We start from the raw sequence: 57,671 nt of genomic DNA on the forward strand, positions 1-57,671 counted from the left end.
TTGCGAAGCGGTATTATCGTTATTTTGGCTCGACGTTTTGATATGATTTTCGAATAGCTCGTTTAATACGGATTTGAATGCTCGCTCAAATAATGGTGCGTTTTTTAAAAGTTCCACTTGTTGGTTTTGATACTTTGTTACCATTTCTTCGCTGGAATATTCGGCGACCTTGGTGCCCGCACCATTAACAAAAACATATTTATCACTTGCTTCTACATGCACTGCGAGTTTGCATCGAATGGATTCATCATTGGTTTTTATATTGAGCCACCGGCCTGGTTGTAGGAGTTTAAATAACTTTTCGCTCGCTTTTTTATCTTTCTCACGACGAGTACCCGACGAATCGTCAACGATGTTTTTCGAAAACTCCTGGCTCTCAAGCTTTCCATAAACGTGTTCGATCCACTCATTTTGCGTTAAAGACTCAATATCTGTATGGGGTTCTGGGGTGAGTTCTTGATTGAGTTCTCCAGCATCATTAAATGGGTTTTCAACCGGTTTAAGTCTGAGAATTTCCTCTTTAGGGCCTTTCTCTAGCTCTGTTTTTACCTCGTCAAGAATTTGGCTGTGTAAATTATCAAGCTCTTCGAGAAAAGCAGCGGTCTCTGCGAAAGTATAAGAGGACTTTTCAAGACCTGACCTCAGCGACTCGAATAAAACCGGTTGCAACTCGATAAACTTCTCTGTCTCTTCGAATGTGTAAATTGGCTGTAAGCTACATAACAAGGCTTTTGCGATAAACAGGCTTTGATTTTTCTTTTCTTCGCCAGATTTGAGAAACTCGAGAAAGATAACGTGTTGCCATGCTTTTGATAGCATCAACGAGATAAAATCAGGTGTTCCTTTTTTACTTAATATTTCTTGTAATGCTTGTTCAGTCAGCTCTTTAGCAGCTTGCGCTTTAGCTTGGCCATTTTCTGCTTCTCTGACGCGTTTTTCGAATATTTCAACTCGTTTGATCAAATTGGTGGCGAAGTGATTCAATTGGTTGGCTGTCGCATTAACCGTGTTGCCGAAATCAGCTAAGTTTAAAAATGCACTCAGCAGTTGACTGCAAGTTTGCTCGATTTGTTGTTTGAGTTGGGCGCTTCTCGGATCATCGCGTTGCCAGTGTTGACCCACAGTTATAAGGTCATTGATTATTTGTTTTACAATGTTCTCTTTATTAAGCAATAACTTCGGTTGTTCGGCAATGACGGCCAGTATCGGGATTCGGAGCTTATTGAGTAACTGCTTTATATCCTGTGTCAATGAAGACTTATCGACTAAAGTTACGAACAGAGTGTCGATAAAGTCCATATAGTTGAGGGCTCGTTGCGAGAATTGAATGGCGTTCTCGTTTACCCCCATTAAGCTTTTAAGGCTGTATTCGGCGGTGGTTTTCAGAGAGGCCGCTGTGTTGAGGTATTCAGCTTTACTTTTCAGTAAATCCAATTGAGGCTCGTTAAATAACCCTGCAATGCCGCTTGCACTAGTTTGTTCATCCTGATCAAATAACAGCTTGTGAATAAACTCTTTTTTATCCATTACAATTGCTTTTGTGTCGGCATTTTGTTGTAAATCTGCGACTACAGACTCTTTTGACATAGGTGATTGCCGATTTATTAGGTTCCTGATTAACGATTCTAGAGTTGCTACAAGCTTCGCAGAATTACGGCTGAATAGCGGCTTTGAGATTAATTATAGTCGTAAAATAACTCATTAAGGGATTATAAATGTGATCTTATGCGTAAATTATGAAATCAAGTCAATTAAATAATTTTTGCTGGGTTTCCCGCGACTCGACTGCCGGCGGCGACCGACTTAGTCACGACGCTGCCGGCACCGATGACCGCTCCTTCTCCAATCGAAACGCCTGGTAGTACGATTGCGCCCGCACCGAGCCAAACATTATCGCCGATTGACACATCTTGAGCGAAGGAAGTTTTCTCAAGTCGTTCTACTGCGCTAACCGGGTGATTTATGGTGAGTATTTGGACATTCGGGCCCATCAGCAAGTCATCGCCTATGTTGATTAGTCCGCCATCGATGAAGGTACAGTTGTAGTTGACAAAACAACGGTCACCAAAACTAATTCGGTTGCCATAGTCGCAGCGAAAGCCAGCTTCGATTCTCAGCTCGTCGCCATATCGATTAAAAAGCCGCTTCAATGCCTCCAAATGTCCTTTGCTGGGAGAACGATTAAAATTATTACAAGCGTCTTGTGCGCGCTGGCGTTGCTGACGGTTACTTGAGTCAAGCGGGTAGAAGGGATGGCGCTTTGAAGGAGTTTCAGGCATGGCTTATAGAGACCGTCAGTAGTTGCGGTTAATGGCATTTTGAGTTGGCAAAACTGTAACAAATCTCAGTCCTATGTGCGAAAAAATCCGTAAAAAAACTGTTTTTAGCTCCAACTCGCTCGTCGTGCCTTATCAATCAGTGATATTATTATTGAAAACTGCTTCTTAATAAAAAGATGATTACTCACGAACTCTCTAGATTCTCCGACTGGCAGCAACGTGCTTTCGCTGCATCACTCTTATCAAGAATGTGGCCGAGTTATAAACTATTTCATCAGCACACTCAGTTTGGTAATGCCGATTTATTATTCAATCAGCTCGATATCATTTGGCAGCAGTTAGCTAACTCCGCAACTAAGTTTAACTTGGAAGTCCAATTAGAGAAGTTAGAATCCAATACGCCGAGTGAGTCTGACTACGACTTGTTTGTTGTGTATCCGGCGTTGGATTTTTGCTCCGGGTTGAATTGTTTACTGCAAAGTACGGTCGATAAAGATAGTAATTGTGCAATTGAGGTTGCTCAGCTATCTGAAAACAGTGTGCAGGCTTATTTGGACATGCGCTACATCAATGAGTTTGGCGAGAGAGCAACCTTTGAGCAGCTTTCGCAAGATCCGCTGATGCAGTGGGAGAGGGATATGCAGTTAGCAATAGTTGACTGTTTAAAGAAAAATCCAGAAAACAAAAATACCTGTAGTTTGCTCAAGTCATTAGTGACTGACGAAAAGCTGTCAAACTTGGGTAATCCATATTGACGCTCTAATGCTGACGCTTCTTTAATACTGGTTTTCCGCTGAATCATCGTGTGAGTACTGAACTGCCTGTCAGCTGCATAAGACTCAACAACTCAAATTATTGAATTGTTAGACGAGCTGTGGCTTTTAATGAGCAACCCGTTCGACTAACACATTATCAGCTAACCCTGGTTTTGCAACGACAAACTGGTTTTTACCATTTTGTTTGGCAGAAAGCAGGGCAAAATCAGCTCGCGTGATTAAAGTGTCATGGGTGTCTTCAATGGCGATTTCGGCAATACCAAAACTGGCACTGATATGACTTTGTTGGGATTTTTCTAAACTAGGGATATTGATAGCCTGAATGCTTGTTAAGAGTTTCTTAGTGATCATTCTTGCATGTTTAAGATCTGTTTTTGGGCAAATAATTAAAAACTCTTCTCCACCCCAACGGCCGATAATATCGGTATTTCGGCTGCAGCTGGTGAGTTTGTTAGCGACTTTCACCAAAATATCGTCGCCTACAATATGGCCATGTTGATCATTAATTTTTTTAAAGTCATCGATATCCATCAGAATCACTGAAAAAGTATCATCATAGCGCCGGAAACGGTTGATATGATAGTTGAGCGACTCATCAGTTTTGACACGGTTATAAAGGCCTGTGAGTTTATCCGTTTGCGAAATTTTAGTGAGGTTTTGGTTGTGACGCGTTAGTAAAATGTGCCTATGAAGCAACCCCAAAAATAATAATCCGCCAATAAGAATGACCGTCGCCAGTAAGTGGTAATCAGTTTGGTGTGCATAATTCACCTTAATCCATTGGTCGTTAATCGTGTTTTTATCATCCACTGAAATATTATCCAACGCTTTATTGATTACCGATTGAAGCGCCGCTGCATTTGCGCTAATCGCAAAAACACGGTGCCAGTGTTCTTGAAGGTTGGTACTGATGATCAAGTTAGGCGTGTAATTGTGCTGCAAGAAATAACCAACTTGCATCAGCGGCGCAACAAAAGCATCCACTTCTCCGTTAATGACTTGGTCTAAGCCAAGCGGAATATTGTTGACTTGGCGAAAGTTAAACTCTGGTAATTTGTCGGTAAGCTGACTGTCGCTAGCGAATGTTTTGGTTATCGCTAGCGTTCTTGAAAACATTTGCTTGATTGAGCGGCCTAGACTCTTTTCTCTTGGAGACACAAAAGCAATCGGCATGCTCAAGTAAGCGTTTGATTGCAGTATATTAGTTCCAGCGAATGATTCGGGCGCCAAATTGGCCATTAAATCGCAATCGCCACTGAGTAATTTTGCTTTCCCTTCTGAACGACTCGAAACGAGTACATAGTTGAGCGGCTTGCTTATCTGCTGGGCAATGAGTTGAAGGTAATCTTGAGAAATCGTGTTTAGTTGATTGTTAAACAAGTGACTCTCGGTAGACGCAGTGACTTGCTGACAGACATTGATCCGTTGAACCCCATTCAAGAATGTAATTTCAGATTGAGTAAAGATTGCGGTTTGAGTAAATGCGCCGGTTCTAGCGTGTCCTAAATGGCTAATGATACCGACTATCAATAACCCCAAAAGCGAATTAACTCGCCGTTTCCCTGTACCTTTTCCCATACTACTATTCCTGCTAATACTGCATGCACGAAATTAAAGTTTTTTATAGTTTTTATCATCCAGGGGCTAGTCTAGTGGCGGAGTGTTTTTTATACAAGCCTCTTGCACCAATTTTTGATTAAGCGCGATAAGTGGTCGCTATTTACCTACAAATGGTATCTTGAGTCTTATTAATGAGACATAGTTAACAGTTTTTCGTCCGTAGATAAAGGTCATCTTAAGGCTCACTAAGCGGAATCTAAATTAGGAAGTTAGAATAAAAAACAGACCGGACAGATATAACAAGTAAAACGAATAACTGATTGAAAATGCGAGAAATTTAGACTACCTTTGAGAAAAGAAATAACGAGAAAAATTAGCGTTTTGAACACATTTTCACGCTCGATTGCCTTATTAGCGTTTTTTACCACTCTTCCTGCATTAGGTGGAGAGCAGTCTGATGATGTTTTCTCTCTGTCTTTAACGGAGTTACTGCAAACCAAAGTCGCTGCGGCGTCAAAATTTGAAGAATCGCTAGAGCAAACACCGGTCCCTGTCACTCTGATAACACAGGGTATGATCGAGTCGAGCAGTGCGACAACCTTACGCGACTTGCTTGTTCAATATGTTCCCGGTTTCACACCGGTTGAAGATCAAAACGAATACAATGTCGCTTTTCGTGGAATTTACACGTCATCACAGCAAAAGATACTCATATTGCTCGATGGCGAGAGAATTAATAGTTACGCATATTCAAGCGCCAACCCAGACCATGCAATCAGTATCGATAAAATCAAGCAGATTGAAATAATTAGAGGCCCTGGATCCGCAGTCTATGGAAACGTCGCATTGACCGCTGTCGTAAACTTAGTGCTCAAGTCGGGGCAAGACAATTTAGGGCTAACGGCTAAAGTTGCTAAGGGAAGCCGCGGAGTAACCAAAGTGTATAGTCAGTGGGGGAGCGTACATGAAAGTTTTGAGCTTCTTGCGTGGGCCTACTATTACCAAGCCGAAGGAGAAGATTTCTCAATCACTCCAGAATTCGATTATTCGCCAACTCCGTCGGAGCAAGCTGTCAACGTGCGTTTAGGCGCATTTGATGACCGTCCCGCGCTCGATGTCGGCGCATCATTGAAAGGCAGCGATTGGGGTGCGAAAGCCAATTATCGAAGGGCCCATTACATTGAGCCTTTCTCCTCTGCAGGCCTCTCTGGTGAGGCATACCAATATTCAGATTTTCCGCAATTTAATGGGGTTGGGCCTGGCGCCGAATCGTCATGGACGCATTTGCAAGGATTTAAGTCTTTTCAGTTGGGCGAAAAGCAAAACCTCGAAATAAGCTTGCACTATGACGAGAACAAAATCGCAGCACCCTTGGTGATAAGTCCGTCTAACTTGACCGTTGCAAATGTTGTTTGGAAAGAGGAGGCGATGGGAAGTAAATTAGAATGGTCTCGTTATTTAGACTCGGGGAATCTGCTGTTTGGACTTCAGTTCGAACAAATGGATTTAGTCGAGAGTGAGTTTGCGGTTTATTCAAACTCGCAGTTGACTTCGCCGCCGATTGAAGTGTTAACACTGGGACAAGAATCGACGGCTTCGTTTTACGGTCAATTCAAACAGGAAATCACCCCGAAATGGTTGATGAATTTAGGCGGCCGGTTTGACGTTAAAGACCGTTTAACCGGGAATTCGATAGAAGAGTTTAGTCCTCGAGTGGCGTTTATTTTTAATGATCAAAACTTCGACTTGAAATTTTCTTATTCCAGAGCATTCGTCGACCCGCCTTATTGGAATCGTTATTCAGCGTTGTCTTCGTTTCGTGGCTCAAGAGATCTAGAACCAGAAATTTTAGAATCTTTTCAGGTTTCTCCAGAATTTGTTTTGCAAGAACAGCAGTTGTCAGTGAAATTAAATTTATTTTTTAACCGGCATTCTGACTTTGTTTTTCGCAATAATGCAGCGGCAGCAGATCAACCGATTTACACTAATGCGGGAGAAATGGAAACCCTAGGGTTAGAGCATGAATGGCAATATCAATTAGAGAACAATTTGTTCAAGCTGGTCGCTAGTCATTATCAAGTGGAATCAGTTGAGTTTTACGAAGCTCGTGATGATGAAATTTACAATATTCCGCAGACTCAGCTGAGTTTCACTTGGGACTTACAAATTGATCCGCAATTAGCGAATCAATTTAATTTAGTCTATTTAGGTGAACGACTCTCACCGATTAATATTTTATCCAACGGCGTTCCAGTCGTCGATCCGTTTCCCAATCAAGGTGTGGATTTTCAGTTGCCGGAGAACCGTTTACCAGGCGTGGCTTTAATCAATTGGAAAATGAGTTGGAAGTCGCCTAATTCGCCGCTAACGGTTTCTGCTTCAATTCAAAATTTAACCAATAAAATGTGGCGACAAGGCGGCAGTACTGTCCACCCTTATCCGCAAACGGGACGATGGGGACAAATTCAATTTGCCTATCGTTGGTAAGGCTAGAATAAAGAAAATAGGACCGATTAATATTTTGTACCAATTATGGTAGGACAAGAAATAGTGGAAATTAATCCAATCGGGTATGCTTGTCGGCTATTTTAACGTCGAACTAATTGCTATAATTTTGCGTATAAATTCATGTGAAATCTGATATTTCACCTAATTTGTGGTTACTTATGTATTTTAAATTCCATCATTCTAGGCTATTTGCTGTTTTGGCAATCAGTAGTGTTTTATTGGTAGTGAGTTGTTCTAACGATGCTGTGCCAGCCAAGGGTGCTCAAACTGGAAAAAAGCCGACCCAGACCCGACCGAGTGTCAAGCCAATCCCTGTAGAAACAACGCTACCAAGTCAAGGCACGGCAGCTTCATACTATGTCACTACTGCGACCTTAGCTCCGAGCAGTGATGCACAGATTAACGCGCGCACATCCGGGGTTGTTAGAGAAATCCTGCGCGAAGAGGGCGACGATGTCAAAGCAGGCGATGTGTTACTCAAACTTGAAGACGATGACCAAAAGCTCAGGCTTAAGCAAGCTAAACAAAAATTTGCCAGCGCCGAGAGGGAGTTTAATCGGCTGAGTAAAATGAAATCAGCAGGGGCGGTATCACCAACCGAGTGGGAAACTGCAAACAATAATTATCTGACTTCTAGAACGGATGTGGAGCTTGCTGAGTTGGCATTGTCTTACACCCAGATTGTTGCCCCATTTGATGGTCGTGTTGTGTGGCGAGAAGTTGACTTAGGTGCCCATGTCACAACCGGTAACTTGCTATTTCGGATGATGGCAATTAATCCTTTATTGGTGAGAGTTCATGTGCCTGCCAATCGTATCGGTAAAGTCGCTAAAGGACAAATAGTGGAGTTAAACATCGATAGTGTTGCTGATAAAGTTGAAGCGCGAGTTGATCTGGTCAGCCCTATTGTCGACCCTACAACAGGCACCGTTAAAGTCACTCTTCGCTTAGACAATTATCCGCAAGGGGTTCGTCCCGGCGATTTCACCGAGATAAAAATGATAACGGACCAGCGAGAAAATGCATTGCTGCTTCCAAGCGTTGCCATAATCGAAGAAAGAGGCAGCCACTACCTTTTTGTTGAGGAGCAAAGCAAAGCTGTCCGAAAAACAGTGCAAGTTGGTTACGTGTTAGGCGATCAAACAGAGGTTACTTCGGGCATTCAAAAATCCGACAGAGTCGTGATCAAAGGGCAAAGAAACCTCAAAGAAGGTAATCCGCTTAAAGTGATCACCAATAGCAATGATAATCCACTCGTTCAAAAAACTGAGGATCAACGAATTAGAAAAAGTGAATCGAGTAATGAAATATGATTCGTCAAGTCGTTGAATTTTCCGTCATTCGCAGAGTGACCATCTTGATGGTCGCAATCGCGGTACTGGCGTTTGGTGCGGTCGGATTTACGCGCCTTCCCATCAACTTATTACCCTCGCTTAGCTACCCATCTCTGACTGTTCAAACTGAGTTTCCTAACGCAGCGCCTGCCGAAGTTGAACAACTGATTACTCGCCCGGTTGAAGAGGTTGTCGGCGTTTTAAAAGGGTTAAAACAAATCCATTCTGTGTCACGTTCAGGCATCTCCGAAGTAACACTGGAGTTTGGTTGGGATGCAGATATGAGTGATTTAGCGATGGATATTCGCGAGAAGCTTGATCGTCTTCAGCTGCCAATCGATGCCGAAAACCCAATCGTTCTTCGTTACGACCCCGCATTGGATCCGATACTTAAATTAAGTTTGAGTGGTGAGCTACCGCTTACTCAATTGCGTTTACTTGGCGAGAAAGAAGTTAAGGAAACTTTAGAGAGAATTGAAGGTGTGGCGTCGGCAAAAATTCAAGGCGGCGAAGAAGAAGAAATTCAGGTCAATATCAATCAGGGCAAAGTCGCTGCAATGGGGATAAGTCCACAACAGCTAACCCAGCTTTTATCCGACTCGAACATTAATCGACCGGGAGGGAGTTTAAAAAATCAGCAAACCCAATTGTTAGTTCGCACTCTCAATGAGTACGATGATCTGCAAGAAATGCGGGAGTTAAGAATTACTCCGCCGGGCACTGCCTCTGTGCGATTGGGTGATGTTGCTGATGTTGAGTGGGGCAGTAAAGACAGGGAAGAGATTACTCGCTTTCAGGGGATTGAAGGTGTACTTGTTTCACTCTACAAAGAGGGAGATGCGAATACTGTTGAAGTAGCCACTGCAGTTAAGCAAGCTTTGGGTAGCTTACAGCGCAAGTTGCCAAGTGGTGTTAAGGTCGATATTCAATTTGATCAGTCACGATTTATAGAACAGTCCATCAACGAAGTGAAACAGGCGTTAATGTTTGGTGGTTTGCTGGCAATTACCATCTTATGGTTATTTTTGCGAGATGTTCGCCTTACAGTAATCATTACAACAGCAATTCCTTTGTCGGTCGTTGCGACCTTTATCTTCATGTATCGCTCAGATGTTTCGCTCAACATTATGTCCCTCGGTGGGTTAACGCTTGGGGTTGGCATGCTTGTTGATGCTGCAATCGTTGTATTAGAGTCGATCTATCGTAAAAAAGAAGAAGGTTACTCAACTAATCAAGCGGCGATTGAGGGGACTTCAGAAGTCGGCGGGGCGGTAACTGCTTCGGTGTTAACAACGATAGCGGTTTTTATGCCGATTATTTTTGTTGAAGGAATTGCTGGCCAATTGTTCAGAGATCAAGCCCTCACAGTAACGTTTAGTTTGTTAGCGAGTCTCGCCGTTTCATTTACACTCATCCCGATGCTAGCTTCGTTGGGGCGCAGTAAAGAAGTTGCTCACAATCATGATGATTCATCAAAAAACGCACCGAAGCGAACATTTACCAGCCGAGAGTCTCTCGGTGTTTTTTCATCATGGTACGAACGTATGTTACGCCGAGCGCTCAATCATAAATGGATGGTAGTATTATCAGGTTTTGTAATTTTGTTTTTTGCGTTGCAATTGGTCCCTAAAATTCCAACATCGCTTATTCCTCAAATGAGTGAAGGAGAATTTTATTTCGATGTAAGTTTACCTGAAGGAACGGCCTTGCCAACCACAGATAATGTCATGCTTGATATGGAATCAATTGCGCTTGACCATCCTGGTGTTGACAAAGTTTATACCTCGGTCGGTAGTCGTAACGTGTCCGGTGGTCTGTCATTAAAAACTAAAGATGAAAACCTTGCCCAAATTAGTATTGTGATAAAAGATCGCGCTGATAGTGAATTAGAAGCAACAGTGATTGAAGACTTGCGAAGTGTTTATCAACAAATTCCGCAAGCGGATGTTCAGTTTGGAAGGCCTTCTTTCTTCAGCTTAAAAACGCCCTTAGAAATGTTGTTTTTTGGCGAAAATATCGATGAGCTACGAAGTTATAGTCGACAATTACTTAATCAACTGGCCGATGTGGAAGGGTTGATTGATATTCGTGCATCACTCGAACTCGGTAGTCCAGAATTAATGGTGCAGTTCGATCGTCAAAAGCTTGCACAACTTGGCTTCACGATTCAAGGTGTAGCCGATACGATTTACCAAAGAGTTAGTGGTACGCTGGTGTCCAGATTTCAGCGCCCTGATAGACAGATTGATATCCGGTTAAGAAACCGTGTTATCGATAGAGACAGTGTTAGTGATATCGAAAATATTGTTATCGGCGAAGTCGATGGTATGCCAGTGACTCTGAGCGCAGTTGCAGAAATATCAGCAGCACAAGGACCTGCCGCAATAGATCGTATACAGCAATCGCGGGTTGCCGTTATCGCAGCAAATTTAAAAGGCCGCTCATTGAGTGATATCACCGTCGAGCTTGCAGAGTTAGTCGCGCAATTTCCTCCGCCAGCCGGAGTAACCTTTGAGTTTGGTGGTCAAAACAAAGAGATGCAGCAATCTTTTGACAGTATGATTTTTGCGGCGCTTCTCGCGATATTTTTAGTGTACATTGTTATGGCGGCAACTTTTGAGCATCTTGGCCATCCGTTTGTTATTTTATTTACGATTCCTTTAGCGCTTGTTGGTGTGATTGTTGGTTTGTTTATTACCGGTTATGCGATTAGTGTGATTTCGTTAATCGGTGCCGTATTTTTAGTTGGAGTCGTTGTCAACAATGCTATTGTTTTGGTTGATGCAATTAACCATGCTCGGCGCAAAGGTAGAGAAAAGTTGGAAGCGATTATCTACGCGAGTAAAAGTCGACTAAGACCGATTTTAATGACGACTTGCACGACCGTGTTAGGGCTGTTGCCGATGGCGATCGGTTTTGGTGAAGGAGCTGAATTGAGAGCGCCTCTAGCTGTTGTGGTTTCTTTTGGACTAGTCGCAGCCACAGGATTAACTTTGTTTATCATTCCTGCCACTTACTTAATCATGCCATCAACAGTTACCACCGATGATGAACTACAAGCGCTCAACCAGCGCCTTTCAGAAGCAGAAGAAATTGAAAGTCATCACGAGCAATCTACACAAGGTTTGGAGGGAGCGTAGGAGGGCGATGAAGTGACTTTACCAGAGATAGCGGTCAAACGACCTATCGGCACTTTGATGGTGCTGGTCAGTATTTTAGTTCTCGGTATTATTGCTTTGACGCGACTTGAATTGGCATTTATGCCAGAGTCGGAACAGAAACGGCTGATTATTGTTGCTTCATACAACAATGCATCGCCTAAAGCGATCGAACGAATGATTGTAAAACCCATCGAGGAAGCTGTCGCCTCGATGAATGGTGTTGAGCACATGTGGTCGAATAGCGATTCACGAGGCGCAAGAATCAATTTAAGTTTCGGTTTAAATGTCAATATGGATATCGCGCGGGCGGAAATCCATGAAAGAATCGATCGCATTAAAGACGAGCTTCCAGAGGATCTCGAACGGATTATAATTTCGGAAAATTGGAATCCCAGGGAAACGGGTGAAACGATTATGGAGGCTCGACTTTCTTCGGGGAGAGACCTTAGTAAGAATTATGATTTGCTCGACAGAAAAATAGTTAGACCTCTTGAACGAATCCCAGGCGTTGCTGTGGTGACGCTAGACGGCGTAAATCCAAGAGAAGTGCTCATTCAACTTGATCTTCAAAAACTGCGTCAACATAAACTTGATGCGCGGAGTGTATGGCGCGATCTATCCCTCAATAATCAAAATACGACCGGTGGCGTTCTCCGGAGCGATCAGAGAAAGGTGGTTATCAGGGCTATGGGAGAATTTCAAACGGTTGAGGAAATCGGTCAATTGAGACTCTCCGGCACGACACTAAAACTAAATGATATCGCCAAGATAACCTACCAGGAACCACCGCTCGAATACGGACGGCATCTAGATGGTGATTTTGCAATCGGCTTGAATATCGCTAAGGAATCATCAGCAAACACGATTGCCATAACCGATGCTGTCTATGAAAAAATTGATCAAATGAAGCTCGATCCAGAGCTTGATGGTATCAATTTTTTAGTTTGGCAAGACCAGGGTAAAGAGATTCGCAACACCTTGGGTGACTTAGAACAAACAGGATTCTTTGGTGCTATTCTCGCGAGTATTGTTCTATTTTTATTTTTGAGAAAAGTTACCACGACTATGGTAGCGGTATTCTGTATTCCTTTTTCTCTTATCGTGGCCTGCGGTGTCATTTGGTTGCAAGGTAAAAGTTTAAACACTATTTCATTGCTTGGATTAATTGTTGGTTTAGGGATGCTGGTCGATAACGCCGTGGTTATCATGGAAAACATCGATCGTTTTCAAAAGAAAGGTTATGGCGGCAGAGTTGCCGCTATTTTAGGGGCAAAGGAAGTTTCCATCGCGGTTATGACGGCAACCTTGACTTCAATTATTGTTTTCTTACCCATGGTGTTCTCAAAGCCAACCCAAATGAATATCGTACTGCAAGAGTTAGGTATCACTATTTGTATTACACTGGTTGCATCGCTCATTATCAGTCAAACATTGATACCGCTAGCTTCGACAAAACTGCTAAAAAAAGAGAGAAAAGAATTTAAAACACCCATCATGGACCGCTTGCAAAAGTATTATACTTTTGCGTTAGGTTACACGTTAAAGCATCGCTGGCTTGCGGTGATATTTGCTGCGGGAACCTTGTTAGCCACAATTTATCCAGTCAAGAACATGAATTTTAATTTCGATGCTGCGCCGACTGAGATGTTTATTGGCATTAATGTTGACATTAGCGAAGCCCTTTCTCTCGATGCCAAGCAGCAAATCATCATTCAAGTTGAAAAAGCGCTAGAGCCCTATAAAGAAGAACTCAACGTCAACTCTATTTACAGTTGGTGGAGCGAAGGGCGCTCGATTACTCGTCTCTACATGAATCAAGGATTTCAAAATGAGAAGGAGATGAATAAGGTCCGTAAACGTTTACCTGATTTATTGCCGGAAATTCCCGGGGTCAAATTACAAGTTCAAGACAATGGACCTTTTTGGCGAAGAAATAGTGGTAAGAGAGTTGCTGTTTCTCTGCAAGGTCCTGATTCGGAAACATTAGGAGAGCTTGCCGAAGAAGCTGTCAGCCGAATTGAAACGATTTCTGGACTATTCGATTTTTATTCGACTGCTGAAGGTGGTCGCCTTGAGTTGCATGCAGAAATCGATCGTGATCGGATTCATAGTTACGGTGTGAATCCAAACCAACCTGCGGGAGCTGTTGAAATGACTTTCCGCGGTCGGAAATTAACTCGTTTTAAAGGTGAAGATGGTGAGGTAGAAATGCGTTTGTTACTCGGGGAAGAAGTTGACACGTCAATTCAAGACGTAAAGAACTTAACCCTAACAAATGCAGCAGGAGACGAAATATTAATGGATAATATTTCTAATTTTGAAACGAAGAAAGGTCCCAATCGTATAAGGCGTCAAAACAAAGTATCAAGTGTTTGGATTGGTGCGCGCTTTGATACGGGAAAACGAAATGACTATCGAAATCAACTGATCGCAGAGTTGCGAGATATGCCACTACCCAGCGGCTACAAGTGGGAGTTTAACAACCGCTGGCGAGGACAAGAAGAGAGCCAAGAAGAATTTATTTTGAATCTTATACTGGCACTAGGGCTAATTTTTGGTGTAATGGCAAGTTTGTTTGAGTCCATGCGTCAGGCGGTTGCTTTAATGATAAGTTTACCATTTGCTTTAGCCGGCGCATTCTGGACGTTGTTTTTAGTTGATGTCGATTTCGATCAGCCTGCTTCCGTCGCCTTGTTACTTTTACTCGGCATCGTTGTAAATAATGGGATTGTGATGATCGAACATATCAATTTATATCGTCGAGATGGGTGGGATAGAACCGCGGCGATGTTGCAAGGTGGAAAAGAGCGACTGAGGCCCATCATTATGACTGCTTTGACCACCCTGGTAGGATTAATACCAATAGTAATTCAGAAGCCGTCTTTGGGTGGTGTTTATTATTATTCTATGGCCTATGTCATCATGGGAGGCTTACTATTCTCTACGGTATTGACGACACTATTTTTACCTGCAGCGATTTCTTTAATTGAAGATGTGACCGATTGGATAAACAGGCGCGTGAAGGCTTTGTTTGCGAGCCGAAAAGCGCCGGCTTGAAATAAGTAAAAAAGGCAGCTTAGCGCTGCCTTTTTCATTTTTTTCGATGGGCGCCGCGCCGTTAATTTAGCTTCTTCTGCGTAAACCAATTAAGCCTAATAGGGCCAACAAGCTAATTCCTAAACTACCGCCGCCGCTCGAACTTGTTGGCGGTGTAACTAACAGGTCATTGGTTGGAGGGGTTAAATTGGCAGCTGTATCCGTTGCGGCATCAATAACCCGAATTCTTGTAACCAAAGCCAAATTGGTTTCATCGGGGTCACTAACTCCGTCGTAATTTTGTAAAGGAATTTCAGCAAGCGCCCCACCTAAATTATATCTCGGTAATGCTGCGATTTGATCGACAATCGCCATACCATCGCCCATCACTTCGCCGAAAACGGTAAAACCGCCATTTTGGACGTCGAGATTCGCACTATTGTCGCTCAGGTTGATAAACCACTGGGCGGTCGCACTATTCGGATCACCGCCTAGTTTTGCCATAGCAATTGTGCCTCGGACATTAGAATAAACGGGTTCATTGGTAATTGGCGGGAAAGTGCTGATAATATCTGCCGGCCATGCATTGTTGTAAATAAATCCGCCGCCTTGGACCACAAACCCAGGAATACTGCGATGGATAAACGTGTTATCGTAGTCTTCAGCGTTAACGTATGTAAGAAAATTACCGACGGTAATTGGTGTATTTTGGTCATAAAGGTTCACTTCGAAATTACCCAATGGGGTTTCAAATTGAACGATGGTTGCAGAGGCTGATGATGCTGCAAACATCGCAGCAGAAGCGAGAATACCGACTTTTAACCGGCGGCAGAACTTAGATAACTTCATAAAAATACTTCCCAAAATGTCTTTGTATCGTTGTTATGTCGGTACGCAGCATAGCGATCAAAAGCCGATAGCTCAATGGCAAAATACAGAAAAGTATGAGATTTTAACGGTTATTTACAAATAGCCTTCTGGTATTTCACTCGGGAAAATGAATCAATACACTGTGGGGTAGGTTAAAAGAAAGCGCCATTTACTAAGAGACAAGCAACTGTGGCTAAGATTATCGTCATCCAACATGTTCCCTATGAACCACTTGGAACACTCGATCCGCTAATAAAACAGCGGCGTCACCGAATTAAATACTTAAATTTTGCCCGTCATCCTGACGCGCATGTTGAGGTTTCTAAGTATGACGCGTTAGTGGTTTTGGGTGGACCGATGAACGTAGGCCAGGAAAAGCTTTACCCACATTTGGAAAAAGAAAAGGCCCTTATCTTAGAGGCTCATGTTGCGCGCTTACCGATTCTGGGGATTTGCCTGGGCGCCCAGCTGATTGCTGCAGCTTTTGGCGCAAGGGTATATCCTGCAAATCAATCCGAAGTCGGTTGGCATCAACTTTCTCCAACTGCAGAAGGCGATTCCGATCCCGTTATTCAAGCCTTTAAAGTAACCGAAAATATTTTTCAGTGGCACGAGTGTACGTTTGATTTACCGGAGAGAGCGAAATTACTAGTGACAGGCGATAAGGTCACTAATCAGGCGTTTCGCATCGGCGACAGAACGTATGGTTTCCAGTTTCATCTTGAGGCCAATCATCCTCTCATCGAACGTTGGCTTAATCTGCCAGCACACGAAGCATTGCTTAGCGAGCCTGCGGGCTCCTCAGTTAGGCGTGAAAAAATCAGAACAGAGACTCAAACCTACCTGCCTGCCGCCGATCGACTCAGTAAAAATGTATTTGGTGCGTTTCTTGATTTATTGCCAGAGGTTCAATCGCAACATCGGTTTGCGCATCGGAATTTTAATCAGGCCGCATTACAGGCCTAAATATAAGATTACTGTGGCGGGTAGCACAAAATATATTCGATATATCAAAAATGGTATTTTTCACATTGAATCATCTTGCCGCCCTCGATATTCTTGCCGCGGAGTTTTAGCCAACTCAACAGCTTTTAGGTCAATCGGTTTGCGAATGATTTGATTATTTATTAATCAGAATTAAAAGCTATTCACTACTCCCGTGTTATTAGGGTTAAGGCCGACGTTGTCGGCCTTTTTTTATGTCTGCGGTTTGACCACAGTAGACTTAATTCATTACTAAAGTTCAGTAATCGCGTATAATTCTCTCTCGAAAATCGCTTCCTCTTTTTTTAACTAGATGGTCAATAAAAAAATAATGCTCAGTGAATTCACCTTGCTTTTAGCGCATGGCGCCGGAGCCGATAAAGACTCTGAGTGGATGGTAAATTTTAGTCTTGCGGTTGAAGCGCTGGGTATCAAAGTTGTTCGCTTTAATTTTCCTTATATGGATAAATCGGTCAAGGACGGAAAGCGCCGGCCTCCCGACAGAATGCCTAAACTACAAGAAGCATTTATAGCGCAAATAGAAAAACTCTCATTAGACGCTCGCCATATCATCATCGGTGGGAAATCCATGGGGGGGAGAGTGGCAAGTTTGATAGCAGCAGAGCCTGATAGACAGTCTGTCGCTGGGGTGGTGTGCCTCGGTTTTCCATTTACGCCACCCGGTAAACCGGAACAGTTCCGGGGAGAGCACCTTAAGAGTATTCAGGTTCCCACGCTCATTATTCAGGGGGAGCGAGATAAGTTTGGTGGGCATGAACAAGTCGAACAATACGAGTTTAGCGAGCAGGTCTCTTACGTTATTTTACAAGATGGCGATCACAGCTTCGTACCTAGAGTTCGCTCCGGTGTTACCTTGCAAGAAAATATTCAACGCGCCGTAAAATCTATCGGCAAGTTTATCGAGACCTCAGTCGCCTCATAGTCTTTAGCTATTTGAATTGATAAGAGAATAATCTAATATCGTGCTACATTTTCAGCCGCCTTCAATCGCAGTATTTTCATGTCACAGTCCCAAGTAGCCCAAAGAATACGTGCCGAAATCTTTAGTTGGACCAGCTTGGCATTTGTTATGGCCTTGTTGGAAGGCGGCGTCATCGGAGTCGTCATTAAAAATGGGTTCGCTGGACAAGTCGACGATTGGCTGTTGAACTTGTGTGTTGCGATTGCAACCGGCGCGCCATTTTATTCAAACTTAATCAGTTTTATCTGGGTTAAGTTGAGTGCCGGTAAAAGTAAAGCTCAAATTGTCTCTAATTTGTCAATAGTGTGCTGTTTCTGCGGCCTGGGTATCAGCTTTGTTTCTTTCACTAGTAGTGGTTTAGTTGTTCTCGTATTGTTGTTAGTCGTCGCGCGAGTTTGCTGGTCCGGAATTATGACTATTCGCTCTAATATTTGGCGAGTAAACTACCCGAGATATATTCGCGGTAAAGTTACTGCCAAATTGGCGACCATGGCTTCCTTATTGATGTCGGTCGCTGCATTTGCTGCTGGTTGGACTTTAGACTGGCGATTTGAGGCGTTTCAGTGGTTATATATCAGCTTCGCGCTATTTTCTTTATTTGGTGCATATCGTTACCGGTTTCTCTCAGTACGCCATTATCATAAACATTTAGAGCAAGAGCGGGACTCGACTCAAAAAGCATCTTTTTCACGGATATTTAGAGTGCTTCAGGATAATCGGGCGTTTGCCAAGTACATGTTGTCAATGTTTATCTTAGGCAGTGGTAATTTAATGTTTATGGCGCCGCTAATCGTGTATTTAAATGAGTACACTGGACTAAATAAAAGCGAACAAATTCTAATCACAACGGCGATACCGCTGGCTCTAGTTCCCTTTGCTGTTGGTTGGTGGGCGCGCCTGTTGGATGGAAATCATATTTTTCATTTCCGAAGTATCCATAGTTGGGGGTTTGCAACCGCGATTTTTACTTTTGTACTCGCCCAAATCACTGTTACCGAATGGCTATTTTTTGTCGGCGCATTTATTTATGGTGTTGCGATATCTGGAGGTGTAATTGGTTGGAATCTTGGTCATAATGATTTTGTGAGTAATGCGAGTCCTATGGACTATATGGCGGTCCATGTCACATTAACCGGGTTAAGAGGCTTATTTGCGCCTTTGCTAGGTATTGGCTTCTATCAATGGCTAGAGACGATTCAGCCAGGTAATGGGCGCTACGCTTTGTTACTACCATTTAGTATTACGACAATTGGCGGTATCCTATTTGTTTACTTTAATCGCCAACGGCTTTCTGGCCAGCTAGAATAGTAGAAGAGACTATATTCAATAAGTGAGATTTATGATTCATTATACCTTAGGCTTTGACAGAGCAAATGCACATATTTTTAACGTAAAACTAAATTTAAACTTTGCGTTACAAAGTGGACAAAACTTTTATTTACCTAACTGGATTCCCGGCAGTTATATGATAAGAGATTTTGCAAAGAATATTGTTAGCCTGGAGGCGAACTCAAAAGGAAGTACTGTAAAAATTGAAAAAGTTGATAAGTCAACTTGGCGCTTAGCACAAGACGTTGACTGTTTAGAACTAAATTATGAAGTCTATGCGTGGGATCTTTCGGTTCGCTCAGCTCATTTAGATAATCAACATGGTTTTTTTAATGGCACCAGTTTGTTTTTAGGGATTAAGGGATACGAATCAGAGCCGCACGCAGTTATTCTTAAAGCGAGTGAACTTGCTCGCTCACAACATTGGACCGTTGCGACTGCAATGACAGCAAAAGATATCGATGAAAGTGGCTGGGGTAAATACTCTAGCGAAAGCTATGACGAATTAATCGATCATCCTTTTGAGTTTGGAAAATTACAAAAAGTCACTTTTGAGGCTGCTGGTGTGCCACATGAGATGTATTTTACCGAAGCGCCTGAGTTTGTTGACTGGGAAAGGATTGCCAAAGATGTAAAGCAAATTTGTGAAACCGAGATCGCCTTTTTTGGTGATGATAAACCGCCATTTGAGCGTTATGTCTTTATGACTTTTGTTCAGAAAAAAGGCTTCGGAGGGCTAGAGCATCTTGCTTCGACTGCTTTGCATTGTAGCTTTGATGACCTTCCTTTAGTCGGCGACAATCCCAATATTATTGATGAAAATTATCGGACTTTCTTGTCCCTGTGTTGTCATGAATATTTCCATAGCTGGAATGTAAAACGAATAAAGCCTGCACGATTCTTACCAATGGATACTTCGCAAGAGTCTCACACGGAATTACTTTGGTTTTTTGAAGGGATAACCTCTTACTATGATGAGCTTCTGATGGCCCGCTCAGGAGTGATTTCGCCTGTCGAATACCTCGATATGTTAGCGAAGACCATCACTCGAGTATATCGAACAACAGGGCGGTTTAAGCAAACCGTTACTGAATCAAGTTTTGATGCTTGGACGAAGTTCTATAAGCAAGATGAAAATGCTATTAATGCAATTGTGAGTTACTACACTAAAGGTGCGCTTGTGGCGTTTTGTTTAGATGCGGAAATTCGTCAGCGAACCAATAATCAATCAAGTTTAGATGATTTGATGAGGCTCGTTTGGCAACGTCACGGAAAAACACTGAAAGGGGTGGGTGAAAACCAAATTCAACAACTTGTTAAAGAGCTCGTCGGCGAGTCAATGAAAGAGTTCTTTGAAATTGCACTCTACTCGACCCAAGAGCTTGATCTTAACAAAGTATTTCAACAGTTAGGCATAGAGTTTCAGATTATTCCACAGTACTTGCAAACAGAGAAAGGCGGATTTGTCCCACAACAAAAACAAAGAGCGGGTGTGTCGTTTTTAGATATTGTTCATAAAGATAACGCCTTGGGCGCATTCGTTTATGCGGTTTCTGAAGACGGTGTGGGGGCTTCAGCTGGGCTTTCTAATGGCGATGTGATTATTGCTATTGATGATATAAGGGTGACCTCGGGTGAACTCGATAAACGGATTGCTAGAATTCCTATTGGTACGAAAATTAAAATAACTTACTTCCGTCGAGAACGATTGTTTGAAAGCCACTGCGTTTTGACTGAGGGCTTAAGTAATACCTGTTATTTGAGCTTAAAAACACCTGAGCCCACGGATGAATTTTTATTATGGGCAACGGGAAAAAGTCATTGATTACTGCATCAATTTAAAAGCTCAGAAAATAAAGGTAAAAGTGACCAGAATAAATCCAAGCGAACAACATTAAGAGAAGAACACTAAGAGAAAAATATGAAAGTTATTAGTTTTAATATTAATAGTTTAAGAGCTCGGCCTCATCAGATTGAAGCACTAGTTAAAAAACATTCACCCGATGTCATTGCCCTTCAGGAAACCAAAGTTGATGACCCTGATTTTCCACATGAAATTGTCGAGTCGATCGGCTATCACGCAGTTTACCATGGACAAAAAGGACACTATGGGGTGGCTACTTTATCTAAAGAGCCTGTAGAGTCTTTCGAAAAAGGCTTTCCAGGCGATTTAGGCGATGCTCAAAGACGAGCAATTATTACCGAGCATAAAACCAAACAAGGTAGTCTATTTGTGTTTAATGGTTACTTTCCTCAAGGTGAAAATCGCGAGCATCCCACTAAGTTTCCAGCGAAGGAAAAGTTTTATCAAGATTTAAATAATTATTTAACGGACGAAAAGTTGAAACAGAACTGGGTGATTGTTGGCGATATGAATATTTCTTTTAAAGATCAAGATATCGGTATTGGCGACAAGAATGCCAAACGTTGGTTGCAAACCGGTAAATGTAGTTTTTTACCGGAGGAGCGAGAGTGGTTACAACGAATTGTCGATAAAGGCTTGAGTGATACTTTCAGAAAACATTACCCTGAGGTTGATAATAGATTTAGTTGGTTTGATTATCGAAGCAGAGGATTTAACGACGAACCGAAACGAGGGCTGAGAATCGATCTTATCCTAGCAACGCCTCAATTGTATCAAGCGTGTTCTGATGCTGGAATTGATTACGATATTCGAGGAATGGAAAAACCAAGCGACCACGCTCCTATTTGGGCGACGTTTGATTTTTAGACTTTAGATTTAAGCTTGAGGTTTACAATGGCGAACAATATTGAATCGAAGTTACCGGCCACGGGAGTAAGTATTTTTACTGAGATGTCGCAGCTCGCTAATCAGTATAATGCGATAAATTTATCGCAGGGATTTCCTGAGTTCGACACGCCTGGTCCTCTAAAAGATTACCTTAAGTCTTATGTTCAACAAGGACTCAATCAATATGCGCCTTCAATTGGAATGCCGCAATTATTGGAGCAGATTCGATCGCTCATTGAATATCACTACGCTGCTCAGGTATCGACTAGCTCGATTACCGTCACCTCAGGCGCAACTGAAGCGTTGTGGGTTGCCATTCAAACTCTTGTTAGAGCGGGCGACGAAGTGATTGTTTTTGATCCGGCCTATGATTCGTATGAACCTGCAATTAACCTGGCCGGAGGAAGTTGTATTCATATTCCTTTAACAAAAAAAGATTATTCCATTGATTGGCAAGTTGTTGAAAGTCGAATAACTCAACATACCCGCGCAATTATTATCAATAGTCCGCACAATCCAACGGGTACTCTTTTATCAACGGACGATTTGCAGCAACTCACTCGCTTGGCGAACAAATATGACTTTTATGTGATAAGTGATGAGGTTTATGAGTTTATTACCTTTGACCAGCACCAACATGAAAGCGTTTTAAAGTACCCTGATTTATTTAAGCGGTCATTTGTCGTTTCGAGTTTTGGTAAGACTTTTCATGCAACCGGTTGGAAACTAGGCTACTGTGTTGCTCCGGAAGCTTTGTCCGATGAATTTAGAAAGATTCATCAATATGTTACGTTTTCGAGCTTTACGCCGGCGCAACTCGCCGTTGCATCAATGTTAGAAAATGAGCCTCAACATGTTTTGGGATTAAAATCTTTTTATCAGCAAAAAAGGGATTTGTTAGTAGAGAGTTTACAGGGGAGTCGATTCCAAATTCTCCCATGTCTAGGGACTTATTTTTTGCTCGTTGATTATAGTGAGCTCTCTGAACTCTCTGATAAAGACTTTTGCTACTGGTTAACTAAAACGGTTAAGGTCGCTGCAATTCCCTTAAGTCCTTTTTGTGAAAATCAATCTGGTTCGAAAATAATTCGACTTTGTTTTGCAAAAAATAACGATACCATTAAAGAGGCTGCACATCGATTATGCCAACTATCCAAGTAACTGCCGTCCAATCGAACATTGTATGGCTAGACAAACACAGTAATTTAGCTAACCTCGAATCATTAGTTGGAAGTATCAATAAAACCGATCTCATCGTTTTTCCTGAGACATTTGCAACTGGCTTTGCTGTCACTGAACCAGAATGTATCGAGCCCAAAGTCGGCGGTGATGTAGTTGATTGGATGACCCGATTGGCGAGCCTTAAAGGGTGTGCGATTTGCGGAAGTGTCTTAGTTGAGGATGGCGATAAAAAGGTTAATCGATTTTATTGGGTAACTGCCGATGGCAATGTTGAGTTTTATGACAAACGCCATCTATTTCGAATGGCTGGTGAAGATACTTATATTAATCCAGGTCAACAAAGGAAAATTGTAGAATTAAAAGGATTTCGTATCATGTTAAATACCTGTTATGACCTACGTTTTCCTGTTTGGAGTAGAAATCAGCAAGACTATGACCTGTTGATTAATGTCGCTAATTGGCCCGTGCCAAGAAGAAACGCATGGGACACGTTATTAAAAGCGAGAGCGATTGAAAATCAGTCGTTTGTTGTAGGTGTCAATCGAATTGGTGAAGATGGTAAAGGTGTAAATCACTCAGGCGGTACCGCTATAATTGATTTTTTAGGGAGCGAAATTGTCGTTGCAGAAGATAACGAATCGGCAGTTATTCAAGCCGAACTTGATTTAAACGCGCTCAACGATTTTAGGCTTAAGTTTCCATTTCAAGCAGATGCTGATAAATTCCAATTACTCGATTGATTTTAAAGTCAGTACAAAATATTAAAGCGACGAAGAGGATTTACATGCAACTCGTAAAATTTATTAGCTTATCGCTAGTCATTTTTATTGGCGGTGCCAGAGCTGAAGTCATAGGAAATCTTCCAGAGCCAATCACTAACAATGCGGTCGCCGCAGCAATGACTAAAAATGGTTGGCAGTTATACTCGTTTAATGGGCTAAAGCGAGGCAAAGATTGGCGAGCAGTTTCCAATTCGGTTTATCGTTTTGATTTAAAAAGTCAACAAAGTTATCCCATCAAGACCGTACCTTATCAGACAGGCCGCTTAGCAAGTATTGCGGTAACGGTAAAAAATAAGATATATCTTTTTGGCGGTTATACAGTAGCTGAGAATCATGAAGAAAAATCCATTCCGTCCGTTCATCGATTTGACCCACAAACCAATGAGTTTCAAAAAATAACCGAGATGAGTATTCCAGTGGATGACACGGTAGCTCTGGTGTACCAGGATCGGTTTATTTATTTGGTTTCAGGCTGGCATGACGTCGGGAATGTCACCGATGTTCAGGTATTTGATACTAAAAGTGGTCGATGGTTTTTTGCGACACCTTATCCAGGAAAATCTGTATTCGGGCATGCTGGTGGTATAGTTGGAAATCAAATGGTTATCGCTGATGGTGTTTTTGTGTCCGGCGTTCGTGATCTAAAGCGCCAATTTGCGATGTCTGATGAATCTTACATCGGCATAATTAATCCAAACGATTTCACCCAAATAAACTGGCAAAAACTGCCTTCTCACCCTGGACCGGCAAGATATCGTATGGCAGCCGTAGGAGATCCAACTAACGAGCAAGTGATATTTGTCGGTGGTTCTGTTAATCCTTATAATTTTAATGGGATAGGATATAATGGGGAGGCTAGCGGTCCATCGAAGCACGCTTTTGCTTTTGACCTAAAAACTAAGCAATGGCAACAGAAACCTGATAGCCCAATTGCTACAATGGACCATCGCGGACTACTAATGCTTGATGGAGCGTTTTTTATACTTGGCGGAATGTTAGACAATCAAAAAGTGACTGACAATATTCTAAAAGTCTTTTAATTCAGTATACGAAATCGACTTCGATGCTACTACGCGTCGACAAACTTAGATGCAAAAGTGCAAACGAAAAAGTAAGAACGAAAAAGCATTAACGGAAGTGCTTAATCAAAAATCATCTTGTCTTTTTGGTTTAAGATGGTCAGTACAAGTCATAATTACAGATGACAAAGATAGCACGTAAACACAGCGTTTAAACATAACAAGCATGACTCGTCGATATGGCCACTCAAACAAAAAACGCTTTGGCGTAAATCATGAACGTCGATAATAACTTATTTAAATATCTCGAAAAGCTTCTTAGTGATGAAGCGAAAAAAGCCGATAGCAATACCAAAAGTCGAACGTTTCAATTGAAAAATATTAGGGCGATAACTGGCGGAGATATTAACCAAGCTTTCGAGGTTTCCAGCGATACGAAGCGCTATTTTGTAAAAGTCAATCTTGCCTCAATGCAGGCGATGTTTGATTGTGAGCAATATAGTTTAGAAACGATAAGCGCGTCTAAAACCATAAAGGTCCCTCAAGCATTACTTGTTGGCTGTTATCGTGATTGGAGCTTTTTAGTATTAGAAAAGTTATCTTTATCGCGGATGAAAAAACCAGCCGCTTTTGCCATAGACTTAGCGGCGTTTCACTCGACAACCTATGAGTCTTTTGGATGGCACCATAATAATTTTATTGGATTTACACCACAGTTAAACGAGTGGGACAATAACTGGCCTGATTTTTTTATCAACTATCGACTCAATCCACAAGTCGACTTTTTAGAAAAAACAAATGATGTACGGGGGCTCAAACAGAATCTATCCATAATCAGTAAGCATATTGACTATTTTTTTCAAGATTATAATCCTCAAGTTTCACTGGTACACGGGGATTTGTGGAGCGGAAACTATGGGTATCTTGAAGATGGTAGACCGGTTATTTATGATCCTGCAAGCTACTACGCGGACCACGAAGTTGACCTTGCCATGATGGAGTTGTTTGGCCACCCAGGTGAGCGTTTTTATGAAGTCTACAACCAATATTATCCGATTCACCCAGGGTATTCAGTTAGAAAAAAACTATACAATTTTTATCATATTTTAAATCACGCTAACCTGTTTGGCGGTAGTTATGTTTCTCAGGCTCAATCAATCTCAGCGGACTTAGCGCGGTTGATTAGTTAATTGACACAGTTTGACACGCTTTAATTTTGGATTAATTGAAGTAGTAACTTGAATTATTACAGTTCTTAAATCATTCTTAGGACAACCAAGTACTCACATCAGTAAATTATGAATTCACAACTTTTAAAAGCGGTCGAACAATTAAACCAAATAATTTTAGGTAAAAACGAACAAATTAAGTTAGCTTTAGTTTGCTTGTTGGCAAAAGGGCACCTTTTAATCGAAGATTTACCTGGTATGGGGAAAACGACATTGGCCCATGCTTTAGCGAAAGTCTTAGGGCTTGATTTCCAAAGAATTCAGTTTACCAGTGATTTGTTGCCCGCAGACATTATTGGCTCGGCGATTTATCGGCGTAGTGATGAAACTTTTAAGTTTCATCAAGGACCCATCTTCACTCAAGTCATTCTTGCCGACGAAGTTAACCGAGCGACGCCAAAGTCGCAGAGTGCGTTACTGGAGGCGATGGAAGAATATCAAGTGACCTCGGAAGGCGTGAGTCGAAAGCTTCCGGAGCCGTTTTTCGTTATAGCCACCCAAAATCCTTTCCATCAAATCGGGACCTATCCATTACCAGAGTCGCAACTGGATCGATTTTTGATCAGAATATCGCTCGGATACCCGGCTCAAGAGGTCGAGCGTTTGCTCCTATTAGGTCAAGAAACCAGAGTCCAAATCGACGAATTAGAACCGCTTCTTGATGCAACGCAACTATTAGAGTTTCAAGCCCAAGTCAATAATGTAACGACGTCGGACAAGTTATTGGATTATCTGCAGCTATTAATAGCTGCAACCAGAAATAGTACCCATTGGTCTCATGGTATTTCTCCTCGAGGAGGTTTAGCGCTTTTGAAAGCTGCCAAAGCATGGGCTTTTTTGGAGGGGCGAGACTTTGTTATTCCTGAAGACGTTCAGGCCGTCTGGCAGTCAGTAGCGGGTCATCGTTTAATGAGTCAGAAAACTTCAGCGGCAACGCAACTTACCCCCGTAGATGAAATTCTTTTAGAGACTGCGGTTCCTCGATAGTGAATCAATCGATATTGAGTCTAAATAAGACCTTAAAAAACTATTTCAGTGGCTTTTTCGGGAGTCGTATGCCCAAAGGCAAGTCTGTGACCTTAAGTCAACGCTCGACTTATATTTTACCGACTGGTTTAGGGTTTTTTATGGGCTTAATTCTTTTGTTAATGTTGGTTGGGGCAACTAATTACCAAAACAATCTCGCCTTTTTATTAACCTTTTTGGTTGCTGGAATTGGATTGGTCTCGATGATTTTTACTTACCAAAATATCCAGGGTATTCAGTTTTCTCTCATTAATCCAGGCGAAGTGTTTGTTGGGGAGACTTTACCACTGCCTATTAGCTTAAGAAGCATCAATCGAACTAAGCACTTTAGCATTGGAATCGGGCTGGATAAGAAGAATGTCAGCTTGGTTGATGTCCCAGACGATAATTACGTTACGCTTAAGGTTGATGTAAAGGCTGTCAATCGTGGACGTCTCGAATTGCCCAGGATCACCGTTATGAGCGTATTTCCTTTTGGTTGGTTGCGCACATGGGCGTATTTTCGATTCGATACTGATATTATTGTTTACCCTGAACCACTCGAGCCAGCCAGACTCGACACTCAAAATTGGGGACAAGAGTCGGAAGAAGGAAGCCGAGTGGAGGGGAGTGAAGATCTCTATGGACTTAAGCCTTATCAGGATGGAGAGCCATTAACTCGAGTTGATTGGAAGTCTTATGCCAGAGAACGCGGCATGTTTATTCGCGAATTTGCTGCTCATGAAAGTGCGGATTTATGTTTGAATTGGGAAGATTTTCCCGGCGTTGATAACGAAACGCGACTCTCTTACTTAACTTATATGGTGCTTGAGGCGTCCTCCAATCAGTTAAATTTTTCACTAGAGTTACCGGATAAGTTTGTTGAATACGGAGAAGGCGATGAGCACCGAAAAAAATGTCTCAAAGCCTTAGCTTTGTTTGGCGAGGCTCCTCAAGCTTCAGGTACTAGTCATGCATAGCTCGATATCACAAATCGAATTTGAAAAGCGAGCAATGCCAATTGTGGCAATTTTATTGGCTCACCAGCTCGTTTTAATTCCCTTGTACTTTTTTATCCCACTATGGATTGCCGTATTAAATACGCTTGTTGCGGCGACAGTTTTTTATTGTGCGCGTAACCCTCATGTCGTTATTAATCGATGGATCAAAGTGGGGGTTACTATTGTGGCGATTGCTGGCGTTTATATGGCATTTAGAAAATTTTCTGGCAGAGATGCTGGAGTGTCGTTAATAGCGGTAATGTATGGTTTGAAGATTCTTGAAATCCAAACTAAGCGAGATGCAAACTTAGTCTTGAGTCTCAGTTTCTTTTTATTAGTGGCTGGATTTTTCTTCACTCAAGAACCACTTATTGCGTTCTACCAGTTTATTCCGGTTATTGCCATATTAAATGCTTTCGTTGCAATGCAAAGCCTAGAAAAGTTTGAACTGGCTGCAGGCAATCTTAAAGGTGTGTTAAAAGATTTATCTCGTTATCTGGTGATTGCTATACCGATCATGATTGTGCTGTTTGTGTTCTTCCCGCGGCTCAGCGGGCCACTTTGGCGAATGCCTGGTGCTTCGGTGGCAACGACCGGTGTTTCAGATTTAATGAGCTTGAGTGAAATTACCGAGTTGCAGACATCTGAAAATATTGCGTTTCGGGTGACATTTAATGGTGATGTTCCCAATGAGACAGATATGTATTGGCGGGTTGTGGTGCTTGACGAGTTTGATGGACTGTCTTGGCGGCGGACTAATCGCAACCTTTTGCCTGATATGGATGAAACGGTTTTTGAGGGAAGTTTTGATTATTCGATTACTTTAGAACCAACTAAAACGAATTATTTAGTCGCTTTAGACAAGCCGATATCTTCGCCGCAAAACGCTTCTTTAGTGGACGATCAAACCGTTCGTTCTCGATTTAGACTGCTCGACAGAACTCGCTATCAGTTAAGCTCAAAGCCTTCATTGATTATTGATTCGAGTTTAAGCCAAGTGCAGAGAAGCAAAAATGTGCGAATTCCATCGTCGGGCAATGCTGATTCGGTCGATTGGGCTAGAGACCTGCGCGCAAGAGTGAACTCTGATGAAGAATTCGTTAATGAAGTGTTAAGAATTATCAACCGGGAAGAGTATTATTACACGCTGACCCCGGGCGAAATGGATGAGCAAATAATTGATAGTTTTTGGTTGGACAAAAGGCGCGGGTTTTGCGAACACTATGCTAGCTCTCTGGTGTTCCTGGCAAGAGCAGCAAATATTCCTGCACGAATTGTGATTGGTTATCAAGGCGCAGAAAAAAACCCACGAACCGATTACTGGATTGTGAGAGACGCAAATGCCCACGCATGGACGGAAATTTGGTTTGAAGGAAGAGGGTGGGTGCGAGTTGATCCGACTGCAGCGATTGCAAGTCAGAGAATTGAAGAGAGTTTACTCCAAGAGTATGGCCAACGGCTTGGTTTATTTGATGATTTTGAGATAGTCGAACTTGATCAAGTTGGGCTTCTTAAAGAACTTCAGTATTGGATGGATGAGATTAACTCGGGCTGGAATGATTGGATTCTCGATTACAACCAGTCTCGCCAGCGTCAATTTTTCCAAAACTGGGGTATATCGGGGCTCTCTGACCACATGCTGATAATTATCATGTTGTCGATCGTGAGCGGATTAGTGTTTATCAGTGGCTTGAAGTGGTTTCATGGCAGGACAGAAAGAGATCCATTGGCGCAGAGATTTGAAAACCTCATCCAAAGATTTGAACAACAGGGAATACTTAAGGTTGAGCCTCATTTTGGGCCGAAAGCAATTATCGATAAGCTCAATAAAATTGATGAGACTCGCTTTCGCGAACACACGCAAGTCTTAAATCGATACATAACTTTACGATATGCTGAACGGACACCTCGTCAAGAACAAATAAACGAATTAGAAAAAGCACTGACAAAGCTCAAAGTTAGAAGCTAGAACTCGAAAAATCAGCAAAATGCACAAAGTGTTTAGTGTGTAGTACTCGTCATAGTCTTACAAATTCTCTATAATCCGGCAAGTTTTGGAGTTGCAAGTGTAGTTGTCGAGTTGAGCTACACTTTTTGGACAATTGTTTAATGACCGACATATCCCACATCTATCAATTTTTGCGGTGTAAAACACCGGATCGCTGGCTAGATTACGCTGAAAATCATGTTGATATTTTGCTAATTGATCATGCTAAATGTGAAAAAAAGGCCGGCTCGACAGCGTTAAGTTTAATGTTTAAATACCCTGAACGGAGCGAATTACAAATCAAAATGGCTCAGCTCGCCAGAGAAGAAGTACTGCATTTTGAGCAAGTTTTTGAAATACTGCAAAACAGAGGCATCGAATATTCAATTCTCTCACCTTCTCGTTATGCGGAGTCTTTGCGAAAGCTCGCTCGTGCGAGTGAGCCCCACAAGTTAGTTGATTTTTGTATCATTGGCGCAATTATCGAAGCGCGCTCATGCGAGCGGTTTGCGGCCCTCGCTCCAAGGTTAGTCGATTCTGAGCCCGAGCTAGCCAAATATTATCGCTATTTACTGAAATCTGAGTCTCGTCATTTTGAGGATTACCTCGCTCTAGCGCGCAAATATTCACCGGACCCCATCAACGAGCAGCTCAACAAGTTGTTAGACAGAGAAGCAGAGTTAATTGAAAGCGAAGATATGGTCTTTCGTTTTCACAGTGGAATCCCGGCAATTAGCTGAATTTGAATGTCGTTTTTAGCTAGAAATATCTAATTACTCAATGCGGGGTTCAAAAGGCGAATTCGATCTATCATTTTGCTTGAGTTGGTGTCGGCTGCAAAGTAACATAGCAGCCTTTATTTTAAAGCCACAAAACGATTTTCTCCCTGTTTTAAAAAATACCTTATTAAGATGGTAAATAGTCGGGGGAAGATAAAAATTATAGAGGTGCATAAAGGTTTTGTTTCGTGGAAGTTTAGTAGCTTTGGTTACACCGATGAAGTCTGATTTAAGCATCGATTATGATGCATTGTCTGCTTTAGTGGATTGGCACATAGAGAGTGGTACGCATGGTTTAGTGGTCATGGGTACTACAGGCGAATCATCTTTGGTCTCAGTGGACGAGCATGTCGCGGTTGTTAAAGCAGTAATCGAACAAGTTGATAAGCGTATTCCGGTTATCGCTGGATGTGGAAGCGCTTCGACTTCGAAGGCGGTTGAGCTAGTGAACCAGCTGAACCAATTGCAACCCGATGGCTTTTTATGCGTCACCCCCTATTATTTAAAACCGACTCAAAATGGGCTTTATGCGCATTTTAGTGCAGTTGCTGATGCTTGTGAGGCACCATTAATTCTTTACAATGTTCCGGGCAGAACCTGTTGCGATTTGGCGGATGAAACCGTCGCAAGATTGTCATCGCACCCCAAAATTGTCGCAATAAAAGATGCAACTGGCGATTTAGAGAGAGCTAAGAACCTCATCGAAAAGGTTCCTGGGTTCATTTATTTAAGTGGTGATGACGCGACAGCGCTTGATTTTATGGCCTTAGGAGGCCATGGAGTGATTAGTGTCACAGGCAATATTGTCCCTAAAGAATTTAGTCAATTTTGTGATTTGATGGCTAAAAAGCAACCTGAATCAACTCAAAAAGCAAAAGAGCTGTTTAATCGAATCAATTCACTGAACTCGGCGCTATTTGTCGAGTCAAACCCGATACCTGTCAAATGGGCTTTGGCAAAAGTAGGGCGAATGGAGCCATATTTGAGGCTACCACTTACTCAACCAGAACCAGCATCGCAACAAGTCATTCAGGCGGCGATGCAACAAAGTGCAGTAATTTAGGCTTTGGAGCAATACTTTGAAAATTATAAAAACATCAATCGTAATCTTATCTTGTCAGATGCTTGCTGGATGCAGTTGGCTCTACGGCGAAGATGGTTTGGTTAAAGATTCATCATACGAATACGTAAACGCTCGACAAACAAAAGACATCCAAATTCCCGGTGAATTGACTCAAAAGAGGAAAGTGAACTTTACTCCAGTTCCGGCGATCGGCGAGAAAGCTAAACAAGCGCCCTACGGAAAAGAGGTTAAAGTTTCTGCGCCTATTCAGATTTTAGCGGTGCTTGATAATATTCGAATCGATAAAAAAGCTGACAACCCGGCGGTTTTCATCCTCGATGATAGCGACTTTTTGTGGCGTTCCATAATAGAAATATTTGAGGAGAACGAGGCAAAAATTGAGAAGGCCAACAAGCAAGAGCTTGTTATTGAGACGGACTGGTTGGCAGTAGATGAGCGGGGTGTTTGGCTCGGCGTCGCAGGAGAGGACGATATCGATGAATTCCGGGCTAAGTATCGGGTTAAGTTCACCGATGGTGTGCTTAAAGATGAAAAGAGAATGGAAGTCTCGCGAATTGCTGCTGAAAAGTTAGATGACGAAACCGAGCAGTGGCAGCCGGTCCCCAGCTTTTGGCAAGACTCCGCAGATATGCTTAATTTGCTGATTTCAAGTTATGACAAGAAAGCCGCTACTCGAGACCAAGCTAGAAAAGCGGCGATGGTGGCAGGATTCAAAGTCCAGATGGCGAAAGATGAAGAGGATGCCGCTGCTTTGGTCACTGAAGCGAGTATGGAGCATGTTTGGGAAAAGCTCCCGAAAGTGCTGGAGGCGCTTGAGTTTGACGTTAACGATCGCGATCGTCGTTTGATGACTTACTTTGTTAACTATCAAAAAGAAGAAGCCGGTTTCTTCGCGTCACTTTTTTCGGAAGAGAAAGAGTTGTTGCCCATTGATGCCGGTGATTATCAAGTGACTTTGCGTCAATTAGGTGAGAGAACTGCAATCGTATTTAGAGACGGCCAAGGTGAACCCTTAAATTCGCAGGTTTTGACCAAGCTGTATCCTACATTGAGCCAGTTGTTTGGTGATAATCGATAGAAGAAGTGTCTCAGTTAAAGTTCACCTCACTTGGCTCGGGTAGTAAAGGTAATGCCACTGTTGTAGGGTATGACGAAGCGCTCATCCTTATCGATAGTGGTTTCTCTTGCAAACTACTTGAAACCAGGCTCGCTGAGCGAGCTATTGATTGTCAACATATCAAGGCAATCCTGGTTACTCATGAGCATAGTGACCATTTCAATGGCGTGCCGACTTTTTCGAATCGATATGGCATTCCGGTTTGGATGAGTCATGGTACCAGTCTCAATCAAAAAGCCGAAAAAATTAAGGCTTTAAATGTCTTTAATAGCCACTCATCTTTTCAAATCGAGCAGTTGGAAGTGCAGCCCGTTTTGGTCCCACATGACTCAAGGGAAGCCTGCCAGTTCGTGATACGAAAAGGGTCGAGTTGCTTAGGTATTTTGACTGACTTGGGTCATATAACGCCGTTTGTGAGTCAACAATATAAAGATTGTCAGGCGCTTTTACTTGAGTTTAACCACGATATTCAAATGCTGATGTCTGGCAGATATCCTCCCGCATTAAAAGCAAGAGTGAGCGGTTCTTTGGGGCATTTGAGTAACGATCAAGCAATTGATTTCCTGAAGAATGGCCAATTAGACTCGTTAAAGTTTTTAGCAGCGATGCATCTTAGCGAAGAAAATAATTGTCGCCATAGCGTCTTGGACCAAATTAATGGATTGTCACTAGACTCGGTTGAGGTAACCATCGCTTGCCAAGAGAATGGCTTTGATTGGGTATCTATTTAACAGCATTAAGTAAGTCGACATTAAATGATTTGAAATAAAAAAGGGCGCTGATAAAGCGCCCTTGAATTTTCATAAAGGTCAGTGAAGGCTAATTTAAGGTAAATGAAATCGGCACTTCAAAAACAAATTCTTCTTGTTCCAGTTCACTTGGAATTTCCTGGAATGGTGCCGCCCGTCGAATCATTTTCGTGACGGCTTTGTCAAGAATGCGTGAACCGGACCGTTCGATCAATTCAATCTCTTTCACTGAGCCATCTCTGATCAACGTCACCTTAGCGGTCACGTCGCCTTCTTTCTTTTGACGATAAGCCCTGGCAGGATACTCTTGGAACTGACGAATTGAGTTAACCAAGTCTCTTTTGTATGAACCGGCAATTAAGTCAGCATCAATAAACGGCTCTTCTTCTACTGGCGGAGGTGTCAATTTTGCAACCTTTTTGGGCGGCTCTTTTTTAGGTTCCGGCTTTTTGGGTTCCGGTTTAGTTTCAGCTTTTGCAACTTGAACAGGTTTCGCCTCGTCCTTTTTCTCAGTTACTGGCGGTTTAGCTGCTGGCTGTTTTTGTGCAACTTGCTGGACGGGTTCTTCTTTTTTCGGCTCGGGTTTTTTGGGTTCAGCTTTCTTCGGCTCAGCTCTTGCAGGTGCCCGCTGCTGTGGGGCCGCTCGAGCAACTCGAGTGACTACTGGAGTTGCAGGCGTCGGTGGCGCTAGGTCAGCGTCAAAACGCCCTTTGACAGGTTCCATAACGGTATATTTAGTAATGAAGTCTGTCTTAATAGCGTCTTGGTCTAAGCCGCGAATACTTGACTTGAACGCTTTGGTAGGTGGAATGTTGCCTAACCAGACATTCAATAAAAGATTGGCAAAACCGCTTTTGTTTACCGTTGTAAAGAGTGTTTTGTTTAAGTAGATCTGAGTACCAACGCCTGGGATATGGTCGATATTAATTTCATCGCCGGAAACTAACCTGCGCTTGAAAAGGTTGGAGAAGCCAACAATTTCGCGGGTTAGCGGTTGCCATTGGTTGCGCGGGTTGTTCATCGCCATTCTTTCTTTCCAATGGCGTGCGAGTTTTCGGTTGGAATACTCGCTCACAAAGCGGATAGACATCCTTTTAGCGACGTTATCGTCTTTGAGCTGATCGACATTAGTGACTGAACTTGGCCCAAACAGCGCACCGATATAGATATCATTCCTCAGTTCTTGGTACATCCCGATACCGATTAGAGAAAGCTCGTCACCGTCTGATAAGCTAGCTGTCATCTCGGCAGCTTTAACAGAGTAGTTAAAACTCAAGATAAATACCGCTAAAACCACAGAGAGTAGGGATGTTTTCGATTTCATTGAACTACTGGGCATTAATAAAACTCCGCTAATTATACTACTTGTTACTAAAAAACGCCTGCAGATATCTCATAAACGAACCTCGCTGCGAAATCCGTGCAATCGCCGTTTTGTTGATATTCAAATTAATTTGGGGGTTTAAATGCACCTAGCCTTATATTTGTTTTTATCCTTTAAAACTGTAGCAAGGTACTTGTCTGTCGCGTCACGCCTATTTTCGATCGATTAATCGTGCTGATCAACCCACTAAGTATACATTATCTGATGTTATAGATACCTAAAAAAACACGCGTAACCCCTAATTAATCAGACTTTATAACCATTTGCAAATACAAATTGGTTGTTTTTAATGTTATCGGCAGTAAACGGTGATTTTTTAGCCTTATAACCCATAACTTCTTGTTAAATCTGCAAAAATAGCCTAAATTAACCAAATAGCGAGCAAGAGTTCTTTGTTTTTGGTTTATTTTTGTAGGAGAAGACGGCCAAAAATGGAGTTTAAAGGGACATAAATGCGGGGTTATTCCTGCGATGATCGCTCAAGGACGACCTTGCGAAAGGTAGTCTGTTGTCAGAATGCCTAGTGCTCCGGGATAATAATAAGATTCTTGGTAGTAGATCGTTGTACAAGATTTTAAGTGATAATTGGGGTGGAGTGTGAAGACATTAAAAGTATTATTAACGGCGATTTTGGTGATGACCACCGGAACGCTCATCGCTGCAGAGCCAACTGAAGAAGAAAAGTTACTCGCAGTGCAACGTATTGACATTATCGATAAGCCTGCTTTAATGATTGGTATGGGCTTAACGCAGCGCATGAGTGATGATTATTATATCGCAGCGCTATATCTTGAAGAAAACGTCCAATTCGATGGAACGGATGTCTTTCTATACGAGCCCGTTGTTCGCCGAATGGAATTCAGAATTGCCTCGACCAGCAGTGTTTCAGCCCGAAGTTTTGCCAGAAAACTGGCCGAAGGGATAAGAATTAACAATGCCCGTGACGATATTTCTCTGCAAAAAGCGCAGGTTGCCCGTTTAATGCGATTCTTTAGAGGAACCTACAAGAAAGGCGATGTACTTCGCTTTGATTACCACAACAGTTTCGGTACTCGAGTCTCATTGAATGATCGAGTGTTAGGTGAAATTCCTCGTTCGAATGATATGTATAAATTGTTAATCAAGGTATGGGTTGGTGAACGGCCACCTTCATCGCGATTCAAAGAAGGTATCATGGGTAAAAACGAACCGGAATACGCGGTTAACTTGTTGAAAAAGTTCGTCGCCCTGTAAAACCTATTATTGCTTCAAACAAGAACAGCCCTCTCGTAAGCTCGTGAGGGCTTTTTATTTTCTTCGCGGCGTGCAGTTGAAAGGTGGCCTCTGACCGCTGGTTGGTCCTCAATTTTTGCGACATAAATATCGTCATATTTGGGTTTACAGTTATTATAAAGCTCGCTATGCTTTGCGCCATCGACAGCATCGCGCTCGTCTAAACGACACACATATAACCCAACCCTCTATATTTTCAGGAAAACGCTCATGGCAGATATCTTATTGCTAGGTGCCGGATTTGTTACCGGACCTTTGGTCGACTATTTACATGGCAAAGGTCACAAAATTATCGTCGGCTCACAGTTCCTTTATGAAGCTGAAGAGCTTGTTGCAGGAAGAGAAGGTCTGACCCCTAAACAGGTCGATGTTACCAGTCAAGAGGCGTTAGGGGAGTTGGTGGAAAAAGCTGATTTAGTTATTTCTTTTGTTCCTTTTCAATTTCACGTTGCGGTAGCAAAAATCTGTATTAAACATAAAACTTCGATGGTGACAGCGAGTTATACACATGAAGATATGTGGGCATTAAACGAACAGGCAAAATCGGCAGGTATCACAATTTTAAACGAGATAGGTGTCGATCCCGGGATCGACCACATGACCGCGATGCAGACGATTGACGAGGCTCACGAAAAAGGGCTTAAGGTGGAAGCATTAGTATCTTGGTGTGGTGGCATTCCAGCACCCGAAGCCAATAACAACCCGCTGGGTTATAAGTTTTCATGGTCACCAATGGCCGTATTATCGGCAGTATCAAATGATGCCCACTATCTAAGTAATGGTGAAAAAAAATCAATCCTTGGTGATGAGTTATTGACTTCAATGAGAGCGGTAACTTTAACAAAAGATTTGGAACTTAAAGGCTATGCTAATCGTGACTCACTCGGATATAAAGAAGAGTACCGAATTCCTGAGGTCAAAACACTATTAAGAGGCACCTTGCGTTACCCAGGATTTGGCCCGGTAATTGAAGCTGCAAAAAATATTGGGCTTCTTTCTCACGAGCAATTTGCATCACAAAGTCCGAACAGTTGGCAGAGTTTGATGACTATGTTAACCGGTGTTGAAGCGTCTGAGCTCGAAGCGAAGTTAACCAATGACGTCGAAATCAACCGAAGTTTTAATTGGTTAGGCTGTTTCTCAGAAGAACCGATTGTGGGTGACAGTCCGATTCAAGCCTTCTGCAACTTGCTGTGTGATAAGTTGAAGTACGAAGACGATGAGCAAGATATGATTGTCATGCAACATCGAATGATTCTGGTTGATGACGAGCAAAACAAAATATTTCATCGTTCGACACTGGTTGAGAAGGGCGATAAAAATGGGTTCTCAGCAATGGCGAAAACCGTTGGTTATCCCGCGGCAATCGCTGCCGATCTTATTTTACAAGGCGCAATTACTCGCAAAGGGGTGTGCATACCGGTAACCAAAGATATCTATCAACCCGTCCTTGCTGAATTAGATAAATTAAATATTCGGATGGAAGAAAAGTTGATCACCGATCAGTCAGAAGCGAGTTTTCTCAATCATCTCTAATCGAAAGTTAAACTCATATAGTACAACCGAGTAAAACGTAACTCCAAGCATAACAACAGATACGAGACTGGGCGCTTTGGTTCGCCCAGATTAGTTGTGACTATTAATTGTTCAGGTTTAATAGCAATTCCCAATAGCTGATATTGAAAGGTCCAATTGGGCGTGAAGTGAAGGATTGAGTATCTTTGCTAGCGAGCAAATTAGGCGAGTTATCTACTCGTCTTTGCATAATTTTCGTTTTATATCAATCACAAATAGGAGTTAACAATGGGTGTATTAGTCGGACGCGAAGCGCCAGACTTTACTGCGGCAGCAGTATTAGGAAGTGGTGAGATTGTAGATAGCTTTAATTTCAAAGAAGCAACTAAAGGTAAGAAAGCGGTAGTCTTTTTCTATCCATTAGATTTTACTTTTGTTTGCCCATCAGAGCTGATTGCTTTTGATCATCGCTTAAAAGACTTCCAAGAGCGCGGTGTTGAAGTTATCGGTGTTTCAATCGATTCTCATTTCTCTCACAACGCTTGGAGAAACACTGACGTCAACGACGGTGGTATCGGCCAAGTTGGATATCCGTTGATTGCTGATGTTAAGCACGAAATCTGTAAAGCATACGACGTAGAACACCCAGAAGCGGGTGTTGCTTTCCGTGCATCATTCCTTATCGACGAAGACGGTCTTGTTCGTCACCAAGTTGTTAATGATTTACCCCTTGGCCGTAACATTGACGAAATGCTTCGCATGGTTGACGCGCTTAACTTCCACCAAAATCACGGCGAAGTTTGCCCTGCAGGTTGGAAAGAAGGCGACAAAGGTATGGAAGCGACTCCTGATGGTGTTGCTAAGTACTTATCGGAAGAAGCTGACAAGCTATAAAGCTTGCGACTACTTATCGAAAGAAAGCCGGTTTTTGCCGGCTTTTTTGTTGCTAACTGTTTGATACTACTAGCCTTCCACTGCTTTTCTTGCTCCCGTTCACAAAAACACTGCCGTTATCTCTATTTTTACCTTTTTTATGCTAGTGTAGTTCGCTAGGATCCGAGAATTAGGCGATAATTGAATTATTGCGCATTGAATAGAATCACGAGGTTTCTCATGCTCACGCTTCGCAGTGACAAACTTAATAAAAGCTTTAGTGCCGGCTTGTTCGGTTTAATTGCGATCTCCCATTCAGCGCTAGCCGACGTTCCAGCGGAAGTGCAAGCGGTATTTGTCAACAATGGCTGCTTAGGTTGCCATGCGGGCGCAAACCCGAGCGGCGGATTATCGTTGGCCGATGCGGCAACGTCGGAAGCTGAGCTAGTCGACGTTGATGCCAATTGTAATGGAAACGAGAAGTTAGTCGTTCCCGGTGAACCCGATAACTCGGTGCTATACCAAAAGATATCTCAAGCAAACCCTGACTGTGGTGGCGTCATGCCGCCTGGTGGAAACCTGATTTCAGTTGCAGACAGAAACACAATTAATGATTGGATTGTCTCGATTGGGCCGGCTTCAATGTTCGGGCTGATTGAAATGGAAAATACAGCAGTCCAAGTACAAGAAACCGACCCCGAAGTCGTCCTGACTGTTAATCGACAATTAGGCACACAAGGCCAGGTTACAGTCGATTATGCTGTCGCTACCGTCGGTACCGATACAGCAACTTCACCAGACGATTATATTGCCGACACCGGAACTCTGGTGTTTGAAGACGGTGAAACGAGCCAAACAATAACAGTGACCCTTGCCGACGATGATATTTTTGAAGGGACAGAAGTCTTTTCGGTGACTTTAAGCAACGTTGTTAATGGGGCTGTTTTAGGTTCGGGCGCGCAAACAAAAGTGACGATTATCGATAACGAGTTCGACAATCAACCAGGGACCTTTTTCTTTAGCCGAGTTAACTACAATGCTGGAGAAGGCGACGGTACTCTGGATGTGACGGTGATTCGTTCTTTTGGCGCTGCAGGTATGGTCACTGTTGATGTTACAAGTGTTGATGGCACTGCAACGGCAGGAATGGACTACACTGCTGTTAGCGAAACATTGCAGTTTGAAGAAGGGGTCAGACAGCTTAACTTTTCAATTGCACTGTTAGAAGACCAAGATATCGAGAATGATGAGGCTTTCACGATTCGACTAGAGAATCCAACCAATGGTGCACTACTCGGAAATCCGACTTCAGTGACGGTGATTGTGAGTGACAATGACGGAACAACTGGCGGCGGCGGATCAGGTGGTTCAGGCGGATCGGACGGCTCGGATGGTTCAGGTGGCGGTGACGGTTCTGGCTCCGGAGGCGGTACGTCTAATCCAGACCCAGAAGTAGAAGCTGACTATGAAGCCGCCGGTTCAATGGGTTGGTTACTACCATTAATTTTGCTTGGGCTGCTTCGACGAAGAGTGAAATAACCCGACAGTTAGCCTGATAGCTATTCAAAAGAAAACAAAACGGTCCACTTAAGTGGGCCGTTTTGTTTTTAAGCATTAGAGAAAAGTGATGTTTATAATTAATCGCTTTTTGCCAAATGAAATTATTCAGACCATAATAAGAAACAGAATTAATCTCATCGTTTCGTTATAAAAATTAAAACCAGAGACCGTCAATGACAGAATCAAGCCTCTTATCGGAAGGACTTATATTGATGCTTACGGGCATGGGTATGGTTTTTGTGTTTCTTTCTATATTAGTTTTCTTCACAAGTCTTTTGTATCGCTTTTTTGGTGAAGAACCAACCACCGATAAGAGTAGGGCCAGAACTGAATCTTCTGATGACGAGATAGCGGCAGCGTCTGCAGCAGTTTATGCGTATCGAAAAAAGCACTCAAAAAAATAAGGACCAATCATGACTAAAAAATTGGGAATAACCGAACTTGTTTTAAGGGACGGCCACCAATCTTTATTCGCGACCAGGATGCGAATTGAGGACATGCTACCAATTGCTGCCAAACTCGACCAAATTGGCTATCGGTCGATTGAGACCTGGGGCGGTGCTACTTTTGATGCCTGTATCCGTTATTTAGGAGAAGACCCTTGGGAAAGGTTGAGAAAACTCAAAGAAGTTATGCCAAATACTCCTCACCAAATGCTGTTTAGGGCGCAGAATATTCTTGGTTATCGGCATTATGCTGATGATGTGGTTGAAGCGTTTGTTGATAGAGCGGCTGCCAATGGAATGGATGTGTTTAGAATCTTTGATGCGATGAATGATATGCGTAATTTAGAGACCGCAGTGAAAGCGACCATCAAAACCGGTAAACACGCCCAGGGCACAATGTCTTATACGGTGAGTCCGGTTCATACGATTCAGATGTGGTTAGATATGGCACAACGACTCCAAGACATGGGGGCTCACTCGATTTGTATAAAAGATATGGCTGGGTTACTTAAACCTTATGTTGCCGAGGAGTTAGTGACTCGCCTCAAAGAGAAGATAGAAGTACCGATTGCTTTGCATGCCCATGCAACCACGGGATTAAGTACTACTACTATCGCTAAGGCTGTCGAATCCGGCGTTGATTCGGTGGATACGAGTATTTCTTCGATGAGTATGACTTATGGCCATTCTGCGACTGAGTCAGTGGTGTCGATTTTTGAAGGCGAAGCGCGAGATACGGGACTCAACTTAAGCGCGTTAGAAGAAATTTCAGCTTATTTCCGCGAAGTCCGCAAAAAATATGCAAAATTTGAAGGTAGTTTGAAAGGAGTGGACTCGAGAATTCTTGTTTCCCAGGTTCCCGGGGGAATGTTAACCAACATGGAGAATCAGCTTAAAGAGCAAGGTGCTGGTGATAAACTTGATGAAGTACTCAAGGAAATTCCGCGAGTTCGTCAAGATTTAGGGTATATTCCGCTGGTGACGCCAACCTCTCAGATTGTCGGTACTCAAGCAGTGCTCAACGTTTTAACGGGCGAGCGATATAAAAACATTAGTAAGGAAACCGCCGGCGTTCTTAAAGGGGAGTATGGTGCGACAGCCGCACCGGTTAATAAAGATCTACAAGAAAGAGTGCTTGATGGCGGCCAGCCGATTACTTGCCGACCCGCAGATCTGATTGAGCCGGAACTTGAGAAGTTAACCATTGGACTGGAAAAGATAGCAGAGAAAGATTCAATCTCATTGGCCAGCAACAAAATTGATGATGTGCTTACCTACGCGTTGTTTCCGCAAATCGGTATCAAGTTTTTAAAGAATAGAAATAATCCCGGTGCATTTGAACCTGCGCCGAGTATTGAGTCTGCAATACCGGCCAGTCGTCCGCAAACCGAGCAAACCAGCGGTGGACCTGAGCGCTATGATGTTGCTGTTAATGGCAAGCGTTACTCGGTGACAGTTTCGCCGAGTGGTTCGGTTACATCGGTCGCACCGCAAACAGAAACCACGCCACAAACACCAGTATCTAGTGGCATCACAACGGTAGACGCTCCCCTGGCTGGAAATATATTTAAGGTACTAGTGAGCCCGGGCGATGTAGTTGCTGAAGGTGATGTTGTGGTTATTTTGGAAGCCATGAAAATGGAAACGGAAGTTCGGTCTCAGGTGGCGGGTAAAGTAACCCAAATTCTAGTTAAAGAGGGTGATGCCGTGAGCCTTTCTGACTCGTTGATTAGCTTGTCTTGAGTGATTAAAAAAGAGAACATTAAATGTCACAAGGATTCTTAGAGCTTTGGCAGAGCACAGGCCTTGCCAATTTTGAATTAGGCCAGGTTGCAATGATTTTGGTCGGGTTAGGGTTACTCTATTTGGCAATTGTCAAAGAATTTGAGCCTTTGCTCTTGTTGCCAATAGGCTTTGGCGCGATTCTCAGTAATATCCCTGTCGCGGGAATTTCCGATCCGGGGGGGCTGTTGTATTATGTTTATAAGGTGGGTATTGATACCGGGATCTTTCCGCTGATTATTTTTATGGGTGTTGGCGCGATGACTGATTTTGGTGCCTTGATTGCTAATCCGAAAACCTTGTTTTTAGGGGCCGCTGCGCAGTTTGGTATCTTTGCTACTTTGCTTGGTGCGCTCGCGCTGAATGCTTTGCCTGGCATTAATTGGACAATCGAAGATGCCTCAGCGATTGCAATCATTGGTGGCGCAGATGGACCGACAGCGATATTCTTGGCGGGAAAGTTAGCGCCTGACTTGCTCGGCGCAATCGCCGTCGCTGCTTATTCTTACATGGCGTTAGTGCCGATTATTCAGCCGCCGATTATGCGCGCATTAACCTCAGAAGCTGAGCGCAATATTGAAATGAAACAGCTTCGCCATGTCAGTCAAAAAGAAAAAATTGTTTTTCCGCTGATCGTTCTTATTTTGTGTCTCTTACTGCTACCGTCTGCGGCACCGCTAATTGGCATGTTTTGTTTTGGCAATTTGATGAAAGAGAGTGGGGTGGTTAATCGACTTTCTGAAACCACTCAGAATGCGTTAATCAATATCGTCACAATTTTTCTTGGCTTGGGAGTCGGCTCGCGTCTCTCAGCAGAAAGCTTTCTTAATTGGGAGACCATCGGCATTCTGCTGTTAGGCATGGTGGCCTTTGCAATAGGCACTGCAAGTGGCGTGCTAATGGCTAAACTAATGTCACGCCTGACCGGTGGCAAAATAAACCCATTGATTGGTGCTGCCGGGGTATCCGCAGTTCCTATGGCTGCGCGAGTGGTTAATAAGGTCGGTTTAGAGTCAAACCCCCATAACTTCCTATTAATGCACGCAATGGGGCCTAATGTGGCTGGAGTGATCGGCTCGGCGGTTGCTGCAGGGGTCTTGTTGGCGTTGGTCGGTAATTGATTTATCGGCTATCTTTAACAAGCACTGACGATAATAGTTGGCTAGATTTATAAGCTAATGTCTATACTTTAGAGAGAACCCGCTGCGATTGATTGGACTAGTCATTCGCGGTGGATCAGATGATAGGAGACATAGCATGCCATTGAGATTTCCCGATGATCCCCTTTATCAGCTACTCAGAGCTGAAAAAATCGATGAGTTTAATCAGCAGCGAGCCAACCTTGAAACCCTCGATTTTCATGAGTGTGATTTTCGTGGACTCGATTTACGCGGCCTTAATGCGAGTGGTTTGGACTTGAGTGGGTGTTATTTTAGAGCTGCAGACCTGCGAGGGATCGATTTTAGCAATGCCAATTTAGAAACGGCGAGTATTGCCGCGGCTCATATCTCAGGGTGTTTGTTTCCGAGTAATATCCGCGCAGAAGAGATCGCTTTATCGGTTGATAAAGGCATACGCATGCGAGGTAGCTAAAATTCACCGACAAAGCAGATGAGTTTTCTTGGCTGATCAGTTTATAATGCCCGCAATAAATAAAAATTAACTCAAGATTAAGGGGCAGGCTATTGGAAGCTTTATCAAGTTTTATCCTATTTTTGGATTCTTTTCTCGGATCCGCATTTTATTTTCCCTGGTTATTAATCGGCGTAGGTGTGTTTTTCACCATCTATCTTGGTTTTCCTCAAATCCGATATTTTGGCCAAGCGACCAGAATCCTAAGAGGTCAATATACAAAAGCTGATGCACCTGGCGACACGAGTCACTTTCAGGCACTCACAACAGCGCTTTCGGGAACGGTGGGAACCGGAAATATTGGTGGGGTCGCGTTAGCGATATATTTTGGTGGGCCCGCGGCGTTATTTTGGATGTGGGTCACTGCGTTTTTTGGAATGACCACTAAATTTGTCGAAGTAACCCTATCTCACAAATATCGTGAAAAGACCGCCGACGGAACAATGGCCGGCGGTCCCATGTACTACATGGAAAAAAAGCTCAATATGAAATGGTTGGCGGTTATTTTTGCAATAGCGACAGTGATCAGTTCTATGGGCAGCGGAAATATGCCGCAAATCAACAATATCGCTGTGGGCATGAATGAGTCATTTGGTATCGAAAAATGGATTACTGGCGGTGTATTAGCGGTCATTTTAGCGCTAGTAATCATTGGTGGAATTAAACGTATTGCTCATTTTGCTGAAAAGGTTGTGCCAACCATGGCGGCAATTTACTTAATCGGTGCAATGGCGGTAATTTTCGCAAATCTCGAAAACATCGGCCCTTCGTTCGCAGCGATATTCGAACAAGCATTCACGGGCTCTGCGGCGATGGGCGGATTTTTGGGGGCAACCTTTTGGTATGCCATGATGCGAGGCGTCAATCGTGGGTTATTCTCAAATGAGGCTGGTCAAGGTTCTGCTGCGATTGCGCATGCGAGTGCAAAAGGTAACGAGCCTGCGTCAGAAGGAATGGTGTCTTTGCTTGAACCATTTATAGACACCATCATTATTTGTACAATCACTGGGTTGGTTATCTTGTCTTCTGGCGTTTGGTCTGAGAAACACCAAAATACTATCGATAGAGCCGATATGACATACGTACAAGGCACATATGTCGATTCAAATGAAGAGGATGTTAAGAATCTATTCTTACACCTGAACGGTGAAGACGGCTCTAATGTAGAGATTTTTGAGGGAGAGATTCCCGTTCAAAATGGTGTCGCTGTGGCTAATAACTTTACCCTAATTGCTGCTCGCTCTATCGCAGAGGATGTCACTTATTCCGTTGAGGGAGAGCCCTTCACTGGGACGCTTGAGATCAGTGCTGGGAAAATACAGAACGAGGGGGTTATCGTCGATGGTAAGTCATTGATCCACTCCATCAAATTGACGTCCGAAGCGTTCAAGCGAGGTTTCTTCGGTGACTGGGGCCAGTATATCGTAACTATTGGACTGTTATTGTTCGCATTTAGTACCGCGATTGCATGGTCATACTATGGGGACAGAGCCATGATTTATCTGCTAGGAGAGGGGGCTGTTTTACCTTACCGAGTTGTCTATGTTGGCGCTTTCTTCTTAGCGGCGATAATTGACTCTGCGATCATATGGGATGTGGCGCTGGTCACTGTCGCCTTGATGACAATTCCTAACTTAATCGGGATTTTCTTGTTGCACAAGGATATGCGAGAGACAGTCGACAGTTATTGGGAGCATTTCCGAAAGAATCAGGCCGATTAATTGTCTCGCCCAACTCCAAAAAACCTCGCATTCGCGGGGTTTTTTGTCTTAATAAACTCATATTTTTGGCTGATGCTTGGCTGGGAAACATTCATTCGAGTGCTTAGCGGAATTAATTGAGTGTAGAGGTCGGCTTTTTAAATGCTCATTGAAAATTACAGCGTTCACCGATCCGGCGCATACTAATCAACTCTTCAGGACTTGCTTTAACGACAAAGTTTCAAAATTGACTATTTATCGCATAAATTTCTGGCTTTATTGTCTAAAATTAACCTCGATTCAGAAAAATGCGGACTTTTACAGTGGTTCTTCAGCGTTGTTTGTTAAATTTGTGACAGGTTAGCTATTGGTAAAAACTCAATTATAAGCTATAGTTATCGCAATATCATAAAGAAAGATCTTAACTTTTTGCTGTAACTTAATGGAATAGCTACAAATTGGTGCGCATCCATTAAAGTTTTTTGAATTGAATTTAGGTCAGTAAATTAGAATTAAAAGCTTTAAACACAAGGGAATACGCGTATGTTTCGCAAACTTATCCTCGTATTAATCTCGTCGGTATGCTGTTTTTCTACTGCAGTGTTTGCGGTGGGGCTGGGTGAGTCCGAGCTCAAATCAGGGTTGAACCAGCCGTTAAAAGCTGAAATCCAACTTTTATCGGTGGGTGAGCTTGCAGAGCACGAAATTAATGCTCAATTAGCTAGCGCTGCAGTTTTTGAGCGAGTCGGCGTTGAACGTCCGTTCTATTTGAACGACATTCGATTCGAAACGATACGCGAGAATGGCGAGTTAAAGATTCAGATGACAACTCGCAACCCTGTAAAAGAACCGTTTTTGAACTTCTTAGTTGAGTTAAATTCGCCAAAAGAGCGGGTTATCAGAGAATACACCTTCTTACTCGACCCTCCGGTTTTTGACGATGCTAGCGCTTCGACGATTGAACAAACTCAGACCGCTCGTCCTGCGACGACTCAATCTCAGCCGCGTCAAAGCGCGCCGAGACAGCAACAGCCGGCGCAACAACCGAGTTTTAGCGGTTCAACTTATGGCCCGGTAACCGCTACGGACACGCTTTGGAGCATCGCTAGTCGAGTAAGGCCCAATGAACAAACAAGCATCCACCAGACATTGGTTGCGATTTACCGAGCAAATCCTGATGCTTTTGCAAATGGTAATATCAATAATTTACTCCGCGGCAAAGTCCTCCAAATTCCCGATGAGATGTCAATTTCGAACGTTCCTCACCGTGCGGCCTTGCAGGATGTCGTCATGCAAAACCGTCAATGGGAGTCTGGCGGAGCGCGCAGAATTGTTGATGGTGGCAGCGACGCTGCAAGCAACCGTATGTCATCAGATGCACGCTTAACGCTTGCAACACCTGATTCTTCAAGTGGTGCAGACGCAAATGCCAATACCGGCATTATGGAAGACCTCAGATCAACACAACAGCAATTAGTCAATGCACAGGAGACTAGTGCGACATTACAAGCTGAGAATGATGAATTACGGGCTCGTTTAGCCGATGCGTTGCAAAAACTCGAGGGCGCGCAAGCCTCGGGAGCGCTAAATATCGAAGATACAGAGTTAGCCGCATTAACCTCGTCTCAAAACCAAGATGATGCGGCTTCTGAAGATTATGCGTCGACTGATACCATCGAGTCTTCAGACGATTATTCGGCGTCTGCTGATGATGTTTCATCAGTGGGTGATTACTCTGATACTTCATCGAGCATTGATGACAGTGGAATCGCGGGCGGGGACAGTTTCGCAGAGGACAGTTCTTTGCAAGACAGTTCATTACAAGATAGTACAACACAAGATGCGACTGGTGATGTTACTCAAGCATCGGATACCACCCAGTCTGCACAAACGGCTAGCTCTACGCCGACAACTCAACCTTATATTCCACAACAACCGCCAAAGAGCTTTTTAGATGAAATGCTTGAATCAAGCATGGTGCTTTGGGGCGGCGCATTAGCCGTCTTGGCAATTGTACTGGCTGTTTTCTGGCGCATGCGTAAGCGGATGGAAGAAGATGACTTCCAAGATGATCTAGTGGCGTCCGCTGGTGCAGGTACCATTGATGCAACGGAATCTTTTGAACTCCCTGATGTTGGTGACGATATGCTCGTCGAGCTCGACATGGACGAGGAGGATGAAGACAAAGCCGAATCAGATGAAGAAAACTTCGATCCCCTTGGCGAAGCAGATATCTACATCGCTTATGGCAAATATGAGCAAGCTGAGAGTCTCTTATTGGAAGCGATTGATGACAACCCAATTCGTTCCGATTTAAAAGTTAAACTGATGGAATGCTATGCCGAGAATGATGACAAAGAGAAGTTCGAGTCATTAGCGCAAGAAGTATCTCAAGCGGTTGACGCCGATGAATGGCAAGAGCAAGTGAGTAATTTGCGAGAGCAAGCGTGGAGTGGTCAAGCGAGCGAAAGCGACGGTGAGTTTGATTTACCTTCAACCGAAGATATTTTTGGTGAGGACGATGATTTCGGGTTAGATGATGATACACCAGCGCTAGAGGACCAATCTTCGTTGGATGAAGACGACGCATTAGATAGTTCGCTTGATTTGGGAGAAGATGACTTTAGTCTCGATGAAGATGGCGACGATGATGAGTTTGATATTGATATGGACATGGGTATGGGTGACGACGACGATGCGTCGACCGCTGTGACCGAAACATTCGATTCGATTGATGACGATGACTTTGCGCTTGAAGATTCGGACGAGGAAATCGACCTCAATCTTGATGAAGTTGATGAAGAGGACGATTTCTCATTGGATGATGCCGATGAAGATGATATCAGCCTTGATGATTCTGACGATATATCGCTCGATTTAGAAGATGACGATTTCGATTTTGATGAAGATGATTCAGATTTTGACGATACTGCCGCTGATGATGGCGGAGACGAAATCGCTACTAAACTTGATTTAGCCCGCGCCTATATCGATATGGGTGATTCGGACGGTGCAAAAGAAATATTATCAGAGGTCGTTGCTGAGGGCTCTGAAGCACAAAAAGCCGAAGCTCAGGCCCTTCTTGATAAGGCGGATTAAATTAGTCAATTTTTGGTAAAACTCAAAGGCGGCTTAGCCGCCTTTTTTATTGATAAGATATGAACGTAGCTTTAGGTATTGAATACTCTGGGAGCGAATATTGCGGCTGGCAACGACAGACGCATTCACCCTCTGTGCAGCAGTCTTTGGAAGAGGTGCTATCGCAAATAGCCGACCAACCCATTCAAGTGTTTTGTGCTGGGCGAACGGATACCGGCGTGCATGCAACTGGGCAAGTGGTTAATTTCGAGTTAACGAATGAAAGACCGCTTAGAGCTTGGGAGCTTGGTACTAACACGCTTCTGCCCGATGATATCGCAGTACGGTGGGCAAAAATAGTTAACCATGACTTCCATGCTAGACACACTGCAGTGGCAAGGCGTTATCGCTATATGATCCTTAATTCAAGGTTCCGTTCTGCGACTTTGGCCGGGAAAGTGACTTGGAAACGCAACTCCCTCGATGCGGCCAAAATGCATAGGGCTGCTCAAGCTTTACTGGGGGAAAATGATTTCTCCTCTTTTCAAGCGGCCTCTTGCCAATCATTGACGCCAATGAGGTGTGTCCATCATGTCACAGTGAGTCGTTGGCAGGAGTTTGTGGTTGTTGACATTAAAGCCAATGCATTTCTCCATCACATGGTGAGAAATATCGTCGGTTGTTTAATGAGAGTTGGAGAGGGGGCGCAGCCTGAAGAATTTGTTGCCGAAGTTTTGGCACATAAAGACAGAACCAAGGCGCCAGAGACAGCAAAACCGGATGGACTTTACCTAGTTGATGTTGAGTATCCTGAGGGGACAGAGATTCCTAAGCTTCCTCTAGGGCCACTTGCTTTACCGGACCGATTGGACATATAAAATCGCAATAACTGATAAGACCAGTTTTGTGGATTTTATCTCTCTATCTCCACTAAAGGGTGATAGAATACCGCCTGATTTTGAATCTGGTTAATTCTAGAGAATGACTTAAGGTTGGCTCATTAAGCAAAGCAAAAGTCATGTCGAATAAACGATTACGAGTAAAATATAAGAGCAAAATATGAGTTGGTTTGAGCGTATATTGCCGAAAAGAACGACGTCGGTAGCGGATAGAAAAAAATCGGTACCTGAAGGTGTGTGGGCAAAGTGTAAAAATTGTGATTCCGTGCTATACAAGGCTGAATTGGAGCGCAATCAAGAAGTTTGCCCGAAATGCTCTTTTCACATGCGCATTTCTGCAAGGTCGCGTTTAATAAACTTTTTGGATGAAAATGCGTTACAGGAAATTGGTGCTGATTTGTCACCAGTAGACCAGTTAAAATTTAAAGATTCAAAACGCTATAAAGATCGTATTAGTGGCGCGCAAAAAGCATCCGGAGAAAAAGATGCACTTGTTGTCTATAAAGGCACACTTAAAGGAATGCCTGTTGTAGCGTGTTCGTTTGAGTTTAATTTTATGGCGGGCTCAATGGCTTCGGTTGTTGGCGAGAAGTTCATTCGTGCTGCATCGCTTTGTATCAAGGAAGGCCTTCCGCTTGTTTGTTTTTCAACAAGTGGCGGCGCACGAATGCAAGAAGCATTAATTTCACTGTTTCAAATGGCTAAGACGAGTGCCGCATTAGCACGGATGTCTGAAAAAGGCTTACCATTTATTTCTGTTTTAACAGACCCTACTATGGGCGGGGTCTCCGCGAGCTTGGCAATGCTGGGCGATGTAAATATTGGCGAACCCAACGCTTTAATTGGGTTTGCTGGTCCTCGCGTTATCGAACAGACCGTGAGGGAAACGCTCCCTGAAGGATTTCAGCGAAGCGAGTTTTTAGTTGATCATGGCGCGATTGATATGATTGTCGATCGCCGAGAAATGAGAGACAAAATTGGCGGGTTATTATTAAAAATGATGAATCTGCCGGCTGATGATTCAGTTGAAGAAATCGCTGAAGACTAACTAACCAGTCATTTTCAAAAGGAGCTTATCGCTCCTTTTTTTATGAGAAATTACTGATCCGCAAAAACGCCTACCAGGCATTAAAGGCTTGAGCCTGCGGCATGACCGGAAGCCCAAGCCCACTGGAAATTAAATCCCCCCAAATGGCCGGTTACATCGAGCACCTCACCAATAAAGAAGAGTCCCGGCTGGCGTTTCGACTCGAAGGTTTTCGAAGAAATTTCTGACGTATCTACGCCACCGAGTGTTACCTCTGCAACACGGTATCCTTCAAGGCCACTTGGATAGATGGTCCAATTAGCGAGCAACTCGACTACTTGAGCCGTTTGCTTATGATCGAGTTGTTTGAGTTTACAATTGATTCCCAGTAACTGACAAAAGTAACTAGCGACCGCTTGACTAAAAACTTTTGCTAAGCAGTTTTTGAGCGAAAGTTCAGGATGGCCTGCCCGGTTTTTGGCGAGCCAGGAATCGATATCAACATTTGGCATTAAGTTGATATGAATCGGTTCCCCGGGTAACCAATAGTTTGAAATTTGTAAAATCGCCGGACCACTCAACCCTTTGTGAGTGAATAATATCGCTTCTTTGAACGACTGGTCTTTACAACTCACCATTGCTTCTATTGAGTTACCAGCAAGGGATTTAAATTCTTCGAGTTGCTTGCCACTGAAGGTAAGGGGGGTTAAACCTGCGCGAGTGGGATAAATTTTATGACCAAACTGTTGTGCGACTTGATATCCAAAACCGGTCGCTCCCATTGTCGGAATTGACAACCCGCCGGTTGCGATAACCAATGAATTACAATCGACTTCGCCGATATTGGTCGTTAACTTAAAGCGACTTGGATTTTCTTCAGTCGGTTCGATTGGTTCAATGGTATTCACTTCACATTTGAGTTGAATACTTGCGCCGGCATGCTGACATTCCTTTTGTAATAAGTCGCGAATCTCTTTTGAAGAAGTTTTGCAAAATAGCTGGCCCAGCGTTTTCTCGTAATAATCAATACCATGCTTTTCGACTAAACTAATGAAATCCCACTGTGTGTAACGCGAAAGAGCGGACTTACAAAAATGTGGGTTGTGCGATAAGAAGTTATCTGGCTCTACATACAAATTCGTAAAATTACAGCGACCGCCACCCGACATCAGGACTTTTTTGGCCATTTTATTTGCGTGATCGAGAACGAGCACTTTTTTGCCCTTGGCTGCAGCCGTTGCTCCGCACATCAATCCGGCTGCGCCAGCACCAATGACGATGACTTGATAACTTTTATCCATGCAAGGTTATAACTTTGGAAAAGAGTCGCGTATTTTACCTGATCAAAAAGCTAAATCGTCAATTTTGTTGTAAACTTATCAAAAGATTCTTAGCTAGCATTTCAGAATCCAGCCAATATTTAGGTTTAAGATAATAAGGTTTAAGGTATTACTCAACCGATGAGGAATGAATAATGTATAAAGAGCTGTATTACAATGATGATCTTGAGAACCTAGCGGAAGAGATAGTTTTTGAGCAGATCCATATGCTCATTAATGATGACGAGACCGACGTTCCGACTTCTGAAGTTTCTATTCAAGATATTGCAGCGATTGCCCTCAATAACATGCCACCTAAATATGTGTGTAACTTTCTAGAGAAAAGAGAGCCCGGTGAACAGCTCAAGGAAGAAGTTAAAGACCTTCAAAAGTACGCTAAGCGGCAAGTGCTGAAAGCGATCAAAAAAGTTAAAAACACGCCTCACGACTAGTATTGTCGATAGCCATGATCGAATACCAAATTGAACTTGGGGGCTGCCAATGTGCGGTTGTAGAGTGGAACCCATCCGGCAAAACTTTGGTTTTTGGGCTGCACGGTTGGTTAGATAACTTAGCAACCTTCGAGAGTTTAATCGAATTTTTACCTGAGATCCGGCTTATAGCCTTTGACTTTCCTGGCCATGGACACTCAGCGCATATTCCCGCTGGCGCCGCTTATCATTTCATCGATGGGATTTATTTTATTGATGATCTTGCCAATCACTTTCAACAAGAAAAAATTAATTTACTCGGCCACTCCATGGGCGGAGCGCTGTCTTGTTTGTATGCAGCGGCGCAACCAGAGAAAGTCAATAAGCTCATGCTGATTGAATCGCTCGGACCGTTAACCGCTAGTGCTGAAGAGAGTGTCGATCTGTTAAACAAGGCGTTATCTCAAAGAAGCGCATTAACGGCAAAACGAAAGCCAGTTTATGGGACTTTTGCGGAGGCGCTCGCAGCTCGAGCGGCGGCATCTAATATTCAAGCGGACTTAATTTCGGGAATTGTTGGGCGCGGTTTATCCAAGGTAGACAAGGGATATACTTGGCGCGCCGACTCACGACTAAGAGTCCCATCAGCGACGCGTTTGGCGAGTGACCAATTAGAGCGAATATTAGCGAACATTGCAGCGCCGACCGCGGTTATAGAGGGCAGTACCGGTTTTTTCCAGGATAACTCGCTCGCTGAGGCGAGACGCAAACAGTTTGCGAGATTGACGAGTCTGGTTGTCGAAGGCGGGCACCATGTTCATTTAGAACAACCTGCCGAATGCAGTCGACATATTAACGAATTTTTTCTTAATTGATTAAAATAACAGCAGAACCTTAGAATTCTTATTAATAAATACAAATCTGCTTTGCCAAACTCATCGGACTAGTATATTTTAGGTCCTATTTAAAACTATACAAATAACAAGAAAGACCTAGCTTTTGGTGCGGCACTTGAAACTAGGCATCGTTGGGAGAAGGAAATGGAAAAAGTCTGGTTTGACTCTTACCCTGAAGGCGTCGCTCAGGAAATCGACGCTGGAACATATGAGTCTATTTCACAAATATTCGATGAATCGGTAGCGAAATTCGGCGATCGTCCTGCATTTCACAACATGGGGACGACGCTTACCTACAAAGAGCTTGATCAACTCGCCACTCAATTTGCTGCCTATTTACAGAAAACACTCGGTATGCAACCAGGCGACCGTATCGCAATTATGATGCCCAATTTGCTTCAGTACCCAATTGCCATGTTTGGTGCATTTAAGGCCGGTCTGACAGTCATTAATGTGAACCCGTTATATACGGCGAGAGAACTCAAACATCAACTCAACGATGCTAACGCAGATGCAATTTTAATCGTTGCAAATTTTGCCCATACGTTGCAAGAAGTGATCAAGGAAACGCCAGTCAAGCATGTAATCGTCACACAATTGGGTGATGCTTTGAGTGGCATTAAGTCGCATATCGTGAATTTCGTGGTGAAGTATATTAAGAAAATGGTTCCCGCGTTTGATTTACCTGGGGCTATCCCATTTAAAAAAGTGGTTTCGCAAGGGGCTGGATTAAGTTTAGATAAAGCAGAGTTAACCCAAAAAGATATCGCGTTCCTCCAATATACGGGCGGTACAACAGGCGTTGCTAAAGGCGCTGTTCTTACCCATAGAAATATCGTAGCCAATATTATGCAAGCGCACGCATGGCTTTCAAAAATTTTGAGAGAGGGTGAAGAAGTTATCATCACTGCGTTGCCTCTTTACCATATCTTTTCGTTGACTGCCAATTGCATGGTATTTACCAAAATTGGTGGAACCAATATTTTAATTACCAATCCAAGAGACATGCCTGGCTTTGTTGATGAATTGTCGAAGCATCAATTCACTGCGATAACCGGGGTCAATACGCTTTTTAATGGCTTGCTTAACACTCCAGGCTTTAGTGACTTAGATTTCAGCACTTTGCGAATGACGCTCGGCGGCGGTATGGCGGTTCAAGAAGCGGTTGCTAAAGAGTGGCATAAAGTGACTGGAATCCCACTTCTAGAAGCCTATGGATTGACAGAAACTTCGCCTGCGGTTTGTATGAATCCGATGAATGCGACCGAATACAACGGAACGATTGGACTTCCTATAAGTAGTACAGAAGTAATGATTCGCGATGATCAAGGTAATGAAGTGCCGTTAGGTGAACCAGGCGAACTTTGCGTTCGCGGTCCGCAGGTAATGCGAGGGTATTTAGATCGTCCTGAAGAAACGGCGAAAGTACTCGATGAAGATGGCTGGTTCTCGACTGGTGATGTTGCCGTGATGGATGACAAAGGTTATTGTAAAATTGTCGACCGCAAGAAAGATATGATTCTTGTTTCGGGTTTTAATGTTTATCCTAACGAAATTGAAGATGTGGTTGTTTCTAACGAGAAAGTTCTTGAAGTTGCGGCAGTAGGGATTCCTTCAGAAACTAGCGGGGAAGTTGTGAAATTATTCGTTGTGAAAAAAGATCCCTCATTAACCGAAGAAGAACTAAAAGCTTTTTGTAAAGAGAACTTGACGGGATATAAATGCCCGAAAGCTATTGAGTTTAGAGATGATTTGCCAAAGACGAATGTTGGAAAAATTCTCAGAAGAGAGTTACGCGAAAATTAGTCGATATCCACAGTCTCAGTTTTATACGTTTGATGCCCGCCAACGTCCAGTTGGCGCAGTGAGTATGTCGCGGCGACCCGCATCACAAAATGCAGTAAGCCGCATATTTTTTGGAATGAAACATAGTCTTGAATAGCCATATAGTCGATTCAGTTGGCGAAATAAAAGTTGAGTGGATTGTTGAAAATACAAAGTTTGAAGCTGCAATTCATGAATGGCAAAAAGCGGCTTATTTAGCGATTGACACTGAGTTTGAAAGGCGCACTACCTATTTTCCAAAATTTGCTTTGTTACAAGTGTTTGATGGTAAAACCATTTCAATTGTCGACCCGCTTAAAGTTGAAGTAACTGCTGCTTTTAGAGCCTTGCTCGCAGATCCCGAAATACCCAAAATACTTCACTCATCCAAAGAAGATCTAGAAGTATTTTATGATTCGTGGCGCTGCGAGATTGCTGGCTTATTCGATACTCAAGTTGCTTATGGATTTTTGACAGGCGAAACATCCGTCGGCTACGCAAACTTAGTTGAAAAAGTTTGTCAAAAACGAGTTGCAAAGTCAGCAACTCAATCAGACTGGATGAAACGTCCTTTGAGTGATGAGCAAATTCAGTATGCTGCAGAAGATGTCCTTTATTTACCCAAGTTGTATTTATTTTTATCGGAAGCGCTAACCGGCCATCCTGCAGAGAATTTATTTCAATCGGATTGTGAGGAAATGGCTGCGTTAGTCAAGCTGCAGCCTGACTTTGATAACGATTATCGTAGTGCCAAAGAAGTTTATCGGCTTGACGAAACCCAGCTGTCTCTTTTTAAGTTACTCTATCAATGGCGAGAAGAGGTCGCGGTGACACAAAACCGTACTCGAAATCACATCGCGAAAGATGTTGTGCTGGTTAAAATTGCGATGGCCAAACCTCGTAGTCTGAACTATCTTCGTCAATTAGATGGGATGCATCCGAGTGCAGTAAGACGCCACGGGCAAGAGATAATTAAATTGATAGAAGACTGGACCAGCGATAAATCTCCGCAGTTAAAGCCTGTCTTAAATCCCCGAGACGTTAGTGGGCTCAAAGGGCTCAATGAATTATTTCTTATGAGCGCGAATAAAGTTGCTCAAGAAAACCGCATATCCATCGCTATTTTGGCCAGTAAAAGACTCATTCGAAAAATAGCTTATGCCTATATGACAGAAGAACATTTTCCTGAGGTTTGGAATGGCTGGCGTGGACGACTATTAAAGCCACATTTTGATCAGGTTTTTTCACAATTTAACGCTACGAATTAGCATCGTATTTCGGTAAGATAGTTCAGTATTAGTCCTACTTATTTGCCAATGCCGAGTTGATTATTGCTAATCCAATATTCAAGGCCGGTTTCTGGCAATCAACTTTTAGAGTATTTTATGTTAGCGAGTGTCTACCGAAGTAATAAAAAAGACGAAATGTACCTGTATGTAGTGAAAAAAGATGACTTCTCGAGCGTGCCAGAGGCACTATTGAAAGTGTTTGGTCAACCAGAGTTTGCCTTACAACTTAATTTAGGGAACCGAGAAAGTCTAGCGCGCGCCGATATTAACGAAGTCAAACAGCAGTTAAAGGAAGAGGGATTTTATTTACAAATGCCTCCTTCAATCCATGACAATCAAGCGGATTTAAAATGAAATCAAAGCTTTTCTTTCTATTAGGTTTTTCACTTTTCGTTAACAGCGTAAGCGTTGAAGCAACCAGTGATCCAACGCCAGAGCAAAAGTTTGCTGAATGGAAGCAAGCACTCAAACCAGAGATGCTTGAACAAGGCGCTCCCGAATCGCTCGTTGATGAAATTATCGGCTCATTGAAATATATCCCCAGGGTGATTGAACTTGATCGACGACAACCTGAAGGAACTATGACTCATGAGGAATATTTAACACGAGTCATTCCAGACAGCAAAGTTAAAAGAGCCCGCAAAGAATTTGCTAAAAATCGTGATCTACTTCAAGAAGCTGAAACAAATACCGGCGTGTCTGCGCGTTTTATCGTGGCCTTGTGGGGAAAAGAAACCCATTTCGGTAACATCACTGGAAACTATCATGTGCCCAGTGCCTTGGCGACGCTGGCATTTGATGGCCGTCGCGCGAGCTTTTTTAGAAAAGAGCTGATGGCTGCAACACAAATTTTAAAAGAAGGTCATATATCGCTCGACGATATGAAAGGAAGTTGGGCGGGAGCGATGGGTAACTGTCAATTTATGCCTAGCAGCTTTTTACGTTTCGCGACTGATGCCAATGGCGATGGTAAAAAGGACATCTGGGGAGACAAGCAAGATATCTTTGCCTCTATGGGGAACTATCTTGCCCAGTCCGGTTGGAAAAGTGAGCAAACCTGGGGACGCCAGGTAAAAATTCTTAATGATTTTTCAAATTACAAGCTTGGCAAGAAACATAAACAGACGCTCGCCCAATGGCAAGCGCAAGGCGTTAGACGCTATGACTTGAGAGATTTACCGAGTGTTGATATTGAAGCCTATCTTATTGCGCCTGGTGGAGAGAAAGGTCGACTTTATT

45 protein-coding genes (2 of these 45 only partly in view) are annotated in these 57,671 nt (G+C 43.1%); 39 read left to right on the forward strand and 6 right to left on the reverse strand.

Annotated features, from left to right (window positions below):
- Together FLL45_RS03105 and FLL45_RS23075 are read right to left on the reverse strand one after the other, a co-directional pair.
- A protein-coding gene (locus FLL45_RS03105; RefSeq protein ID WP_142888314.1) for a DUF1631 family protein crosses the window boundary here: on the reverse strand, nt 1-1,587 show its 5' portion. It extends 453 nt beyond the left edge of the window; the window shows 1,587 of its 2,040 coding nt (coding positions 1-1,587); it begins with the start codon at nt 1,585-1,587; the stop codon falls past the left edge of the window.
- Nucleotides 1,588-1,751: 164 nt separating this feature from the next.
- Nucleotides 1,752-2,279, reverse strand: coding sequence for a sugar O-acetyltransferase (locus tag FLL45_RS23075; protein ID WP_142888315.1), 528 nt, complete (start codon nt 2,277-2,279; stop codon nt 1,752-1,754).
- Nucleotides 2,280-2,455: 176 nt separating this feature from the next.
- Between FLL45_RS23075 and FLL45_RS03115 the strand changes: the two genes are divergently transcribed.
- Entirely contained in the window at nt 2,456-3,034 is a 579-nt protein-coding gene (locus tag FLL45_RS03115) for a YjaG family protein (RefSeq protein WP_142888316.1), read from the forward strand.
- A gap of 126 nt (nt 3,035-3,160) precedes the next feature.
- Here FLL45_RS03115 and FLL45_RS03120 read toward each other — a convergent pair whose 3' ends face one another.
- The gene (locus FLL45_RS03120; RefSeq protein ID WP_142888317.1) at nt 3,161-4,633 is read right to left on the reverse strand and encodes a transporter substrate-binding domain-containing diguanylate cyclase; all 1,473 of its coding nucleotides are present in this window, start codon (nt 4,631-4,633) and stop codon (nt 3,161-3,163) included.
- 363 nt (nt 4,634-4,996) lie between these two features.
- Here FLL45_RS03120 and FLL45_RS03125 point away from each other — a divergent pair, with 363 nt between their 5' ends.
- The 4 genes from FLL45_RS03125 to FLL45_RS03140 all read left to right on the forward strand — a co-directional run bounded on the left by FLL45_RS03125 (nt 4,997) and on the right by FLL45_RS03140 (nt 14,675).
- Nucleotides 4,997-7,102, forward strand: coding sequence for a TonB-dependent receptor plug domain-containing protein (locus FLL45_RS03125; RefSeq protein WP_142888318.1), 2,106 nt, complete (start codon nt 4,997-4,999; stop codon nt 7,100-7,102).
- Nucleotides 7,103-7,281: 179 nt separating this feature from the next.
- Complete coding sequence (locus tag FLL45_RS03130; RefSeq protein WP_142888319.1) at nt 7,282-8,436, forward strand: efflux RND transporter periplasmic adaptor subunit; 1,155 nt, start codon at nt 7,282-7,284, stop codon at nt 8,434-8,436.
- Nucleotides 8,433-11,597 carry an efflux RND transporter permease subunit gene (locus FLL45_RS03135; protein WP_142888320.1) on the forward strand — a complete coding sequence of 1,055 codons (3,165 nt, stop codon included), beginning with the start codon at nt 8,433-8,435 and terminating at the stop codon, nt 11,595-11,597. Before FLL45_RS03130 ends, FLL45_RS03135 begins: the two co-directional genes overlap by 4 nt.
- 12 nt (nt 11,598-11,609) lie before the next feature.
- Nucleotides 11,610-14,675, forward strand: a complete 3,066-nt coding sequence (locus FLL45_RS03140) for an efflux RND transporter permease subunit (RefSeq protein WP_142888321.1) — start codon at nt 11,610-11,612, stop codon at nt 14,673-14,675.
- Nucleotides 14,676-14,741: 66 nt separating this feature from the next.
- Here FLL45_RS03140 and FLL45_RS03145 read toward each other — a convergent pair whose 3' ends face one another.
- Nucleotides 14,742-15,503: a peptidylprolyl isomerase gene (locus FLL45_RS03145; RefSeq protein ID WP_142888322.1), complete on the reverse strand. Its 762-nt coding sequence runs from the start codon at nt 15,501-15,503 to the stop codon at nt 14,742-14,744.
- Nucleotides 15,504-15,713: 210 nt separating this feature from the next.
- On the opposite strand from FLL45_RS03145, the gene FLL45_RS03150 reads away from it, so the two are divergent.
- The 16 genes from FLL45_RS03150 (at nt 15,714) to FLL45_RS03225 (ending at nt 33,487) form a co-directional block, all read left to right on the forward strand.
- Nucleotides 15,714-16,490, forward strand: coding sequence for a glutamine amidotransferase-related protein (locus tag FLL45_RS03150; protein WP_142888323.1), 777 nt, complete (start codon nt 15,714-15,716; stop codon nt 16,488-16,490).
- A 349-nt stretch (nt 16,491-16,839) separates the two neighbouring features.
- On the forward strand, nt 16,840-17,451 hold the full coding sequence (locus FLL45_RS03155; RefSeq protein ID WP_246075743.1) for an alpha/beta fold hydrolase: 612 nt from the start codon (nt 16,840-16,842) through the stop codon (nt 17,449-17,451).
- Between the two features lie 78 nt (nt 17,452-17,529).
- Nucleotides 17,530-18,798, forward strand: coding sequence for an MFS transporter (locus FLL45_RS03160; protein ID WP_142888325.1), 1,269 nt, complete (start codon nt 17,530-17,532; stop codon nt 18,796-18,798).
- A gap of 31 nt (nt 18,799-18,829) precedes the next feature.
- Complete coding sequence (locus FLL45_RS03165; RefSeq protein ID WP_142888326.1) at nt 18,830-20,644, forward strand: M61 family metallopeptidase; 1,815 nt, start codon at nt 18,830-18,832, stop codon at nt 20,642-20,644.
- 96 nt (nt 20,645-20,740) lie between these two features.
- Nucleotides 20,741-21,550: an exodeoxyribonuclease III gene (gene xthA, locus FLL45_RS03170; RefSeq protein WP_142888327.1), complete on the forward strand. Its 810-nt coding sequence runs from the start codon at nt 20,741-20,743 to the stop codon at nt 21,548-21,550.
- Between the two features lie 27 nt (nt 21,551-21,577).
- On the forward strand, nt 21,578-22,732 hold the full coding sequence (locus FLL45_RS03175; RefSeq protein WP_142888328.1) for a methionine aminotransferase: 1,155 nt from the start codon (nt 21,578-21,580) through the stop codon (nt 22,730-22,732).
- Nucleotides 22,714-23,493, forward strand: a complete 780-nt coding sequence (locus FLL45_RS03180; RefSeq protein WP_142888329.1) for an amidohydrolase — start codon at nt 22,714-22,716, stop codon at nt 23,491-23,493. Before FLL45_RS03175 ends, FLL45_RS03180 begins: the two co-directional genes overlap by 19 nt.
- Nucleotides 23,494-23,537: 44 nt before the next feature.
- Nucleotides 23,538-24,575: a Kelch repeat-containing protein gene (locus FLL45_RS03185; protein ID WP_142888330.1), complete on the forward strand. Its 1,038-nt coding sequence runs from the start codon at nt 23,538-23,540 to the stop codon at nt 24,573-24,575.
- Between the two features lie 254 nt (nt 24,576-24,829).
- Nucleotides 24,830-25,744, forward strand: a complete 915-nt coding sequence (locus FLL45_RS03190; protein WP_142888331.1) for a fructosamine kinase family protein — start codon at nt 24,830-24,832, stop codon at nt 25,742-25,744.
- Between the two features lie 108 nt (nt 25,745-25,852).
- On the forward strand, nt 25,853-26,770 hold the full coding sequence (locus tag FLL45_RS03195; RefSeq protein WP_142888332.1) for an AAA family ATPase: 918 nt from the start codon (nt 25,853-25,855) through the stop codon (nt 26,768-26,770).
- Between the two features lie 86 nt (nt 26,771-26,856).
- Complete coding sequence (locus FLL45_RS03200; protein WP_185964300.1) at nt 26,857-27,768, forward strand: DUF58 domain-containing protein; 912 nt, start codon at nt 26,857-26,859, stop codon at nt 27,766-27,768.
- Nucleotides 27,761-29,758: a transglutaminase TgpA family protein gene (locus tag FLL45_RS03205; protein WP_142888334.1), complete on the forward strand. Its 1,998-nt coding sequence runs from the start codon at nt 27,761-27,763 to the stop codon at nt 29,756-29,758. The genes FLL45_RS03200 and FLL45_RS03205 overlap by 8 nt, the downstream gene beginning before the upstream one ends.
- Before the next feature lie 140 nt (nt 29,759-29,898).
- Nucleotides 29,899-30,516, forward strand: a complete 618-nt coding sequence (locus tag FLL45_RS03210; protein ID WP_142888335.1) for a MiaE family protein — start codon at nt 29,899-29,901, stop codon at nt 30,514-30,516.
- A 220-nt stretch (nt 30,517-30,736) separates the two neighbouring features.
- On the forward strand, nt 30,737-31,618 hold the full coding sequence (gene dapA / locus FLL45_RS03215) for a 4-hydroxy-tetrahydrodipicolinate synthase (RefSeq protein WP_142888336.1): 882 nt from the start codon (nt 30,737-30,739) through the stop codon (nt 31,616-31,618).
- Between the two features lie 16 nt (nt 31,619-31,634).
- A complete protein-coding gene (bamC, locus tag FLL45_RS03220) occupies nt 31,635-32,717 on the forward strand; it encodes an outer membrane protein assembly factor BamC (protein WP_142888337.1) in 1,083 nt (360 codons plus the stop codon).
- Nucleotides 32,718-32,722: 5 nt separating this feature from the next.
- A complete protein-coding gene (locus tag FLL45_RS03225) occupies nt 32,723-33,487 on the forward strand; it encodes an MBL fold metallo-hydrolase (protein ID WP_185964301.1) in 765 nt (254 codons plus the stop codon).
- Nucleotides 33,488-33,575: 88 nt separating this feature from the next.
- Here FLL45_RS03225 and FLL45_RS03230 read toward each other — a convergent pair whose 3' ends face one another.
- The gene (locus FLL45_RS03230; protein ID WP_185964302.1) at nt 33,576-34,829 is read right to left on the reverse strand and encodes a TonB family protein; all 1,254 of its coding nucleotides are present in this window, start codon (nt 34,827-34,829) and stop codon (nt 33,576-33,578) included.
- 657 nt (nt 34,830-35,486) lie between these two features.
- Between FLL45_RS03230 and FLL45_RS03235 the strand changes: the two genes are divergently transcribed.
- From FLL45_RS03235 to accD, 12 genes are all read left to right on the forward strand, one after another.
- A complete protein-coding gene (locus FLL45_RS03235; protein ID WP_142888340.1) occupies nt 35,487-36,122 on the forward strand; it encodes a chalcone isomerase family protein in 636 nt (211 codons plus the stop codon).
- Between the two features lie 249 nt (nt 36,123-36,371).
- Nucleotides 36,372-37,697 (forward strand): saccharopine dehydrogenase C-terminal domain-containing protein, encoded by a 1,326-nt coding sequence (locus FLL45_RS03240; RefSeq protein WP_142888341.1) that lies wholly within the window; start codon nt 36,372-36,374, stop codon nt 37,695-37,697.
- Between the two features lie 267 nt (nt 37,698-37,964).
- Nucleotides 37,965-38,570 (forward strand): peroxiredoxin, encoded by a 606-nt coding sequence (locus FLL45_RS03245; protein WP_142888342.1) that lies wholly within the window; start codon nt 37,965-37,967, stop codon nt 38,568-38,570.
- A gap of 219 nt (nt 38,571-38,789) precedes the next feature.
- Nucleotides 38,790-40,088: a Calx-beta domain-containing protein gene (locus FLL45_RS03250; RefSeq protein ID WP_142888343.1), complete on the forward strand. Its 1,299-nt coding sequence runs from the start codon at nt 38,790-38,792 to the stop codon at nt 40,086-40,088.
- 194 nt (nt 40,089-40,282) lie between these two features.
- The gene (locus FLL45_RS03255; RefSeq protein WP_142888344.1) at nt 40,283-40,513 is read left to right on the forward strand and encodes an OadG family protein; all 231 of its coding nucleotides are present in this window, start codon (nt 40,283-40,285) and stop codon (nt 40,511-40,513) included.
- A 9-nt stretch (nt 40,514-40,522) separates the two neighbouring features.
- Entirely contained in the window at nt 40,523-42,298 is a 1,776-nt protein-coding gene (oadA, locus tag FLL45_RS03260; RefSeq protein WP_142888345.1) for a sodium-extruding oxaloacetate decarboxylase subunit alpha, read from the forward strand.
- Between the two features lie 23 nt (nt 42,299-42,321).
- Nucleotides 42,322-43,458, forward strand: a complete 1,137-nt coding sequence (locus tag FLL45_RS03265) for a sodium ion-translocating decarboxylase subunit beta (protein WP_142888346.1) — start codon at nt 42,322-42,324, stop codon at nt 43,456-43,458.
- 136 nt (nt 43,459-43,594) lie between these two features.
- On the forward strand, nt 43,595-43,930 hold the full coding sequence (locus FLL45_RS03270) for a pentapeptide repeat-containing protein (protein WP_142888347.1): 336 nt from the start codon (nt 43,595-43,597) through the stop codon (nt 43,928-43,930).
- Nucleotides 43,931-44,022: 92 nt separating this feature from the next.
- The gene (locus FLL45_RS03275; RefSeq protein ID WP_142888348.1) at nt 44,023-45,690 is read left to right on the forward strand and encodes an alanine/glycine:cation symporter family protein; all 1,668 of its coding nucleotides are present in this window, start codon (nt 44,023-44,025) and stop codon (nt 45,688-45,690) included.
- A 522-nt stretch (nt 45,691-46,212) separates the two neighbouring features.
- Complete coding sequence (locus tag FLL45_RS03280) at nt 46,213-48,768, forward strand: motility hub landmark protein FimV (RefSeq protein WP_142888349.1); 2,556 nt, start codon at nt 46,213-46,215, stop codon at nt 48,766-48,768.
- 59 nt (nt 48,769-48,827) lie between these two features.
- A complete protein-coding gene (gene truA, locus FLL45_RS03285; protein WP_142888350.1) occupies nt 48,828-49,625 on the forward strand; it encodes a tRNA pseudouridine(38-40) synthase TruA in 798 nt (265 codons plus the stop codon).
- Nucleotides 49,626-49,806: 181 nt separating this feature from the next.
- The gene (gene accD / locus FLL45_RS03290; protein ID WP_142888351.1) at nt 49,807-50,694 is read left to right on the forward strand and encodes an acetyl-CoA carboxylase, carboxyltransferase subunit beta; all 888 of its coding nucleotides are present in this window, start codon (nt 49,807-49,809) and stop codon (nt 50,692-50,694) included.
- Nucleotides 50,695-50,774: 80 nt separating this feature from the next.
- Here the strand turns inward: accD and FLL45_RS03295 are convergent, their stop codons facing one another.
- Nucleotides 50,775-51,974 (reverse strand): BaiN/RdsA family NAD(P)/FAD-dependent oxidoreductase, encoded by a 1,200-nt coding sequence (locus FLL45_RS03295; protein WP_142888352.1) that lies wholly within the window; start codon nt 51,972-51,974, stop codon nt 50,775-50,777.
- A 173-nt stretch (nt 51,975-52,147) separates the two neighbouring features.
- Here FLL45_RS03295 and FLL45_RS03300 point away from each other — a divergent pair, with 173 nt between their 5' ends.
- The 6 genes from FLL45_RS03300 to FLL45_RS03325 form a co-directional block, all read left to right on the forward strand.
- Entirely contained in the window at nt 52,148-52,444 is a 297-nt protein-coding gene (locus tag FLL45_RS03300) for a late competence development ComFB family protein (protein ID WP_142888353.1), read from the forward strand.
- A gap of 14 nt (nt 52,445-52,458) precedes the next feature.
- Nucleotides 52,459-53,298 (forward strand): alpha/beta fold hydrolase, encoded by an 840-nt coding sequence (locus FLL45_RS03305; protein ID WP_142888354.1) that lies wholly within the window; start codon nt 52,459-52,461, stop codon nt 53,296-53,298.
- A 165-nt stretch (nt 53,299-53,463) separates the two neighbouring features.
- Nucleotides 53,464-55,125, forward strand: a complete 1,662-nt coding sequence (gene fadD, locus FLL45_RS03310; RefSeq protein WP_142888355.1) for a long-chain-fatty-acid--CoA ligase FadD — start codon at nt 53,464-53,466, stop codon at nt 55,123-55,125.
- Nucleotides 55,126-55,253: 128 nt separating this feature from the next.
- A complete protein-coding gene (locus tag FLL45_RS03315; RefSeq protein ID WP_142888356.1) occupies nt 55,254-56,411 on the forward strand; it encodes a ribonuclease D in 1,158 nt (385 codons plus the stop codon).
- Nucleotides 56,412-56,528: 117 nt separating this feature from the next.
- Nucleotides 56,529-56,786 (forward strand): YcgL domain-containing protein, encoded by a 258-nt coding sequence (locus FLL45_RS03320; protein WP_142888357.1) that lies wholly within the window; start codon nt 56,529-56,531, stop codon nt 56,784-56,786.
- Nucleotides 56,783-57,671, forward strand: partial view of a lytic murein transglycosylase gene (locus FLL45_RS03325; RefSeq protein ID WP_142888358.1) — the 5' portion only. Its footprint extends 113 nt past the window's final position; the window shows 889 of its 1,002 coding nt (coding positions 1-889); its start codon is at nt 56,783-56,785; its stop codon lies beyond the right edge, outside the window. Before FLL45_RS03320 ends, FLL45_RS03325 begins: the two co-directional genes overlap by 4 nt.

It is taken from the genome of Aliikangiella marina, assembly GCF_007004765.1.
Taxonomy (GTDB): Bacteria; Pseudomonadota; Gammaproteobacteria; order Enterobacterales; family Kangiellaceae; genus Aliikangiella; species Aliikangiella marina.

Excerpts from the sequence above, each read along its gene's own strand:
- FLL45_RS03280 (WP_142888349.1), top strand. The coding sequence starts at position 46,213 with ATGTTTCGCAAACTTATCCTCGTATTAATCTCGTCGGTATGCTGTTTT.
- accD (WP_142888351.1), top strand. The coding sequence starts at position 49,807 with ATGAGTTGGTTTGAGCGTATATTGCCGAAAAGAACGACGTCGGTAGCG.
- FLL45_RS03195 (WP_142888332.1), top strand. The coding sequence starts at position 25,853 with ATGAATTCACAACTTTTAAAAGCGGTCGAACAATTAAACCAAATAATT.
- FLL45_RS03305 (WP_142888354.1), top strand. The coding sequence starts at position 52,459 with ATGATCGAATACCAAATTGAACTTGGGGGCTGCCAATGTGCGGTTGTA.
- FLL45_RS03320 (WP_142888357.1), top strand. The coding sequence starts at position 56,529 with ATGTTAGCGAGTGTCTACCGAAGTAATAAAAAAGACGAAATGTACCTG.
- truA (WP_142888350.1), top strand. The coding sequence starts at position 48,828 with ATGAACGTAGCTTTAGGTATTGAATACTCTGGGAGCGAATATTGCGGC.
- FLL45_RS03120 (WP_142888317.1), bottom strand. The coding sequence starts at position 4,633 with ATGGGAAAAGGTACAGGGAAACGGCGAGTTAATTCGCTTTTGGGGTTA.
- FLL45_RS03185 (WP_142888330.1), top strand. The coding sequence starts at position 23,538 with ATGCAACTCGTAAAATTTATTAGCTTATCGCTAGTCATTTTTATTGGC.
- FLL45_RS03175 (WP_142888328.1), top strand. The coding sequence starts at position 21,578 with ATGGCGAACAATATTGAATCGAAGTTACCGGCCACGGGAGTAAGTATT.
- FLL45_RS03130 (WP_142888319.1), top strand. The coding sequence starts at position 7,282 with ATGTATTTTAAATTCCATCATTCTAGGCTATTTGCTGTTTTGGCAATC.
- FLL45_RS03270 (WP_142888347.1), top strand. The coding sequence starts at position 43,595 with ATGCCATTGAGATTTCCCGATGATCCCCTTTATCAGCTACTCAGAGCT.
- FLL45_RS03265 (WP_142888346.1), top strand. The coding sequence starts at position 42,322 with ATGTCACAAGGATTCTTAGAGCTTTGGCAGAGCACAGGCCTTGCCAAT.
- FLL45_RS03295 (WP_142888352.1), bottom strand. The coding sequence starts at position 51,974 with ATGGATAAAAGTTATCAAGTCATCGTCATTGGTGCTGGCGCAGCCGGA.
- FLL45_RS03255 (WP_142888344.1), top strand. The coding sequence starts at position 40,283 with ATGACAGAATCAAGCCTCTTATCGGAAGGACTTATATTGATGCTTACG.
- fadD (WP_142888355.1), top strand. The coding sequence starts at position 53,464 with ATGGAAAAAGTCTGGTTTGACTCTTACCCTGAAGGCGTCGCTCAGGAA.
- xthA (WP_142888327.1), top strand. The coding sequence starts at position 20,741 with ATGAAAGTTATTAGTTTTAATATTAATAGTTTAAGAGCTCGGCCTCAT.
- FLL45_RS23075 (WP_142888315.1), bottom strand. The coding sequence starts at position 2,279 with ATGCCTGAAACTCCTTCAAAGCGCCATCCCTTCTACCCGCTTGACTCA.
- FLL45_RS03165 (WP_142888326.1), top strand. The coding sequence starts at position 18,830 with ATGATTCATTATACCTTAGGCTTTGACAGAGCAAATGCACATATTTTT.
- FLL45_RS03250 (WP_142888343.1), top strand. The coding sequence starts at position 38,790 with ATGCTCACGCTTCGCAGTGACAAACTTAATAAAAGCTTTAGTGCCGGC.
- FLL45_RS03135 (WP_142888320.1), top strand. The coding sequence starts at position 8,433 with ATGATTCGTCAAGTCGTTGAATTTTCCGTCATTCGCAGAGTGACCATC.
- FLL45_RS03240 (WP_142888341.1), top strand. The coding sequence starts at position 36,372 with ATGGCAGATATCTTATTGCTAGGTGCCGGATTTGTTACCGGACCTTTG.
- FLL45_RS03145 (WP_142888322.1), bottom strand. The coding sequence starts at position 15,503 with ATGAAGTTATCTAAGTTCTGCCGCCGGTTAAAAGTCGGTATTCTCGCT.
- FLL45_RS03230 (WP_185964302.1), bottom strand. The coding sequence starts at position 34,829 with ATGAAATCGAAAACATCCCTACTCTCTGTGGTTTTAGCGGTATTTATC.
- FLL45_RS03205 (WP_142888334.1), top strand. The coding sequence starts at position 27,761 with ATGCATAGCTCGATATCACAAATCGAATTTGAAAAGCGAGCAATGCCA.
- FLL45_RS03155 (WP_246075743.1), top strand. The coding sequence starts at position 16,840 with ATGCTCAGTGAATTCACCTTGCTTTTAGCGCATGGCGCCGGAGCCGAT.
- FLL45_RS03245 (WP_142888342.1), top strand. The coding sequence starts at position 37,965 with ATGGGTGTATTAGTCGGACGCGAAGCGCCAGACTTTACTGCGGCAGCA.
- FLL45_RS03210 (WP_142888335.1), top strand. The coding sequence starts at position 29,899 with ATGACCGACATATCCCACATCTATCAATTTTTGCGGTGTAAAACACCG.
- FLL45_RS03115 (WP_142888316.1), top strand. The coding sequence starts at position 2,456 with ATGATTACTCACGAACTCTCTAGATTCTCCGACTGGCAGCAACGTGCT.
- FLL45_RS03300 (WP_142888353.1), top strand. The coding sequence starts at position 52,148 with ATGTATAAAGAGCTGTATTACAATGATGATCTTGAGAACCTAGCGGAA.
- FLL45_RS03180 (WP_142888329.1), top strand. The coding sequence starts at position 22,714 with ATGCCAACTATCCAAGTAACTGCCGTCCAATCGAACATTGTATGGCTA.
- FLL45_RS03160 (WP_142888325.1), top strand. The coding sequence starts at position 17,530 with ATGTCACAGTCCCAAGTAGCCCAAAGAATACGTGCCGAAATCTTTAGT.
- oadA (WP_142888345.1), top strand. The coding sequence starts at position 40,523 with ATGACTAAAAAATTGGGAATAACCGAACTTGTTTTAAGGGACGGCCAC.
- FLL45_RS03190 (WP_142888331.1), top strand. The coding sequence starts at position 24,830 with ATGAACGTCGATAATAACTTATTTAAATATCTCGAAAAGCTTCTTAGT.